Here is a 41,234-nt window from a genome sequence, read left to right as displayed (position 1 = left end):
ATAGCAATTAGGTTTGATAATTAGTTTATAACAATTTTAAGTGGGATTGGCTATACTTAGATAAATTTAATGAGAATCTTATTGATGACGTATTGTCAAAAGATACACTGCTTTCATTAGGTTGGATAAGAATTATTTTTAACCAAGTATATATACCCACTCAAATTGGCCACTTGTTAAGGTGTGCTCGACGCGAGACTAATGCTGAAGATGAATTAACTCAATTATTAAAAGTTGAACAAACTGCTTTTAGTTTCTTACTAGACTATCAACTTACTATTCCATCTCAAGTAAAAATACCGACCAATATTTTGGATAATGAAGCAATAGTTACAAAATTAGTTGATTTCAGAATTTTTGAGCGGGAAGAAAATAATCTTGTATTTGAAAGCGATAACTATTCAAATCCTATCAAGGATATTGCTAAAAACATTATAATAAATATTTATTTTAAGCTATGTAATACTAATGAATTGACTGAAAACCAAGTCTTAAAATTCATAAACTTGGTTCAAAATTTAGGTTTCGGTCACTATTTAACCGAATTGATACCATTCATTAATGAAGACAGTAACTTGTTAAATTATATTGTAGAACTACTATCTGAAGAGGAAGAACTAAATGCCAGCAGTATTGAATGGTTGAAATATACACTTGATTCAATGACACCTAGACAAGAAAATTTAAACCTTGAAAACTATCCAAACCATAATATTGAAACATCAAATGTAATAGAAACTATTGAGAGCATTAATTATATAAATAATACAACTCATTCTAGCTATGGATGGCAAGAACATAGACAAATATACAATTCTATTGTTCGGCTATTCTTAGAAAAAGCAACCTCATTAGAACACTTCAAACTTAAAAAATATTTGAAAACTCCCGAAAAGCCGTATCTAACTTATATTATTTTCAAACTATTAAAAGATAACTATGTAGTTAATTTTCCACAACTAATCCTGATTAATATTAGCTATATACCACTTATTTTCAAAGGGGTTGCAGAACTCAAAATTGATGACAGCTCATTGCATGGTATTAGTTATATGAGTGACTTCGGAAGAATAGAAAAAGATGAAAAACTAGAAGAGGTTAAAACCGAGCTGTGTATCACCTTATTCGATATATGTTTTAACAAAGAAATTGTTTATCATACTTGTGTCGACATGACACCTTTGTCAAAGACTTTAAACTATTTCTGTAAACAAATATTTGAAATATCTACAAATAGAAAAATAAACCATTATAAAGTCAGGTATGAGAAGATCATACTATCGCTAGAGAACTTTCTAGCAAACACAGATTTCCCTTTAAGCTTCTTAAATGACCTTATCAAAGAAATTGTTAATAATTTTGTTGATTACAAACCTAAAACTTATAACCTCATTAGTTTAGATTACTCAATCTTCCAACTCTTAACTGACCTCCTTAAGATTAAATCTAGACTAAGTTGTGAAGCGGTAAGCACACCACATTCTGATATGGAATCCTCAGAAGATATAAACGCATTAGTAGCAAAGTTGTTCGTTGACCATCTAAACTGGTATTTTAGTTGTACAGAAGTCGAAACTACTGACTATAATAGTTATGGAAATAAAAGCTTAGCTGAAGCTAAAGTATATAGCAGTCAAATAGGCGTCGAAATCATAGATTGGAATCTTGTATTTATACTTATTGAAAATTATTTAGTACTTTCAGAGGTACAAACATGTGTAACTTCTGATTTAGACTATGACGACGCTTCACTTAGAGATAGCGACCAAACTTTTAATATAAAACTATTCTTTAAAATGTGCTGTCTTGCTTATATTAGTAGGTCTAACAAGTATATTGATTTAAAAGACTTTGATTATCCCCAGTATCATGAGACTTTGGAAAGACTTATTCTTGAGTTGGCAACCAACTTTAGGGATGAAGAAATCTCTTATAACAGCATATTTCGGGTTCCTCACCCAATGAACAATAATCGGTACTCTAAGACTTCTAGAGACTTGTTATTTAGTGCTATAAACGAAATGAGTGAGCAGGTAGCTACAGACTTTATCACTGATTTTTTCGAAAGCTCTACTGACTTAGGATTAATGCTTGAAGCTATAAATAAAATCAAAAATCCTGCGATCGTAGAAATCATCTCATCTAAAATCGATGATATAGATATTGAAGAGTACATCAGCAAGCACGTTAGCCTTATTGATGAGCTTGAACAAAGCATGATTCATGCGGTTAATTCTTCAAGCAACTATACCTATGCTAGAACATTTTTAGATAAGGTAGTGCAACATCATAATGAAAGGCAGTATGATGAAGAACGTATAAAATTGCTAGCAAAGCGTATTAAGCTATTACTAGCTCTAAAAGAAAAAGATTTAGAACAAATTATCTCTTTTAGAAATGATATAAATTTTATAAATGTTAGGTTAATTTCATTTGTATATGAAGCGGTATATCAAATAGAAGAACTTAATGATTTTACAAAGGCAGAAGAGCTCCTTAGGAGCATCTCTAAGACTGAAGCGTTCGATATTGGGGCAAGGTTAGATTTATTTAGATGTATATTATACAATTCTGACAAAACAATTGATGACAAAAGAAATGCTTCAGTTGAATGGAAAGCATATGTTAATTCTTTATCTGAGGATTCAAATGAACATGGGTTCTTACATAAATTTTCAAGCTATATAAATAGTCTGAAATGTATAGTTTACGGACAAGCAGACGAAGGTAGAGATAATTTTTATAAATACTTTGATCTAGTTAGGGATGAAAATAGATATAATAAATATTTAATCCCTATTGTAATTGAGAGACTTACTAAAGATGAACGTTTTATAGAATATCGTGAATACATTATTAATGCTGAAGAGCATTATGAACACAAATCTTTAGATATACCAGAGCTTTTATCACAGGCTCTTGATGAAAACCTTCCTTCAGCCGATAAAGGAGAAATTCGAAGAGTATTAAGAATAACGCCAAAGCTAAAACCGAAAGATATTATTCGTGTGCTACCTAACAACAGCTTTCACAAATTAAACGAGTTTGTATTAGAGAGTTTAATATCGTCGTTGAAAATGGTTATGGAAAAAATCCACTCTGTAAGGGAAAAGCAGTCCGATGGCAGTTATAAGCTAGAAAATCAATACAATGACCTTTTAGCTGTAATATTAAAATCAAAGTTTGAATATTTAAACTGGCAAGTTACAGATCAAGAAAGAGTAGGTCTCACTCAGAGTGGTCAAGATGCAGGAGAAGCTGACTTAATAGTTCAGCATAAGAATAATAAATTCGCATTAATTGAACCCTTTCGATTAGCGGGTAAAGACAAATCTGTCACACAGTCTCATAGTAGGAAGACCTACGACTACTGTCCTAATATTGAGAATTATTATAATGTGATATATTTCATTGGTACTGGTGATGTAGAAGACTGCTGGGAATCATATAAGGGTGATTTTATATCGACTGACTTCCATGATGATTTGAAAGACTTTAGTGAATTTGAAGAGTTAACACGAAATTTTTCAGACATTCGAAAAATGCGAGTCGCCAAAACTATACACGGTCATTATAACTACTTTCACATTATTGTAGATTTGTCTGATTATCAGACTGAATAAAATATACGATAGATACCTAAGATAATTTTGTTCCTACTCTAGCCGATAAATATTTTTTAATTTTGGATGCTAACGTTGCCTTGAAGTGCGGTTTAGCCCTGATTGTAGCGGTTATCCTGCTGGGCTGGGCGAATTGCAATGGCTTGATTTGGGATGGCGCGCGGAGCAGGCGACGCACCAAATCTTAGCCAATGCCTCGCCTAGACCAGTAGATATCAGCGAAAAGCAGGAAATAGCTACTTACTATTTTTTAGATATTAAATAAGCTATAATAGCTTCAACAGCACCGCCACCTCTACTTTTTGAGCATGTCTCGATAAGAAATGTGGCGGTCTTCTTTTATCTTAATTTTAGCTCAATCACCCTTACCCTTCCCCCGCCGACACCGCTCAGAACAATAAATCACCTGCTCCCAGTCCTTCTCCCACTTTTTACGCCACGTAAACGGGCGCTGGCAGACGGGGCAGGTTTTTTGCGGTAGGTTTACCTTTTTATGTGCCATCATCTGCTCCCTTCTGCCGTATATCTAACATCTATGGTTAACATTTACTGCCTACTTATCTTCTTTTTGATGATCCAGCCCTTCATACTTTTTCACCCGTCGGCATTGGTCGGAGCAATAGACCATGCTCTCCCAGTTTTTATCCAGCTTCTTAGTCCAGCTAAACTCGCGCTCGCAGACAGGGCAGAGTTTTTTGCGGACGTTCTTCTTTTTGTGCGCCATAATTTTCTCATTGGTTTGTTTAATCTATAGTCGATTCACTATCATCAGATACGGTATCAGGCTCGCTTGACCTGCTTTTTATAGCAACTTTACTCGCCATCATCGTACCCAAATCAGCTGTTGCCGACTATATTACCACTGTCTCTTAATCATAAGACTTATTTATAGGTGCTATTCATAAGTGCAAGTCATCAGCATTGCTCATAAGCGTTAATAATTAATCATTAGTTATTAATCATAGTCGTCAAAGATTTTATTAAGTCTATTGAGACTATTGACGATCAGCTTGCCAGATTGATCAGTACTGCTATCGATGAGTAATTTCTCATCCATCCGCATCGTCAGCGGTGCAAGCGCCTCTTTCAATGCGCTTGCCATCAGCGCGGTCTGCTGATGCATATCAGGTATATCATTCTCTACTACCTGATTATCATCATTGCTAACCAAGCTATCTGCCATTTTTTGTGCCAGTTGCTCCACCGCGTTGACCAGCTGCACCATCAGCACTTTTTGCACCTCTTGGTTTTGCTTGAGATACTCGCCTTCCGCCTTCTCAGCATTGTGATCATGCTTATATATTTGCATAAGCTGATTCAGACTTTTCTCAAAGCCATTGTCGATGCTATCGCTGACGACTTTGGCATTATTGATCACGCTATCGGCAAGGATTTTCTGTGCTTCTAATTGGCCGTTTAGCTGGGCATCGAGTTGCGCTTGTTGTCCTGCTTCTTGTAAGCGGGCGATTTGTTCAGGATCATTTTTCGTTAAGTATGTCTCAAGCTGGCTACTGATGGCATTGAAGCCACTGGCCAAATCGACCAATTGGGCAACGATGCGCGCGCCCGTGTCACCATCTTCACCGCCCATGGCTTTGTTACGCAAGAAGTCGGCTTTGATTTGTGCCCAACGCTGCATTTCTTCTTCGGTCAACACACCGCGCATCTCACCAAGCTTGAGCAAGTTACTCTCTGCGCCTTGAGTCAATAGCTGTGACTCGCCCAGATAGTGATCATCTATCAGCTGGTTCAGCTCACTCTTATTCATGACCGCCGACAGCTTTTCGGTCATCTTATTCATATTACGATAACTGCCTTGCAGCTTAAATATCGGCTCAACGCGGTACTTGTCATCTTGCGAGGCAGAAGCAATATACGCTTGGTTAACGTCTAAAATGACCTCTTGCACCGTAAACATATGACGCAAAATCGCGACAATCTCATTAATCTCTGAGGTGCTATACGGATAGGTCAGCTCGCTGCTTTGGGCTTGGGCAAGGTTTGCATTGTCCGCTTTCGCCATTTTTATGAGACGATGAACATCCGCTAGGTCACGGTTGGCCAGTGGCGCGAGAACGGTGTTAGAAGTGAGCGAGTTCTCGATATAACTGAGCGCAAACACTTCTTCCATACCGCTCATGATATCGCCTAAGTTATAGATATCGGCACGGTTGGCGAGCATGTCTGGCACTTTGAATGCCTCGCCACTCTCGGTATATGGGTTACCCGCCATGACCACGCAGAACTTTTTGCCACGCATGTCATAGGTCTTGGTTTTGCCTTGCCAGACGCCATCGATACGGCGCGTGCCATCACCGAGTGAGATAAATTTCTGCAAAAATTCCGCATGCGTATGCTGAATATCATCGAGATAAAGCATGACATTATTGCCCATCTCAAAAGCTAAGTTGATTTTATTCAGCTCTTCTCGTGCAGTGGCATTGGGCGCTTTTTCAGGATCTAAGGACGTCACATCATGACCAAGTGACGGACAGTTAATCTTCATAAAGATAAGGCCAAGACGATTTGCCACATACTCCATCAAAGTGGTTTTACCATACCCTGGTGGCGATATCATCATGAGAATACCCATCAAATCGGTACGCTTGTCTTCACCGACCGTACCCATCTGTTTGGCGAGGTTGTCACCGATGAGAGGCAGGTAGCTCTCATTAATCAGACGGTTACGTACAAAGGAGGACAATGGACGCGGCATAAATTCGTCCAGTCGCAACGTCTCTTTTGAGTCATGCAATATCTCTGAGCGCATGGTCAGATAGCGTCTATAGGCAGGGATAACTTGGGTATCATGATGATGCAGACGATTTAAGAAATCATCAACCGCAAAAGTTAAGGTCTGCTGATTAATACGTGGATGCTCACCCAGTAGATTATTCACTTGTATCTCAAGCGATACCTTACCCGTGCTACGCTCAAAGCTTTGTACTTGATTGAGCGGATTATTAATACTGGTCAATGACGTGATCGATGACATAGTCGATGAGGTGATTGAGGAGAATGATAAGGCAGATTGTTTGGCATTTGCATCTGTACTGTTTAAACCTTGATTACCCAATCCGTTAGCACTTCGCCCTTTATTAAAGCTCGCGCCTGAATCAATCAATCGTTGCACCAAAGCTTCACGTTGAACATCGTTCAATTGCGTGAGTAAAACGGCAATCGCCTCCGGCACATAATGACGGCCACTTTCTAACTGCTGCTTGCGTAGAGCATTTTGCTCTTCAATCTCGGCAAGCTGCGCTTCGCTGAGTGCTTCGCCTGTTTCATTGGTAACATCAGTTGCTACATTAGCCGATTCGTTCCCACCATAAGTTTTCTCAAGTAATGCATAGAACCATGTTGCCAATAGCTCATAGGCTGATTTTGGTTGGAATCCAAGCTTGCTAATAGAAGATTGTAGTTGGTCAAAACTGGCTGTCGCTTGCATGCTACCTGAGGCACTATTTAGCGTTTGGCTTAGCTGCTCACACAACTGCTGCGCTTGTTGGCTGGTTTGCCAGTTTATTGTGTTATATGCACCTGCATTGGTTTCAACCGACTGCCCCATCACGCTAACCAAATATTCGCAAGCAAGCTGGACATAGCTTGGTTTGAAGATATTAGCACCGTTATCAACGCTACCCTCTTTATCAATGCTAGAACCGTTATCAGCGCTAAGACTGTCATCATTATGAGCCATAACAAAATGACGCATCACTTGGCTCATATCTTCGACCAATAGAGACTTAGCCGTATCACTGCCCAATGCACGGTGCAGTTGCTCGGCGGTCGCGGCTCTGTCCGTCCAGTTGCTCGCGCGCGTCAGCACGGATTCATTTAACCAAGCGTCATAGCCAAATTGGCACAAGCTGTCTAAGCCCAGCGCTTGTACGATATTCAGCTGCCAATAGAATAATTGCGCCAAGGCACGTACTTGCGGGGTATAAATCAGCAAGCCAGCTTCGCGCAGCGTCGGCAGTATTTGCATCAATAATAGCGTGGCATCATGGTCATGAATACCTTTGTCATAGCCGAGCTGATAGCGAGGGGTGGCGTAAGCTTTGACCAGTTTGGACAATGGGCTGTCATTATCAATATCGCCATTCACATCAAGGGTAATGACCGTCGCATCGTATGCTTGATATAGACGCGTTTCAGTCAAACCCTCTTGGCTGTTCTTAGCACTCTCGATAATGCTATAGGCCAAATACTCGGCACGGTAAACAGCATCGGACTCAGAGGCGATATTCATGTCCCAATACGGACGCAGGGCGTTCAGCTCAATATTATTGAGCACTTCATAATAGTCTGTACCTGTTAAATGTAGATTTAAAACACGCTTGCCATCTGACTGCTGACGGCTCAATAAGGTCAAATCTAATGGCTGAGTATTGACCGAAAAACGGTGCTTGCCCAGTTTAATAATCTGACCGCCATCTTCAAACAAGTCCGACTTGTCTTTTAGGCTCTTATAACTCTCGATTTGAATGGCTTTTAGGCGGGCGTCGATGTCATCTGCTTTGACGCTAAAGCCCATCGCTTGCAGCTCTTTTGCGATGTTACGGACTTTTTGTACCAGACCATCAGCCGCAAAATACGTATTTAACGCCTCTTCCTCTGTAAAGCCTGTGACGCCAGTACTTTGCGTGCGTTTTTTAATACTCTCAAGCATCCGCAGCGCGCCATCACCTAAGTTTTGCGCTTTACGGTTACGAGCATCGAGCAATTGCTGCTTATGGTTTTCAAAGGTCTCGTAAATCTCTTCACGTTTACTGATGATGTCTGCTAAAAACTGATCGCCACTGTTGGTCTCTGGATCAGCGAATTGACTCTCTAACTCTTCTAGCTGTACCAATAGCTTTGCCATTTGCTCGTCTGATTTCTCAGGCGTATTGGCAATGGATAACGCATTGGCAATCGACTGACCGAACAGCTTGAACTGCGCGCCAAATTGCGCAACGGCCTCCGCTGAGCCTAGATTTTTGCGTTTGTGATTGAGCTTGGCTTTGCTCTGGTTCAAGCTGGCATAAATGGTCGATATGTCATCGATGATTTGCGTACGCACCGTAGCATCAGCCACATCCAACGTGCCTAGCAACTCGGTTAATAAATCTAACCCTTGTGCCGTCTCATCAATTTTTTCCAGTACAGGTTTTAGCTCGGCATTGGTTTCAGCGGTGTTTAAACGCTCACTGACATCGACTAATATGCCTTCGTAACTTGAGAGCGCCTCTTCGCCACTTAAAAACAGCACGGTTTTTTCAGCGAGCTCGCTCTCTGCTTCCTCTAATTGCTTTTGCAATGCTTGTAACTTATCAGCATCCAGATAACGCAAATCTTCTAAGCTGACCAAACGGCCTTTTTGGCGTCTTAATGCTGACAGCTGATCGACATAATCACTGGCCGACTCAAAGCTAGTGACTCGTATCTGCCGCAAAATCTCACTTTGCTGCGTGTCAGCATCGGCTAGTGCGGTTTGGGTTTGCTTCTGGATACTTTGTACTTTGGCGAACTCATCAATGACCAGCTCAGCCGTGGCCGTCACTTCTTTAATACTACTGGCGACTTCGCTTAGCTCAGGCTCAGACAACCAGTAATAGCTGTCAAAGAGCCGGCTGGTATTATTGGTAAGCTCTTCATAGAGCTTCTGTGACACGCTTTGATTGTCAATCAGGCGGGTAATGCTATAAAGATCTGAGATACCGCGTACCAATTCTTTATTACCAATCTTGCCATAAAAACTCGTGCTCTCTGGCAGCTCGCTCACATACTCGTGTGAGGCATAAGGCGTATGCCATATTTGCATCGGGTGAATACGAGACGGCTCGCTTTGGTCACTAAACAGCACCAAGCGACCATTCTCAGCCAAGGCCATACCGTTACAATAGATAGGGTTTGCCAGTTGCTTTTTAATCAAGTTATAAGGAAACAGCCCCGTGACGCCCAAGTCTCTGTCGTAAAATAAGAATAGAACATCTTCCCCATTCGGCGACACAATTTTGCGCTTAAACCGTAAGTCAGTAGCGCCAACATTATTGGCTTCGAACAGCTTATACTCACCAGTCTGTAGATAATAACCACCCGGAAACATAATGCCGTGGTCTTCTGGTAGCTGAACACACGACTGTCCAATCGCGTCCAATCGCAGTACCGCTTCGGTCAAGGTGTTATAAACGAAATAACGGTAGTCCTCTTCACGATAAGGCAATATTTTAAGCAATATTAGACTGCCCACTTTGGCATACGCAATCTCGGCATCGGTCAGCGACTGAGTACGGTCATTGACCGGTTCGCTATAAATACCCTGACCTGACTGCGTATTGTCCTCAATCTTGATGGTCAAATCTCCACCGACCGTTTCCACAAATATCGTGTCTAAGATATTCATATGCGGATATTTGCCATTCACCATTTGATCGCGGGTGGTATCAATCCAGTCGAAATCATAAGCAGGCGGCAGCTCAATATCACGCTCGCCTCGATTGTCCACATAAGCGACTTGCGCCGACTCTGGTGTGCCTTGGCTAAAATCTAGCGCAAAACGGAACACTCGAATATCGGTGATACGCTCGCCAATCTGAAACGCCAACAGCAATTTGCTGTCTTTCACCGTTATTTGAATCAGGCGTGTTTGCTTATAATAGCGATACAGCTCATTAAAGTCTTGGACAAAGGCGTCTTGAGCCAAAAAAGTGCCTTTTAAGTCAACCTCTTCAAGCTGATACTCTTCTTCATTACCAGCTGGCTCGTTCAGACGATATAGCGACAATACATCCTTGATATTGCTCGCGCGTTTGAGCCCCATAAAGACGTTATAGCCAAATAGCAAATAATCGCCTACCTGCACCATGTCTTGTGCCACACAGTTGTGCTCGGTACGAATACGAGTACGGGCAATAACTTGCATCTGGGTACTGCCAAACTCTTCGAGACGCGCATTATTTAGCGTCTGTGTCTGCTGCTCTAAGCGGCTACCTTGTTCGGTTAAACGCTTTTTGATGAGTTCATAAGCATTGCCTGAAGCAACGGCCTGATCGGTTTGGTTGGCTTGATTAGCATTATCATTGCTGTCTGAATTTGTTGAGTTTTGCGTGTCCGCCATCGTTGCTCGTCCGTTTCTGTTTTTACATAATAAGAGAATTTTGGGCAATAGAGAAAATAAGGAAATATTAAGGCATTTGATAAAGTAGCACTTGGCTAATCTAAAAAAACGAGTGGTCACTGCTATTTTTTTAGATTAACCAACTCATCATGATTCGTCGTTCTAAATCACCCTGAGTTAGCAAAAAAATCTGCCGCCTACACGACAGATTTTTTACTTTAGAAAATATTACTCATTCATACTGTTAGACAAAAACTTGTCCACTAATACTTGCCCAATAACACTAGACATTTAGACCCTATTAATAAGTCGTTTTATCATCACTTTTCTGGTTTGATTTCATGGCTTGACTGGCCATCACACCATTGATGATACCGCTCAATGTGTCTGACTTACCTGCTAGGCCATCAATGGCTTTACCGATAGACAATGATTTGGCAAAGTTATCAAAGAAATGTGCTTCGCCGCCAACAATATCAATTTTGGCTTTCTGTAACGCCACAGCCAATACTTCAGCATTTTCTTTCGCAATCTCTTTACCAGCATCAATCGAAGCAAGCGCTTCTTGCAATGCTGTTTCAAGACTCATACGGAACTCTTCGTGCTCACGCGCCTCTTTGCTCATGCTACCCATGGCATTGAATTTCTCGACCAGACCATCTGCTTCGGCTTGGAAATGTGCACGAGTAACTTCGGCTTTTGCCAATCCAACTTCACGTTCTGCTTTAGCATTTGACTCACCGCGAGCCGCGATGACTTGAGCATCTGCCATGCCTTTTTCACGCTCAGCTCTGGCGGTAGATTCACCGCGAGCCGCGATAACCTCAGCGTCTGCCATGCCTTTTTCACGATCTGATTGCGCTTCAGCTTGTCCAGTTGCTTTGATAACATTGGCTTTCGCAATGCCTTCTTTTTCCAAAGAAGCCGCTTTGACTTCTTGGATAGCCGCTTCAGCAAAGCCATGTGCTGACTCTTCTGCCTTGATACCTTCGGCCATTTTAATTTTGGCTTCTGAATCTTTGGCGGATGCTTCAAGATTCGCAGCGGCAAGCGTAGTGATTTCGACGGCTTTATGCTTGGCAGACAGCTCTTCTGCTTCGGCTTTTTTCACCTGACGTACTTTGATTTCTTCCGCATCGGCTTCTGCTGCTAGCACACGTGTTTGCTTAGAACGCTCAGCTTCGCTAATTTCGCGGACTTCTTTGATACGCTCTTCTTCTTGCGCAACGGTTTTGTCCACTGCGATACGTTCACGAATGACATTGGCGATTTCTTTTTTCTCAAGCTCAATCGCACGTTCGGCTTCGATACGTTGCAGATCAACTTCACGCTCACGAGAGACAATTTCTAAATCACGGGCACGCGTGACTTTTTCTTCTTCGATGACGACTGCACGCAGACGATTTTGACCTGCTACTTCGATTTCACGCTGCTGATTCTCACGCTGAATGGCCAAATCCTGCTCAACTGAGATAACGGCTGTTTCAGACTTTTTACGCTCTTCTTCTTCAATCTTGCGAGTTTCAGCCGTTTCGCGTGCAATCACTGACGAGATTTCACGTTGCTGTTTGGCTTCGGCATCGGCTTGCTGACGCTCAAGCTCTAACATCGCCTCTCTGGTTTCGACATTCTTTTTCTTAACCGCCAGCTCTTCATCACGCTCAAGCTCGTTGGTGATAACGTTTTGAAAGGCCGTTAATTGAGTAATCTTTTTGATACCTTCAGCATCTAAGATATTACTTGAATCTAATGACGCTTTTGGCGTTTGCTCTAAATAATCAATCGCCACATCTTCTAAGACATAGCCATTCAGATCGTTACCGATTTCTTGAACGATACTGTCACGAAACTCGCTGCGGTTTTCAAACAGTTTGACGAAATCAATCTGCTTACCAACCGTTTTTAAGGCTTCCGAGAACTTAGCATTAAACAGCTCGTTGACAGCGACTTTATCTGACGCACGCTCTACCCCAACCGATTTGGCGACTTTTAGCACATCCTCTTCGGTCTCATTGACGCGTAAATAAAATGCCACGGTGATATCAGCACGCATGTTGTCTGCGCAAATCAAACCTTCTTTACCGCGTCTGTCCACTTCTAAGGTGATAAGCGAGATTCGCATCAATTCTTTTTTATTGATGACTGGCCAAACAAAACCACCATCAAAACGTACGGCAATTTTACTCACACCGTTGATAATGAGTGCTTTGCCCTGCTCGACCTTAAAGTAGAAGGCCTTGAGCATCAGTAGTGCGACCATCATAAAAACAAACGCCAGCACTACAACCACGCCGACGATAATGAGTGTGTCCATATCCATTCCTTTAATTAAAACATTCCATAATCCATTCAATATAAATCAGATACGCTATCAGGCCTGCTAAATCTACAATTTACAGCACCTTTTATAACATGTACGCTTTATAGCCCTGTCACGCACCATTCTGATATCTGAACTACATTGAACCGACTATAACCAAATTTAAAACGATTCGTACTATTTCTAAAAACTCGCTATTTCTGACAATCAATTACTTCTAAAAACAATTAGTTGTATTCATACTTTTACAATATTTTTTTATCTTTGACGACAGCAACTCGGTAGGTATTGGCTTCGTCTAAATACTCTATCAACATCACTCTATCGCCTTGTTTTAGCAAACCATCATTGGTGTCTGAACGAATCTTTAATATCAATCCTGCACCGCCATCATTTAGCTCTGCTTCGCCATGTTTATCTGTGACACTAAGGGTACGCACAACAGCGATCTTACCCACATTATTAGACGAATTACGTTTGGGAATTTTGGCGATATTTTTGCGAATCGGCGAAATAATAATACCTGTCAACCACATAGAGACGACCAATACGAAAATGAGCGCCCCTGTACCGAATAAATAATACAGAACGCCAGAATCGAAATATTGGTGTAAAAAGCTGGTATATAAATAGCTAAGCAACCAACCGATCAAGCTAATTAAGCTTAGTATGATGATTAAAGGGACACCGTAAAGACCAAACTTGAGCATGAGACCGGTAAAAAAGCCAGTCGATGACAAGGTAGAGACATCAGCATCACCGCCTGACTCACTAAGGTCCACGCTATCCATATCTGCCATGCCGAGTAAAGACACAACCCAATATAAGGTGACGAACATCACAAGCCCTGTAAAAATAATCGTGGGATATAAACTGATTTTAGTGATAAAGACTAAAAAAGCTTCTTGCATTGCGCGTATTCTCCTTTTGCTCACCCAATCTATTAGCTCAATGAATTGGTTATACAAATTGGTATTATGTGGATGATGCTCACTCGAATTAATGCTGCCAAGTTTACATTTTTTAAATCAACTTATGTTGCTTTATCAAGGATTATATATACATTCTATTACATAATACATAGGTTTTGCCTTTAACGTCCCCATATCGGCGAGCGCACGACTCCGCCCACCTTACTGCCAATCGCATAACTTGTATTACCAGATAATGAGTGAATGACCAAGCTGCCGCCGTTTTGACCGCCCACTTGTGAAAGCTTTGTCGGATAGACAGCATACTGTGCAGATGGTGACAGACGCGCTGGTTCATCAAGTCCAGTCTCTGCTAGATTGATAACTTGCCCAGTACTCAGCGTCATCACCGCAGCCTTGCGACCATTGAGATATGCCATACGCTGACCGTCCAAGCTCAGTTGCGGACTGGCGACATAGCCACTTGTTGGCACAGGCGTGGCACTAGCAGTCTCGAAGTGATAGCGATAGATACGTGGGCGTCCAGCGCGGACTTTATCACTGGTATAGACAAAACTTTGCCCATCACTGGCGTAACTTGGCTGTACTTCCGTGCTCGGTAACGTAGTGAGCTGTGTGGTCTTACCATCGCTCAGACGTATCTCATAGATATCAGCATTGCCGCCGACCGTCGAGCTATAGAGGAGTTTTTGCCCATCAGGTGAGAACGACGCTGACATATTGCTGCCTTCAGCATTTACCACAAGGTTACGGATGTTGCTTTTGCGATCATAGATATAAATCTTAGGATGCTGGCGCGGCGCTTGTTTACTATATCCCAGCAGTTGCCCATCAGCTGACCACGCTGGCGCATAAATATAACCATTAAGCTGATCGATTAACTGACGATCACTACCATCAGGACGAATGCTATAAAGCGTCGATATCTTTGCAGCTCCGATTCCTTGCTCCTCGACATAGGCAATGCGCCCTTGCCGATCTATCGCTGACATTTGCGCCGTTAGTGGATTGCTCGCACTCATATTATTAGCAGGTGCTTGCATCGTTTTAGATATCGTACTAGGCAAGGTCTGACAACCCGTCAACAGAATAAAAGTCGTTAGTGCAGTGATATTACTTATCGTTCGTATATTGACGGATGATTTTGATACAAGCATTTTTGACATAAAATAACGTCCAATAAAGTGTTGATTATTGCATACTGAGAATCTTAACAATTAAGGTTAAAAGATTGAGTGCATTAAAATATCCTAGCCTAAAGACTTTACTTAATAGCAAATGACAGTGTAGCGTAAACCATGCCAAATTTTGGACAAAAAAATACCCCACTAGATAGTGAGGCATTTTTAAAACTACATCTAACTTTTATTCAACATTGCTTTTAGCAAATACTATTTAGAAACCATCTGTAATGCTTGAATTATTTAGAAACGGCTTTGAAATGAGCAACTTGATTGCTATTGGTAATGGTCAAGATAGGCGTGTTATTGGCATTTTTACTGATGCTATATTTACCTTGTACGGTCGCTAAAGTCGCAGTATCAAAACTTGCTTGTGGCTCAGGGCATGCCATCATAGTAGATAAAACGTTGCCTAATACGACATTGCCATTCACAACCTTGTAGTCAGCGCCCATGTTATTACAGGTGTTCATAAAGGTCACACGGTCACTGCCGCTATCTTTGAAGAACTTTAGCGTCAACGGCTTCGCTGGATCAAAGAACAATTGGCTAACTTTATCGCCATTGCTGCGTTTTGCGTCAACAAGCTGCCAATCATATGCTTGTAGCGTATTAGAAGTAATTGGTTGAGTCACTGGCGCTGTTACGCTAGGGGTGGTTTGGCAACCAGCAGCCAATGTACCTACCGCAAGCGTCGCTGCCATCATCATTTTAGTCATGTTTTTCATATAAACTCCTATAGTGGTTTTTTTAGAATAAGAAATAGCTCTTATCCTAAACATTCGTTTTTATTATGATTAATTTACTGTTTTATTCATTACTCTCAACAATGCGGTCATTATGCACAACTGGAGCTTAACTGTCATTATAGATTGAGTGTATGATGACCCTGTTATTTGTTGCGCTCTATAGTCTTTTTGCTAACCTCTATTGTTAGACGGTACATTAACTGCTAACACTTTTTCTATAACTTCTCGAATATACCCTAAAAACCGATAATTTCTCGTTAAAATCACCGTTTTACTCATTTATGCTAGGCATTACTCTAGATTGGCGAGGTTCTGTTTTTGCAAAGCAGCATAGCCTACCAAACGTTTGCGTTCAGCCTCACTAAATAGCTGCTGTTCGATTTGATTGATTTGGGTTTGTGCTTGCGTTTTATCTGCACTTTGACTAAATAAGCGCTGTTTTTGGGCTTGATATTGGTCGAAACGTTGAGCAAAGTTAGCATCTTCTGCATCAATTTGCGCGAGGCGTGCGGCGGCTGGAGCACCTACCAGATCACGACGCATGTTATACAATTCCTGAGCCGTTGCCCCTTTTGCTTGCATCTGTTTTGTGCGATTCATCAGCTCGTTCAGATTGGCTTGCTGGGTGATACCGGCTTTGAGCGCATTATCCGGCATACGGCTAATGTAGTTCTGCCGCGCCGCCTCTTTTTGCACATCCGTTAGTTGCTGGTTTTGGTTAATTCTAACCATCTCCATACTATAATCATCATACTCCTCTTCTGCACCAAAGAAGGCGGTAATGGTTTCTTTAGTAAAATACTGCTGACGCAACTTGGCTACATCTTGCTTTTGCTGAGCGACGACATTTAGATCCAGCTCACCGCTTTTTGCCGCTTGTAATTGCAGATTACCGTAACGTTGTTCTATTTCAGGAATGGCTTTAAGATAGGTAATATATTGGTCAAATATAGCGACCGCTTGACTAGCGGCTGGCTCTGGCGTGTGGTGACGAATATAGCTTTCAACACGGGTATAAATAACCGCTTCATCTTCTTCACCCAGCGCCGACAAAAAATAATCGAATAAACGCCGTAGACCTTCAGTGACGACCAACTGCTTATTTTCATCAATGATGATTTCGCCGTCAATTTGCGTGCCTTGTAATGAGCGCGGCAAACGCTCCAATCCAGTGACAAATAGAGATTGGTTTTGGGCGGCTGTTGTTTGCACTACTTGGCCATTATCCAGCGCAGTTGATAGAGTAGCATCAGCCTCACTAGTGAGGGCACTGGATACTGGTTGCGCTGTAGCCATACGTGTATTATCAGGTTTGAACCACATAATCACCGCCGCCGTTATGGCTATGCTAACCACGGCGATTATAACTATTGGTAGATAGGCTGGGCGGCGATTATTCGACATAGATGAGGGTTCTTTTTATAAGTCAGCTTAAAGGCTTATGTTTTTAAAAGCGTATGTTATTAAAAGCTTACATTATTAAAGGTTAGCGTTTTTAAGACGATTGACCTGAGTACGATAGATAGATTTTGGCTCAGAATCGCCCCATGCCGTCAGACCCAATACTTGATCGGCTGAATCCAAATGGTTCATTCTATAATTATCCCGAATCACATAACCAAGACGACTTGAGCAAGCAGACACCAATCCATCATTAGACTCGCCTGCAAACGGTACGCCCGTTGCTGCCAATAGATAATCACTAGGATCAAGTGCGCTTGTTATTTGCCCCACCCCGCTGAACGAATAGTATTTGATACCATTGACAGCAGTACTGGTCGGCTGACCACAATAGTTTTTTGGCATTGCCGCGGGAAATTTGGCATTGAACTTAGCAGTACCATCAGTTGATAAAGCCACGAGCGCTTGCCAGCCATCTTGCTCTTGTATCTCTTTAAAACTGATACCTGAACCAACGTCTGTAAAGCCACCAATCAAATTGAACACGCCTGAGACTAGCTGTGTTGTGACGTTGGATGGATTACCTGTGGTGTTGTTTGGCTCAAGGGTGTTTTTGACAAAATCTGCCGTTTTTGAACCTTGTTCTGGGCTTGATACTGCCGTAACTGATGCGACATATTTTGGCGCGACGCCAGCGACATAGCGAATATCTATACCGCCTTGACTATGTCCAAATAAATTGACTTTAGGCTCACCTGAAATGGCAGTGATGGTTTTGACTTGTTGTAGCAGTTGCTCTCCGCGAATCTCACTATTATTGACGGCTGACGTTTTGGTGGTATATACCTCTGAGCCGCCTTTCATCAACTCTTGAGGAATGCCATTGAAGTAATCGATAACCCCAAACAAGTTAGTGAAGCCGCCAAGACCATGTGCCATAACAATTGGGTATTTTGTATCAGTATGATTTGACGTCCAGTATTTGTTGCTGACCAGCTTACATCCGGTTGAGTTGGCACAATTATAGTATTGACCAGCAGCTTGAGCTGAGGTGGTTTGTAAAGCCATTAAAAGTACACCGGCGCCGATAACACCAAGTGAGGGGAGAAATGCGCTGGGCGTGAAAGCCGAAGCTAGAGAAGATTTTAGCGTCATAATAACGTCCTTGTTATCATTAATTTTGATTATCTTTACCTCATAATATCGGCAAAGATTGCTGCTAATTCCTTTAGCATGCAAAATTACATTACTTATATCTTCTGTAACATTCAACTAAATTGTCAAAATATGAATATATTATCGTGACTAGAGGGTCACAACTGTCCCTACTTCGCTGTAAAGCAATTATTATCAATAATAATGATAGGTTCACTATCACTTAACGTAAAACAGCGGCGTCTTCATTTATGTTATAATTCAAGCCATTAATTCCATAACTATAAGTAATATAATGATGACTAAAAAATCTCTTATCCAGTCCCCAGAAGCCATAGAAAAAATGCGCGTGGCCGGTAAACTTGCCAGTGATGTCCTTGTCATGCTCGATGAGCACGTTCGAGTTGGCATCAGTACCGAGGCACTTAACCAAATCGCCCATGACTATATCGTTAATGTGCAACAGGCTATTCCTGCACCGCTTAACTACAATGGCTTCCCAAAATCAATTTGCACCTCGATTAACCATGTGGTTTGTCATGGTATTCCAGCCGAAAACAAGCTACTCAAAGATGGTGACATCATCAATATCGATGTGACCGTGATAAAAGATGGCTACTATGGCGATACCTCAAAAATGTGGATCGTTGGTAACGGCTCTATCATGGCACAGCGTATCTGCAAAGTGGCACAAGACGCCCTATATGCTGGTATGAGTGTCGTCAAAAACGGTGCGCGTCTAGGTGATGTCGGTGCTGCTATCCAAGCAGTGGTCGAGCCTGAGCGTTTTAGTATCGTTCGCGAGTTCTGTGGTCACGGCATTAGTAATGAGTTTCACCATGAGCCGCAAGTCATGCACTATGGCAAAAAAGGCACAGGCTTTGAGCTAAAAACAGGCATGACCTTTACCATCGAGCCGATGATTAACCAAGGTACATGGCAAACCAAGATTTTGCCTGACGAATGGACGGCGATTACTAAAGACCGTAAGCTGTCAGCACAGTGGGAGCATACGATGGTCGTGACCGATAATGGCTGTGAGGTGTTTACCACTCGCCCTGAAGAAGATTTGAGTTTTTTGACCCAGTAATATCAAAAAAGATCGCCTAGGCGGTCTTTTTTTTGGCCAATAATTAGGTCATATTGAGTATTGTGCTCACCCGCTTTTTATCTTTATACTCTGATGACTTAATAACTTATATTGGTAACTTCTACTTGTGGCTTTTGTCAGCTACCAGCACACTGTTGATTCTACGCTTTTCAGCTGAAACGTTTTATTTTTAAACTCTTAACGGGATAACACTCATGTTTACTTGTGATGTCGCTTCTATCGATCTGACACCTTTACCTCTATTATCAAAGGATATAGCGACAAACGCGTCACTGCTAGCGGACACTCCTGTCACTGAAAAGTCGCTACTGGGTATTCCTCACTGGTTGACTCAAATTAATCAGGATATGAACCGTGCACTTGAGCGCGGTGTCAATATTCGTCAATTGGTCGCGGCACGCTCTGGTGCGATCGACGAATTGCTGATTGCCTTGTTTAACTGGTTTGAGCTGGATAAAACAGATTTGGCTTTATTTGCCACAGGCGGTTATGGTCGCGGCGAGCTGTCGCTTTATTCAGACATCGACATTTTATTGCTCTCTCCTGATGAGATTGGCGCTGATGCCAGTGGGAAAATAGATCGGTTGGTGGCGCTATTGTGGGATATAGGATTAGAGCCTGCTCTCTCGGTACGTAGTGTTAATGACGCTTTAGAGGCGTCGCTCGATCACACCATTGCCAGTGCACAGCTAGAAGCTCGGCTATTAATTGGTAATGAGGCTTTACAGGATGTGCCCGTTCAAATTGTCAATAAACAGTGGTCGCCACGTGAGTTTTTTGAAGTAAAAATCGCAGAAGCTAAAGCGCGATATTTACAGCACAATGCCACCGAGTACAACCTTGAACCCAATATAAAAACCGCCCCTGGTGGTCTACGCGACATTCATATCATCGGCTGGGTAACCAAACGCTATTTTCGAGTGGGTAAGCTGTATGACTTAGTACAACAAAACTTTTTGACTGAAAAAGAGTTCGATGAGCTGAACTTTGCAGAAGGTTATTTATGGCAAATACGTCATTATCTGCATGTATTGACTGGTCGCAATGAAAACAAGCTGCTGTTTGATTATCAGCGTGAAATTGCCCAGTTGATGGGTTATGAGACGCAGCCAGACGATCAGCCAAATGCCGCCGTCGAGCGTTTTATGCGCGACTATTATCGCTGTGCCATGCAGATATCAACGCTGTCTGAGATGCTGACCAATCACTATTACGAGACGATTATAGAGCCGCAGTTACCTGATGATGAGCGTCCGAAAAAGCAGCCAATCAACGCGCGCTTTAACCAAGTTGGTGACCAAATCGCCATGGCGCATCATCGGGTTTTTGCCCAGCATCCTGACTCTATCCTAGAGATGTTTTTACTGATGGGTCAGTACGGTATCAAAAACGTGCGTACTCATACGTTGCGTGCGCTAAAAATCGCCGCGCGTGGCATCGATCAAGTCTACCGTGATAACCCCGCTCACCAAGCGCTCTTTTTAGCCAATTTAAAAGAGCAGAATTATCTGTTTCATCGCCTGCGTGCCATGAATCGCTACGGCGTCTTAGGCAGCTACATTCCTGCGTTCGCCCAGGTGACCGGTCTGATGCAATATGATTTATTTCACCGTTATACGGTTGATGCGCATACCTTATTTTTGATTCGGATTTTACATCGCTTCACCGACCCACGGTTTTATGAAGATTTCCCACTGGTCAGCTCTATCTTTCAGCGTATCGAGCGCAAGGAAATCTTGGTACTGGCCGCCATGTTCCATGATATTGCCAAAGGTCGCGGTGGCAACCATAGTGAACTTGGTCAAACCGAGTCGACTGAATTTTGTTTGGCGCATGGTATGAGTCTGGCAGATGCCAATTTGGTCGGTTGGCTGACTCGCTATCATTTATTGATGTCGATGACTGCTCAGAAAAAAGACATCTCAGATCCAGAAGTGGTCACTATTTTTGCCAATTTAGTCGGTAACGTCACCCACCTTAATCATTTATATGTACTCACTGTTGCGGATATGAATGCGACCAATCCACAGTTGTGGAACAGCTGGCGTGCCACATTAATGAAACAGTTATACTCACAAACTCGGCGCATTTTGCGCGCTGATATCGATGCACCTACTAATCGCCAAGATATGATCAGTGCCACACGTACCCAAGCCTTAGCGATGCTCGATAATGTCAACAATCAACACATGAATCGCGATGAAGTCTTGAGGCTATGGGATGATTTGGGTGATGAATATTTCTTGAGAGAAATTCCTGAAGACATCTTATGGCATACCGAAGCCATTTTGAACCATCCGCCGATTGGTCTTGCTTCTAATGCAGATAGCCCGCCATTGGTGGTATTACGTGAGCATCGTGAGTTGGCCCTTGATGCGGTACAGGTCTTTGTTTATACCCAAGATCAGACGAACCTGTTTGCAGTCACCATGGCTGTATTTGATCAAATGAACTTGGATGTTTTAGACGCCCGTATCATTACTGCTACCCGCGATTTTGCTTTGGACTCCTATGTACTGCTCGATCCCAGTGGCACACTATTGGTCGATGAGGACAGTCAACAAGAGCTCAAACAGCGCCTAATCAATGCCTTTAAAGACCCGACATTACTGAAACTTACCAATAAGCGCATACCGCGTCAGCTTAGACATTTTGAAGTGACCACGGTGATTAATTTTGAGTTTAACGAGGCTTCTGATCAGCATATTATGAGCTTAGAAACCCTTGATCAGCCGGGACTATTGGCAAGAGTAGGACAGGTGTTTTTGCAGGAGAAAATTGAGGTGCATGCGGCGCGTATCACCACTTTGGGCGAACGTGCAGAAGATATGTTTTATATCAGCGATCAAAATGATGAACCGCTATCTGCTGCTAGACTTGACGCACTACGATCAGCTTTGATGGCCAGTCTCAGTATGCAAAGAGAACAGCCTGCTGCTTACAGTAAATGTGATTGAACAAATGGGCTTACAAGATAAGTCTAAGATAAATACTCAGTGTGTATCATCCATTCATTGATGACATGCTTTGTATTTCTTAACCCGTTAATATTAAAAGCACCTTTTATAAGGTGCTTTTATATATCATTTCGCTAGCGTGCTCATTGAGCTCATCATCCGCAAGATCTGGTGGCAGAATCTCTGCTTCAATCTGTTTTTGCGTCAGTATTAAGCGCCCAGCGTTGACCTCTTTTTGCAGCAAACAATGTAAACTTGCTAAATGAAAATCTCTGCCAAAACACTCATAGATTTGTCTTAGAGAAATAGGCGATTTGGCATGCACATCGGGATAAAGGCTGTCCTCTGCTAAGATAATCATCTCATTCAGTGCCTCTTCACGCATCAACTCATCTTTATCTATTTTACGTTGCAAGCTGTCTGCCATTCGACTTTTGGAAGCGAGCATGGCCACAAAAATCACTGTCTGTACGATAAATAAGGCTATATATTGCCATAAGGGCAGTAAAATACCGAGCTGATTGCTAAGCAACATCAGCACCATCGCAACGATCACGTAACTGACCAGTTGCCACAGTAACCACATCATCAAGCTGTTTTCACCGTACCAAAACATTTTTCGTTCTTTATGGCTAATTAATTGCTGGCGAGCTTGCCACCAGCTTTGCTCCCGCTGTTTTAATAGCTCGTAGAATTTGGCTCGCTGTTGCGCATCATCAAAATTTTCATCTTGAATATCTGTCGCGTTAAGATCATTAGTTTTTGAGATACTAGGCATATCAAATTATCCTCACCATAATCTATCATTAGGGCTGACAGCAGTTTTTTGTATTGTTATAAGTTATCAATTGATAAGCTTTTTTTAAGATTTTCAAATCTGTGACGGCTTCATTAGTTATTATAATTTATGGTTAAATAGCTAAGCAGCTTGAGCATGAGAAGTAAAAGACAAAAAATAAGAGAAGTGCTACACTGCTTAAATGTAATTTTTCTTTATAACTTTATTATTAATTGTCTATTATAGTTACCCTACTTATGAATCACAACTTAACGTACCTGCATCCTTATCCTTTTGCAAAGATGGCGACATTGCTTGCTAACAGTGTGCCAGCCCATGACTACAGTGAAATCAAGCTCGGTATTGGTGAACCAAAACATGAGCCGCCAGCGTTCGTGCTGGACGTACTACGTGAAAATTTGGACAAAATAAGTCGTTATCCAACGACTAATGGCATGTTTGAGCTGCGCCAAACCATCGCGCATTGGCTAGAAAAACGCTTCTTTTTGAACCATGTCGATGCCAACACGCAAGTATTGCCAGTAATGGGCACACGCGAGGCTATTTTTAGTCTGGTACAAACAGTCGTTGATCATAAAGTAAGCGATACAGAAAGTAGTCCTCTATCTGTCTCTGACCCGTTATCTGCCGTTTCTCCCATGGCTGCTCCTACGACTGTTCCTACAATAGTCATGCCCAACCCTTTTTACCAAATATATGAGGGTGCAGCGATACTGGCGCAAGCCAAGCCTTATTTTGTGCCTTGCACACTAGACGATGACTTTAAAGGTGACTATCGCGCCGTACCAAAAGATGTTTGGGCGCGCACGCAGTTGCTGTTTGTTTGTAGTCCGAACAATCCGACGGGCTCGGTCATGACGATGGAGGATTGGGAATATCTCATTCGTCTGTCAGATCAGTACGATTTTATTATTGCCAGTGACGAGTGCTATAGCGAGCTGTATTTTGATACGGCACCGATTGGACTATTGCAAGCCTGCGCTGCCCTCGGTCGTCATGATTTCAAAAACTGTATTGTCTTTCACTCTTTATCTAAGCGTTCAAATCTGCCTGGTTTGCGCTCAGGGTTTGTGGCAGGTGATGCCAATATTTTGCAAGCTTACCTGCAATATCGTACTTATCAAGGCTGTGCGATGCCGATACCACATCAGCTCGCCTCGATCGCTGCATGGCAAGATGAAAAGCATGTGGCACACAATCGCGCTCTGTATCAAGAAAAGTTTGCCTTGTGGATGTCTGAGCTTGGTGAACTACTAGAGTTACGAATGCCTGAGGCTGGATTTTACTTTTGGATAAAAGTCCCTGAGCCGTTCGATGGGGATGATGAGCGGTTCGTCAAAGCACTGTATGAGCAGGCCCATATTCACGCACTAGCAGGGCGCTATCTGTCACGTGATATTGATGGCAAAAACCCTGGGCAAGGCTATGTGCGCATTGCGCTCGTTGCGAGTGTTGATGAGAGCCGTGAAGCAATAAACCGTATTCGAAAATTACTAGGCGTATAAGCAGTCGCTTTATACGCAAAAGTTTCAAAAAAAACAGCAACCTCTAATAGCCACAATATTACTGTGGTTATTAGAGGTTTTCTGCTTTAATAATGCTATAGTAAAGTGTCTTTTATCATCGATTATCTTTTACCAAATATGCCATCAAGGATGATGCCATGCCCCATCTTGATTTTACCCAGCCGCCCTTTGACGTATTGAGTCTGGCTGAACGTCAAAGCATCAGAAAAAATACTCAAATCCGCTACCTTGCCAAAAATGAGAATCTAACTGCCGAAGAGTTGCAATATCTGTATGTGGTCATTAAAGGGCAGATTGAGCAATTGCTTAATGGTGAGTTTGTTGTCTCTTACTTGGGTAGTAATCACTCCGACCATCTCAATAATAACGATTGGTTCGACAGCCGTCGTCTGCCTGAATCATTGACTGAAAATAGCCTTAATACTGAAGCTCTGCAGACCTATCAGTTTCGAGCCGCTGAGGATACCTTGCTGCTCCAAGTCGCTGGTAGCGCAGTCGATAAAATCAGCGCCCAAAATCATCTAGTACGCCAAATGCTATCAGACAAATTGCCCGAACGGCTAAAGGCATTACAGCAGCGCCGCAATAATAAATCCATAGTCTCTGCCAGCTACAATGACCAACAAGAAGTGCAGCAAATCATGTTGCAGCCCGTCATTGATGTCAATCTGTTGCCAGTCCATATCGTCAACGCTAGTAACAGCTTGTACGAAGCCGCGTCTATCATGACGAAAGCGGGGCTAAAACACGTACTGGTGCAACCCTTAGACCACCTAAAAAACGAGGGAGAGATGCAATATGGTACTGGTCATCTATTGGGTATTTTGACCGATACCGACATTTGCCGCGCCGTGAGTGACCAGCAAGATCCAGCCACTACCCCCTGCCAGCGCTATGCTAATTTTAACCTGCGTACCATCAAAGCCAGTGATGAGATTGGCGATGCATTATTGACCATGACCCGCTATCGCATCCATCGGCTACCAGTGATGGATCAAAATGGGGATGTCGTCGGTATATTGGGACAAAGCGATATGCTTGCGCATATTGGTCATCATTCACAGCTCATTAGTATCCAAATCGAGCAAGCAAAAGACTTATCGAGCTTAGATACCGCCGTCGAGCTTATCGGTCGTTACATTCGCGCACAACATCAAAACGGTGTCAAAATCGGTAATATCAGCCGCATGGTACAGACCTTGAATGCACAGGTATTTACTAAGCTCTGGCAGCTTATCGTGCCTGATGAGGTCATGACAAATACCTGCCTGATCGTGATGGGCTCCGAGGGGCGCGGTGAGCAAATCATGCGTACTGACCAAGACAATGCGCTCATCTTACGTGACGGCTATACTCACCCTGATCTGGCAGAATTTGCGGATACTTTTAATCAGCATTTAGCAGACCTCGGTTATCCACTGTGCGATGGTAATATCATGATGACCAACCCTATGTGGCGACAGCCGCTAAAACAGTTTAATGCCCAGATTGGTTTATGGTTTAGAAATACGGATCCCATGCATGGTATTTATTTGTCCGCCATACTCGATGGCGAATATGTCTGCGGAGATGAGTCATTATTGACTCAGGTGCGTCAACATTTAAAGGTTGCCCACAGGCAGTCAGACCCTATGTTTGTACGCCAGTTCGCGCGCGCCGCGCTACAGTTCGGTGATGTCAATCAGTGGTGGCAAAAGTTCGTGCCTTTGCTTGGTGGTAAATCCGGGTCAGAAGACATTGACCTAAAGAAAGCCGGTATCTTTCCACTGGTTCATGGCATTCGTACCTTGGCATTAGAAAACGATATCTTAGAGCTGCCCAGTAGTAAAAATCGTCTGAAAGCTTTGGTACAAGCGCGCGCCTTGACCCAAGAGCGAGCGGATACTTTACTAGAAGCCTTGGAGTTTTTTATGGCACAGCGCCTATCAGTCGCCCTATCAACCGATGATAAACATGCACGGCAAGTCAACCCAATGACCTTGACCGCGCTTGAGCGCGACTTATTAAAAGAATGTTTGGCCGTTGTTAAAAGCTTTAAAAACCAGCTACGTCAGCATTATCAACTAGAGCTCGCATAAGTACAACAATCGCATAAATGGATGAGCGACAACTATGAGTTGGCTAACACAGTTATCCTGCGCTTGGCAAAAAACGCAGCTACAGCGCCCAGAATTGGCATCGATGTTTACCAAACCTGTGGCTAAGCAATGGATAGCGATTGACTGCGAAATGACGGGACTCAATCCAAAAAATCACCATTTATTGTCTGTCGCCGCGATTCATATCAATGACAATACAATCGACACTGGCAATGGCATGCATATCGTATGCAGACCACCTGTGATGCCAGACCGTGACACCATTGTGATTCACGGTCTACGTACTGCCGATGTTGAGCATGGTATGAGCTACGATGAGATGCTGGCGCTGTTGTTGCCATTTATAGGTAATCGCCCAATTGTGGGGTTTTGTACGAGTTTAGACACAGCGTTTTTAAACCCTCTGGTCAAACGCTATATGGGCACAGCATTACCCAACGAAGTCATCGATTTGCGCCATTTATATAGTCGGCGCATGAGTGGTCAAACCCAAGGGCTATCTATCCAAGCGCAGCATCTGACCAATATTTTAGCGCACTATAATATACCCGATCTAGGCGCTCACGATGCTTATAACGACGCCATCATGACCGCCATGGCATTTTTACATGTGCGCTAACGTGCGTTCGCATTTTGCAAATTCAGATAAAAACAGGTTTTCATCTACGCCTGCCATCTACGCGAAAACGGCAACTCATGTTACCATAGGCTGTTTTTGCCACCTGATGAAAGATGCTCATGCGACCCACCTATAAACTCCGTCATTCCTCTGCTTTTACTGCCAAATTATTCCCTTTTTTTCGTTATCTGCGACCGTCGAAGCCGCCTGCTAAATACGTACCTATCATGGCGTTATTAGCAACGGCGACACTATTGCCCATCCATGCACAAGCAGCACTACCAAAAGCCATCGAAGCAGCATTATCACGAGCCGATTTAACAGAGGCTGATATTAGTATTATCGTCACACCAGTCGGTGATAAAAATGCCAGTCACCTGCCCGCTCCCATTCAGGTTATTGATAGCAGCACACACCGCTCATCTAAACCCACTGCTCTTCAGCCAAAACCGACTGCCAATATAAATGCTGATATAAAAAGTAATTCTCAAAAAGCCACGCAAAATAATAATGACAAAACCAGTAATAACCATTTGCGCCAACAAAGTACGCTGATTACTATTGAGCAGCGTACCATTGAAAAGCATGAGAAAAAACTGCATGCTTACACCGATGATCCTTACACTTATCAAAGCTTAGAGAGCATCCCCACGATATTGGGTGACAAGGCAAAAACAGCTGTCATTAACAACAATGCTAATAACGATAAAACTGATGACATCAGTACTGATAACGCCTCCATAAAAATTTCATTTTCGCCGTTGCTGAACCATCAATCTGATGTCGCTCGCACGCCTGCCAGCACCATGAAACTCGTTCCCAGCTTTATTGCTTTAGACACCCTAGGCGCTGATTTTGTTTGGCATACCCGTGTCTATCATACAGGCCTTGTCATCGGTGACCGTCTGCATGGCGATTTGATTATTCAAGGCAGCGGCGATCCAAAAATGACCCACGAGCGTTTAAAACAGCTCCTTTATAAAGTACAGTCGTCCGGTATCCGTCATATCGACGGTGATATTATCATTGACAGCGGCGTCTTTAAAAATGTTAGTAAAGACCCTGCCGCCTTTGACAATTCGCCACTGCGTCCTTATAACGCCAGTCCCGATGGTTTTTTGGTGAATTTTAGTACCATCGGTATCAAAAGCTATCCGTTAAACGATGACCAAGCAAATCTGACTTATACACCAAAATTAGCAAATTATGCTTTGCCCAGCATCATAAATACGCGTTCGGCGACCTGTGGACAAGCGCGTTATAGTCTCGCACCCGAGTGGCAAACAAAACAATTGGTGTTAAATACTCAGTTGCCAAACAGCTGCCAAGAGCATGCTTTTTATGTGGCTTATCCTGATGCCAAAGATTTTGCAGCACGCGTTATTGCCGCAAAATGGCAAGAGCTAGGCAATACGCTGAGTGGTCATGTCATCACTCAAGAAGCGCCCTACACTAAAATGAAAAGCACCAAATCAACGCATGGTCTGGCAGCACTTCCTATATCACCGCTGCCTATTGTCAGCTACCCATCATTGAATTTGACGCAGCAGATTTACGATATCAATCACTTTTCAAACAATGTGATGACTGAGCAAGTGGCGCTATCGATTGGTGTTTATGACAAAGCTGATAATAAAACACTCGATAAAGCTATTAATCGTTCATATAGCTTGTATCAATTTGGCAAGCCGACTGCGACGAGCTATCCTGTCGCATTGCAAACTATTAATCAATGGTGGCAGACCAATCTAAGCACACAGCCGCCCTATTTGACCAATGGTTCAGGACTCTGCCGCGACTGTACCATCACAGCTGCCAACCTAAGCGAGCTATTAACTTATGCTTATAGCCATCCAAGTTTTGACGCTTACGTCAACTCGTTAGGTATCGCTGGCGTCAGTGGCACCATTACCGCTCATAGTGAACGCCTACCAGAATCAGCAGCCATTGGTCGTGCGTGGATAAAAACAGGTACCTTAAACAACGTCACCTCGATGGCAGGCTATGTCAAAGGATTGTCGGGACAGGATTATGTCGTGGTTGGACTCATCAATAGTGAGCAAGCACATAACGCTTATACAGCCAGACCCGTGCTAGATGCGATGCTTGATTGGACGGCGCAGCATTAAGTGTTTTTCACATCCTATTTTTCACCTTTATAAAGGTTCACTTATGTCACGCAAGACAACCAATCTCAATAAATCCAAGACTCATTCAGGTGGCAAGCCGCTGCCGAAAAACCATGAGTCAGCGCAGCCTAAACTGACACAATATGTAGGATATTTCGCGATAGGCTATACGCTTGCTAGCGCAATATTTATGATGATTCAAACCAAGCTTGCTGTGAATTCGCAACTGGTAACGGTATTGTCTATCATTATCGGGGCTTATATCGCGGTTCATAAATTTATCAAACATCAGCAGCGCGCATTGAATAGCGGTGAAATCAATCGCTTAATGTTTGGCGGCGTCGCGGTGGTCTGGCTACTGACTGTCATTTACTTCTTAGCCATATGGTTTTGGTTGTTTGATGCGGTAAATCGCGAAGTCCTACTAGAGATGGCCGTCCAGCAACCATTGCCATTGGTCTCATCGTTGGTGATGATATTGGTGCTGACACTGGTCAGTGCTCGCATCAGTCTTTGGGCGATCAATCGCCTGCTTGACCCCAAACGCAAAACTATGTGAGCGAGGAGACCTCAGCCAAACCTCTACAAGGTGCTACAAATTTTTCTCCCTATTAATACATAAAATCCGTTAGGCTAACTTTAATGGGTAATCTTTTGGATGATTGTGGCTGATTAACGGTTTTATATTTTAATAGGAGCATTTATCATGGACATGGTTTTTTTTGACAATATAGACAAGCTTGGACGCATCGTTTTGACAACTGTCATGGTTTATGTGTTGATCGTACTGGTGACTAAAGTCTCAGGTAAACGCTCCACCTCGCAGCTCAATAATTTTGATTGGATCGTCACCGTGATGATCGGTTCACTTGGTGCCAGTACTATTTTGCTCAAAGACATTCCTTTTGTCGAAGGGGTTTCATCGATTTTAGTACTTTATCTATTGCAGTTTTTAGTTACGAAATACGCCTCTATCTCACCGCAATTTAGCAGTTTTATTTTGTCAGAGCCGCGTATTGTTTTCTATCAAGGGCAGTTTTTGCCAGATGCCATGCGCGCTGAGCGGCTGACTCGTCAAGAGATTGAATGTGCGATGCGCTCTGAAGGAGTGCATCGTTTCGATGATGTGGAAGCCATCGTTTTTGAATCTGATGCCAAGCTTACTATTATTCCAAAACCTAGCCCAACTGATGTAAGCGATAATGACCAAAATACAGAAGATACTGTCTCGCAAACCATACAGGCTTTGATGTAAGACCTATTGTTTATCGAAGATTAGTAAATCATAAAAAAGCTTCGTAAAATCTTGTTTGTTACGTTCACTTCAGCGTAGAATTCTTTTGTTACATTTTACTAATGACTAAAATTAAAGTGGTACTGGCTATGAAAGTAAGGATTTTAACCGTCGGTAATAAAATGCCTAAATGGGTACAGACGGGGTTCGATGAGTATTTTAAGCGTATCCAACCTATGCTCAGTACAGAAATCGTGGAAATTGCTGCCGCAAAGCGTGCAAAAAACCCTTCTGATGCCAATTTGGCACAATACCGTGAGCAAGAAGGACAGGCAATATTAGCCGCTCATAATGCTTCAGGGCGTGAGCAACTATGGGTATTGGATGTCAAAGGTAAAATGATTTCGACAGAAGGGCTGGCTGATAAATTAGCTGATGGCATGCAGCAAGGCGATGATATTGCACTGGTGATCGGCGGTGCAGACGGCGTATCGCCAGAAGTATTAGTCAAAGCTGATGTAAAATTGTCACTATCAGCGCTGACATTACCGCATCCGCTGGTACGTGTTGTGCTAATGGAACAATTGTATCGCGCGATGAGTATCAACAACAATCATCCTTATCATCGTGGCAATTAAGCAATCGTTAAACACTGCCATACTCTGTGCTAATACTCTGTGCTAATATTTTGTGCCGATATTCTGTGCTGATAGTTTATGAGCAACAATATCAATGATAGAAAAGATTGAAAAATCGCTGTGCGCCCTAATAAACGCTACATGAAATATCCAAAACATGCGACACCTAACGTCCCTCATTCAATTCATCAGCCTGATGACTCGTACTCTCATTCGCCAACGCCTATTACGGCGACTGGTGTTTGGACAGATGTATCTGCTTCAGGGTCAAATGTAGCTAAGCTACCAGCATTGTTTATCTCGCATGGTGCACCCACGCTTGCCATTGAACAATCTGCCACGACCAGTGCACTGGCACGTATCGGGCAAAACTTACCAAAGCCACGTGCCATCCTGATTATGTCAGCGCATTGGCAATCCGCCAAACTCGAAATAAGCAGTAATCCTCAACCCAAGACTTGGCACGACTTTTCAGGTTTTCCGCCTGAGCTATATGAGCTTCAATACCCTGCATCTGGTCAGCCAGCACTTGCTGAATCCCTTGCCCAGCAGCTCACTGCACGCGGTATTACTTGTAGCGTCAATCCGGTGCGGGCTTGCGATCATGGGGTATGGGCACCGCTCAGGCACTTATATCCAGAGGCTGAGATACCTATCGTACAGGTTTCTCTACCGCAGCATTATGACAGTATCGCCTGTTATCAATTGGGTGCGCAGCTGGCGCGCCTACGTGAAGAGCAAATACTGATCATCGGTTCAGGTAACATTACCCATAATCTGCAAGCATTACGCTGGCAAGCAAATAGTGTTGACCAAACGGCTAAAGCATTTAAGCAATGGCTGCTACAACAGCTCAAAACAGACATTCCTAGTGCTTTAGATTGGCAGCAATATCCTGACTATAAAGATATTCATCCGAGTGACGAGCATCTGTTGCCATTGTTTTTTGCTCTAGGTACAGGTCAGCGTGTCTCAGTTGTCCATCAAAGCATGGCGCATCATAGCTTAGGCATGGATATTTATCGATTTGATTAAGTAATCATTACTTAATCAATAGAATGCAAACTTACTTCTCAAAGGCTGCCTTGGTAAACAACCCTGCTCGTTCCATCTCCCCTGCCACACTGAATAATGTCGCTTCATCATTCATACGCCCAATCAGCTGCATCCCAATTGGCAAACCTTTTTTACTCATTCCTACCGGTAATGACATCGCTGGCAATCCTGTGATATTACCCAGTAGTGTAAAGGCCATTTTGCCCAGTACAGGCTGACTAAGCTTTTCGATCATACCTGAGCTAAAGGCATACTTACCCATATCGATGCCCTTATTGAGCAATCCTGCGCTACGCATGAGCATTTCATCCATACGACTTGGTGGCAATACACCATGCTTAACTGCAGGTGTCGGCACGGTCGGACATAAAATCATGTCATAGGTTTCGAGTAGCAAACCAGTTTGATACTGACTGTGATGCCAACCATGCTTAGCATGCGCCAAATCAACGGCTGATAATGAGCGACCCAGCAATGCCATATTATAGGTTTGAGGCTCTAGGTTTTTGATATGTTCTGCCCCAAAGTCACGCTCGATATTATCAATGGTAAAAGCGGTATGGGTGCAGACCACCACCATAAAGTCATGCCAAAACTGCTCGATATTAATATTCGGCTCAGCGGGTATGACACGATGACCCATGGCTTCTAGCTGCTTAGCCGTTTGCTCTAATACGGCTAACACTTCTTTATCCACCACAGTATTGGCAATCAATGGCTGTTGATGTAAGGCAATAGTTAATTGCCTTGGTGCGCGCATCGCTGCTTGCAAAAATGTGCCATCAGGTGGCTCGATGACATAAGGCGCACCAAGCAGCAGGGAAACGTATTGAGCCACCACCATCACCCGCGCCCGCCATCGGTACGATACCGCTCGCCACTGACGCGGCACTACCGCCCGATGAGCCGCCAGAGCTGTAACCTTTTTTGAAAGGGTTATGAGTCGCACCATGGGCTTTTGGTTCGGTGGTAATGATTAAACCAAATTCTGGCGTATTGGTTTTGCCGAAGGTATTCACACCTGTGGCTTTCATACGCTTGACGATTTCACTGTCGCTCTCAGAGATGATATTAACACTACGACTGCCCATCGTGATTGGCTCATCGGCAAAGCCAAATGACAAATCTTTGAGCAGATGAGGCACACCATTAAATATACCTGAGGGTAATCCCGCCTGTGCAGCATGATAAGCACGCTCATCAAAACGATGGATGATGGCGTTCAATTTTGGATTGAGTGTATTGGCTTGATAGACGGCAGCATCTAACAACTCTTTAGCGCTGACTTCACCTGCATTGACCAATGCCGCCAATGCTATGGCATCATATTGGGTATATTCTTTAAACATAACCTGCCTCCTTGCTGAGTAATGAACCTAAGACTTCTAAAAATTGAGTGATATTTATGCTATCAACAAAGGTCAGTTTAGTATAAAAAACGAGTGCTGATAATTGATAAAAAAACTGATTGGTCATTCAGACATGAGCGTTATCATATTTTTTCAATAAAAAAGACGAGCCACTCTCGTGACTCGTCTTTTTTATTGTCTAATATAATCTAAACGCTACATTAATAGCTCACGCTTACCGCTTTTGCCCATTGAGCTGACCAACCCCGCGTCCTCCATGGAATCTACAATACGTGCGGCACGGTTATAGCCGATGCTAAATTTACGCTGGATACTAGAAGCAGAAATTTTTCGCGTCTCCATAATAAAGGCCACAGCATCGTTATAAAGGTCGTCGTCCTCACCAGAGGCGTTAGCCGTACTACCACCGCCACTAGGACTAGACAGTTCAAAGTTGCCTGCCATATTATCAATATAATCGGGCGCACCGCGTTCACGCCACGCATCACAAACACGATTGACCTCTTCATCGCTGACATAGGCACCATGCACACGATCTGGCTCAATTTGCCCAGGCCCTAAAAATAGCATGTCACCATTACCCAGCATGTCTTCGGCACCGCCACTGTCCAGAATCGTCCGCGAATCTACTTTTGAGTTTACTCGTAGTGCCGCCCGCACGGGAATATTGGCTTTAATCAAACCAGTAATGACATCGACCGACGGACGCTGGGTAGCAAGCATTAAATGAATACCTGCTGCGCGTGATTTTTGTGCCAAGCGGGTGATAAGCTCTTCGGCTTGTTTACCAACCTGCATAATCATATCGGCAAACTCATCCGCGACAATGACAATCATCGGCAAAGTTTTTAGCTTCGGTGCTTGGCTGATACTCACACTGTCATTAGGTCGCCATAAAGGATCAAGCATCGGATTGCCCGATTTTTCAGCAGCAATGACCTTTTTATTAAACTCATTAAGCTTACGCACTTTGAGTAAACTCATCAGTTGATAGCGACGTTCCATCTCTGCCACGCACCATGACAAAGCACTGGCCGCTTCAGTCATATCGGTGACGACTGGTGTTAATAGATGCGGGATATCATTATAGTTGGCAAGCTCAAGCTGCTTTGGATCAATCAAAATGAGACGCAGCTCATTTGGCGTATATTTGAGTAGCATCGATAGTAGCATCGAGTTGACCAATACCGACTTACCCGAACCTGTAGTCCCAGCAACCAACATATGCGGCGCGCGCGCAAGGTCAGTAATGATTGCATTACCACCGATATCCTTACCCATCGCCATGCTGATTTGGGCTTTAGGATCTTGGAATTTTTCGGTATTCAATAGCTCAATCAAACGTACCATTTCGCGCTGCTTATTGGGTACTTCGATACCGATATACGGCTTACCCGGAATGACTTCAACCACACGCAAAGACGCCATCGATAACGAGCGCGCCAAATCACGTGAAATACCGGTAACCTTACTGGCTTTTACTCCAGCAGCAAGCTCGACTTCAAAGCGGGTGACAACAGGACCCGGAATGGCGTTGACCACATTCGCCTTTACATTAAACTCTTGTAATTTAATCTCTAATAGCTCTGACAATTGCTCAAGCTCGGCGACGGTATAACTGGGCTTACGATCAGGGTCCGGCTTATCCAAAATAGAAATCTCTGGAATAGGCGTTAGGCTACTACGATAGGCAGCCGTTTGCATCGAGCGTGATTTTTGACTGAAGGCAGCATCATCACTAATATCTGGCATAACGGGCGCATTCACATCCCCAGCGCTATCATCCTCTGGCATCATATCAGTGATATGATTGCTACTATCGCCCTCAGGTACCGCAAAACTTACCGTTGGTTTAGACGCGACTATTGGTTCAATAGCTGACGCTGTGACTCGGGTTTCTACCGTAGGCGGCAGTTTAGGATTAGACGGTGGCGTATTGGTCGGCGTCATATCAGCGACTGATGCAACTGGTTCAACTACGTCTACTGTTTTGGCAACACTCACTTCATTAGATACAGAAGAAGGCTCGAAATCCTCTGACAGTTCAGACTCTTCATCAAACCATTTATCAGTAAAGTCGTTCATTTCGCTATTAGATGAGTCTGTCGCAGGCGCTGTGACTGCTGCTTGTCTGGGCAGCTCAGTCATATTGGCTGCTTGTACTGTTTCTGAAGGTTGCCCTGTTTCTACAGACTGCATAGCTGTAGATATTGAGACATCCGCATGCTCTGCCAACCATGCATCGGCCAGTATATCAACGGCCTCCACTTTATCCTCTAACTCAAACGATTCAAGCTCATTATCCGTTTTGTCAGCCGTCTCACCGTATACCAGCTCATTTATTGATGGCTGAGCTGTTGACGGCAAGTTCTCTGTTGGTTGAGCTTCGGACATCTCTACGGCTGATATCGCTGTAGAGTCTAGCACCGCTGTCTCTAACGACTCAGTATTGCTATCAGCATATACAGAAGTAGTAGCGGCTGAATCAGAAGTGTTCATATTATTAGCGTGATAAGCCTTTTGCTCGCTGGCTAACAAGTCATCGACAGTATTGGCGTCATTCCAAGCAAAGCTTGGCTCAACTTTACGGATAGCAGTCATGGCAGGACTTGACGGCGTCGATGTAGTCGTATGACTTGCTAGATTTTGAACAGTACTGCTAGGTGTTTCTACTGAGACAGGGACAGGCTCACTATTCTCACGACTAGATTTAGCAGCTGAATTAGGCATCGCCGCTTGTGTTGCGGCAACTACAGAAGCTTTAACGCTCTCAGCCAACCCTGACGTTGCCAAGAACTCTGACAACACATTGCTGAACCGACCGCTGTTGTCTACGGCTTGAGCATTGCCAGCAACTTGCAACTCAAGTGGCAGCTGCTCGTGATCGGCTGCGTCTTTTTTCGCGTTACTGTTGGCTATATTTTCATCATTTTGCTTGGCATTAATATTCTCTGGCGTGGTTGATACGCTATCGTGCATTCTACCCTGACGCTTCACCCCTGAGCCAAGCCACGATAGCGCCTTAACCTTCTCATAAATCGCTAGCCAATGAATATTAAAGGCAAAGGTCGCGGTAATAATGACGAATGCCGTCAAGAAAATCACACTCCCCCACTGCGATAAAAGCTGTGCCAAACGCGCCTGTAATTCAAACCCAATAATGCCACCAGCCACGCTTTCCAGCCCTAGCGTTCCTGGATTGGTCAATTGCTGTACTAACGCCACCAATTGTGCAAACAAAGCACTGGCACTTAATAATAAAAATACATAAGCAACCACTCGCATCAGCCAAAACGTTGGCTTGTTGTCCCACCAAATAAGGATAGACTCATAAACCACAAACGCTAGCAGCCACCATGCACCAAAACCAAAGAAGCTATAAAGCAAGTCAGATAACCAAGCACCCGATTCGCCGCCTACATTATTAATCGTGGTCATATCGCTACTGATATGCGACCAACTAGGATCGTTACTGGTATATGTCATCAAAATGACAAATAGATAAACGGCCAGTATTAACCCAAGGAGGGTAAATATTCCCTTTTTTAAATACTCAATAAGCGGTGCTGATATCACGTAAGATCTGCCTTGTTATTAATACTAAATGGTCGCCAATGCATGACTAAGCCTAATCATGCTGACATAAAGCGCTGATAAAGGATTGAATATAAAGTGCTGATACAAATGCACTTAGCGAAGTGTGTAGAAAACATTGTCTATTATAAAAGCGATATACAACAGCCTTCTTTTTGCCTTTGGCACACTTGGCATAACTTCTTATAATAACAAATACATAGGGATAGTGGCGACCGTCTTACAAAGAAAGCGTGCAATAAAATCAGTCTGTATACGGTTTAAGCAAAAACCTATGTCACTTGCAAAATATAACGAACAGAACAAGGACAGTCATATTAGGTGAACCCTATAAAATACCAGCGGTTTCTAACCATAATATTTCAAGAAAAATATACTTTGATTGTAATCATACCTGTGTTTGTTTTAGCAAACTTGTACTTTTCGTCCAATGCCCTTATGTTATTATCACGCAGCGATTAGAAAATCCCATTAGCATCAATTTTGAAGACTGTTTTTTATCATATTGCTCACTCATATTTTTAACATTTATATTTAGCAAGGAATAACTCATGGCAACTGACAATACTGCTCCACGTCACGAAAAACTCATTATCCTAGGCTCAGGCCCTGCTGGTTATGCAGCGGCTGTGTATGCCGCACGTGCCAACCTCAAACCTGTCATGGTCACGGGCATGGAAGTAGGTGGACAGCTAACTACCACCACTGAAGTCGATAACTGGCCGGGCGATGCGCATGACTTAACGGGTCCTGCATTGATGGATCGCATGAAAGCCCATGCCGAGCGCTTCGGTACTGAACTGGTTTATGACCATATCAATGAAGTCAATTTAAACGTGCGCCCTTTTGAGCTGACGGGTAATAATGGTAGCTACACTTGTGATGCGCTTATTATCTCGACTGGCGCATCAGCACAGTATTTGGGGTTGGAGTCAGAAACCAAATTCCGTGGCCTAGGCGTATCAGCGTGTGCAACTTGTGATGGTTTCTTTTATAAAGATCAGAAAGTCGCGGTGATTGGTGGTGGTAATACGGCTGTCGAAGAAGCATTGTATTTATCAAATATCGCTGCTGAAGTGACCTTGGTGCATCGCCGTGATAGCTTACGCTCTGAAAAAATCCTCCAAGATAAATTGTTTGAAAAGGTCAAAAACGGTAATATTAAAATCGAGTGGAATCATAAAGTCAAAGAAGTCGTCGGCGATGACATGGGCGTCAATGGCGTAATCATCGAATCTATGATTGATGGCAGCACCAAACAGTTAGACGTGTTTGGTATGTTTGTCGCGATTGGTCATAAACCGAATACAGACTTATTTAAAGGTCAGCTGGATATGAAAGACGGCTATCTTATTGTCAAAAGCGGCTTAGACGGCAATGCCACACAAACCAGTATCGAAGGCGTATTTGCCGCAGGTGATGTCGCAGACCATGTCTATCGTCAAGCTATCACTTCTGCTGGTACGGGCTGTATGGCCGCGCTAGATGCTGAAAAATACTTGGATGCGATTGGCGAAGCCACAGCCGCTGACCATACTTATGCGTCAACATTGACTGCTGATAAAGAAGCCTAAATGGGTAATTTCTCTCAATACAATAATGAGCATATCACGCCTGAGACCTTAAAAAGTCTTGGGCGTTATGACTTTCCTGACCCTTTGATGGTTGATCCTGACGGCATTGGCATCGTCGCTGTCGGAGGAGATTTGGCAGCCGAAACATTAATTTCTGCTTACGCGCAAGGTCTGTTTCCTTGGTTTAATGAAGATGAACCAATTGCATGGTGGTGCCCAGAGCCGCGCTGTGTGATGGTGCCAACCAATTATAAGCCAAGCAAGTCGCTGCGTAAGCAAGCCATCCGCGAGCGTTGGCAATTAACCCTGAATCAAGCTTTTGATGACGTTATTCATGCCTGTAGTTTACCGCGCAGTGATCGCCTCAATAATGAACAGCCCGAGGGCGAACATACTTGGATTCATGAAGAAATGATTGAGGCTTATACCGAACTGCATGCACAAGGATTTGCACATAGCATTGAAGTTTGGAATGATAAAGGGCAACTCATTGGCGGGCTTTATGGTCTAAAAATAGGTAGCATTTACTTTGGCGAATCGATGTTTCATATCGCCTCTAACGCCTCAAAGTTCGCATTTTGGGGTTTAATGCGCTTATGTGAACAAAGCCATGTGGCGCTGGTCGACTGTCAGCTACCAAATGAGCATTTGATGAGCTTGGGTGCAACCACGCTACCGCGTGCTGACTTTTTGACTCAATTGGATCTGTTAACGGCTAATAGCACTGTCAAATGGCAAAATAACTCTCATAAACCACTCGCCGTATCGTTACTTGATACCATAGAACCTTGGCAGCTTATCTTAAAATAAATACGATGACTAAGTGATTGATAGCTTATGTCTGTTTGTTAATCGCTACTTTATTAACTCGTACCTTATCAACTGCTACCTACCGACGAGGTTATCATGGCACCCGACACATCGTTCTTACTGATTGGAACACTGGCAACAAAAGCTCAAACAACCAAAGATACCGTTCGTCATTATGACCAACTGGGCTTGCTAAAATCTCGTAAGCGTCAGGCAGGCTCGCGTTTATATACCGAGTTTCATCCAGAATGTATCGAACGTATTGAGCTAATCAAAAGTGCGCAAGCGATTGGCTTTACACTCACTGAAATCAGAGACAGCTTGAATGATTATTACGATGGTCAATTGGATGTTGATTTACAACTGATGCTTACTCAGCAAAAATTGGCGCAAATACAAAAACAGCAAGCCAATATCAGCCTCATGGTAGAACTATTAAGCGAACGCATCGACGTTCTTGAGCGTATGAAAGTAGATAATGACTATAAACTCAATATTGAAATCTGTAAAAAGAAAATACCCACCCAATAATGATAAAAGTGCCGACCCATCTACTATTCTGCGGGTTTATTTGGCTCCATTCGATACCATTCATTATTCTCGGACGTACAGGCGCTGCATAATCAGGGCATCAATAGCTGGTTGATGGGGAGTTTGGTAATACCCTTTACGCTTATGAATGAGAGCAAATTCTTGCTGCTCATATAAGGCTATCGCAGGCGTATTATCTGCGCGCACCTCTAATAAAAGGCTCTCCACCTGATGCTTTCTCAATTCTGTATTCAATCTGGCAAAAATTTGTGAGGCAATACCTTGACGTTGATAATCAGGATGAGTGCCAATACGTAAAATCTCCGCTTGTTCAAAAATCACTTGATATAAACAATAGCCTGTCACAGTAGTATTAATAATAATATTGTCTTTTTGCTCATAAACGATCAGCAGATGCATGCTATCTTGTTTGAGTGATTCCACCAATGTCTGATAGCCCCAAGCATCTTGCGGTTGAACGATGGCTTCAATATCCGCTACTGCTTGCAGCACTTGCTCAAAATCTGCACTATGGGTTGATAAAACCTTTATCATCAACATTATGTATCCTCTTATTATTATTTATACAAACCCAAATACCATAGTACTTACTGTATTTCAAATATTTATCATTATAATATTGATTATACCATTACCTTTTTATAGCTAAAAAAAAGCCACCCTTAAACAAGGATGGCTTTTTATGACTAACTTACAAGCTCAT

29 protein-coding genes are annotated in these 41,234 nt (G+C 43.1%); 15 read left to right on the top strand and 14 right to left on the bottom strand.

Going from position 1 to position 41,234, the window contains the following annotated elements:
• Positions 1-92 precede the first annotated feature (92 nt).
• Together I3257_RS10565 and I3257_RS10560 are read left to right on the top strand one after the other, a co-directional pair.
• Positions 93-3,623 (top strand): hypothetical protein, encoded by a 3,531-nt coding sequence (locus I3257_RS10565; RefSeq protein WP_238049711.1) that lies wholly within the window; start codon positions 93-95, stop codon positions 3,621-3,623.
• An 85-nt stretch (positions 3,624-3,708) separates the two neighbouring features.
• The gene (locus tag I3257_RS10560) at positions 3,709-3,888 is read left to right on the top strand and encodes a hypothetical protein (protein ID WP_238049710.1); all 180 of its coding nucleotides are present in this window, start codon (positions 3,709-3,711) and stop codon (positions 3,886-3,888) included.
• A 90-nt stretch (positions 3,889-3,978) separates the two neighbouring features.
• Here I3257_RS10560 and I3257_RS10555 read toward each other — a convergent pair whose 3' ends face one another.
• From I3257_RS10555 to I3257_RS10515, 9 genes are all read right to left on the bottom strand, one after another.
• On the bottom strand, positions 3,979-4,125 hold the full coding sequence (locus I3257_RS10555; protein WP_238049709.1) for a DUF2256 domain-containing protein: 147 nt from the start codon (positions 4,123-4,125) through the stop codon (positions 3,979-3,981).
• Between the two features lie 51 nt (positions 4,126-4,176).
• The gene (locus I3257_RS10550) at positions 4,177-4,347 is read right to left on the bottom strand and encodes a DUF2256 domain-containing protein (protein WP_010196547.1); all 171 of its coding nucleotides are present in this window, start codon (positions 4,345-4,347) and stop codon (positions 4,177-4,179) included.
• A 231-nt stretch (positions 4,348-4,578) separates the two neighbouring features.
• Positions 4,579-10,725 (bottom strand): DNA repair ATPase, encoded by a 6,147-nt coding sequence (locus I3257_RS10545; RefSeq protein ID WP_238049708.1) that lies wholly within the window; start codon positions 10,723-10,725, stop codon positions 4,579-4,581.
• Positions 10,726-11,026: 301 nt separating this feature from the next.
• Positions 11,027-13,039: a hypothetical protein gene (locus tag I3257_RS10540; protein WP_238049707.1), complete on the bottom strand. Its 2,013-nt coding sequence runs from the start codon at positions 13,037-13,039 to the stop codon at positions 11,027-11,029.
• A gap of 251 nt (positions 13,040-13,290) precedes the next feature.
• Positions 13,291-13,956: an OB-fold-containig protein gene (locus I3257_RS10535; RefSeq protein WP_238049706.1), complete on the bottom strand. Its 666-nt coding sequence runs from the start codon at positions 13,954-13,956 to the stop codon at positions 13,291-13,293.
• Between the two features lie 182 nt (positions 13,957-14,138).
• Positions 14,139-15,143 (bottom strand): Xaa-Pro aminopeptidase, encoded by a 1,005-nt coding sequence (locus I3257_RS10530; protein ID WP_238049705.1) that lies wholly within the window; start codon positions 15,141-15,143, stop codon positions 14,139-14,141.
• Positions 15,144-15,397: 254 nt separating this feature from the next.
• Positions 15,398-15,886, bottom strand: a complete 489-nt coding sequence (locus I3257_RS10525) for an META domain-containing protein (protein ID WP_055125201.1) — start codon at positions 15,884-15,886, stop codon at positions 15,398-15,400.
• A gap of 312 nt (positions 15,887-16,198) precedes the next feature.
• Positions 16,199-17,311, bottom strand: a complete 1,113-nt coding sequence (locus I3257_RS10520) for a lipase secretion chaperone (protein ID WP_238049704.1) — start codon at positions 17,309-17,311, stop codon at positions 16,199-16,201.
• A 75-nt stretch (positions 17,312-17,386) separates the two neighbouring features.
• Positions 17,387-18,463 carry a triacylglycerol lipase gene (locus tag I3257_RS10515; RefSeq protein WP_238049703.1) on the bottom strand — a complete coding sequence of 359 codons (1,077 nt, stop codon included), beginning with the start codon at positions 18,461-18,463 and terminating at the stop codon, positions 17,387-17,389.
• Positions 18,464-18,758: 295 nt separating this feature from the next.
• Between I3257_RS10515 and map the strand changes: the two genes are divergently transcribed.
• Positions 18,759-19,553, top strand: a complete 795-nt coding sequence (map, locus tag I3257_RS10510; RefSeq protein WP_055125198.1) for a type I methionyl aminopeptidase — start codon at positions 18,759-18,761, stop codon at positions 19,551-19,553.
• 215 nt (positions 19,554-19,768) lie between these two features.
• A complete protein-coding gene (gene glnD / locus I3257_RS10505; protein ID WP_238049702.1) occupies positions 19,769-22,531 on the top strand; it encodes a [protein-PII] uridylyltransferase in 2,763 nt (920 codons plus the stop codon).
• 106 nt (positions 22,532-22,637) lie between these two features.
• Here glnD and I3257_RS10500 read toward each other — a convergent pair whose 3' ends face one another.
• A complete protein-coding gene (locus I3257_RS10500) occupies positions 22,638-23,309 on the bottom strand; it encodes a hypothetical protein (RefSeq protein WP_201540437.1) in 672 nt (223 codons plus the stop codon).
• A gap of 257 nt (positions 23,310-23,566) precedes the next feature.
• On the opposite strand from I3257_RS10500, the gene dapC reads away from it, so the two are divergent.
• The 8 genes from dapC (at position 23,567) to I3257_RS10460 (ending at position 32,610) form a co-directional block, all read left to right on the top strand.
• Positions 23,567-24,835: a succinyldiaminopimelate transaminase gene (gene dapC, locus I3257_RS10495; RefSeq protein WP_238049701.1), complete on the top strand. Its 1,269-nt coding sequence runs from the start codon at positions 23,567-23,569 to the stop codon at positions 24,833-24,835.
• Between the two features lie 158 nt (positions 24,836-24,993).
• Positions 24,994-26,934: a DUF294 nucleotidyltransferase-like domain-containing protein gene (locus tag I3257_RS10490; protein ID WP_238049700.1), complete on the top strand. Its 1,941-nt coding sequence runs from the start codon at positions 24,994-24,996 to the stop codon at positions 26,932-26,934.
• Between the two features lie 34 nt (positions 26,935-26,968).
• Entirely contained in the window at positions 26,969-27,574 is a 606-nt protein-coding gene (locus I3257_RS10485; protein WP_238049699.1) for a 3'-5' exonuclease, read from the top strand.
• A 119-nt stretch (positions 27,575-27,693) separates the two neighbouring features.
• Positions 27,694-29,703, top strand: coding sequence for a D-alanyl-D-alanine carboxypeptidase/D-alanyl-D-alanine-endopeptidase (gene dacB, locus I3257_RS10480; protein WP_238049698.1), 2,010 nt, complete (start codon positions 27,694-27,696; stop codon positions 29,701-29,703).
• Positions 29,704-29,746: 43 nt separating this feature from the next.
• A complete protein-coding gene (locus I3257_RS10475) occupies positions 29,747-30,262 on the top strand; it encodes an ABZJ_00895 family protein (RefSeq protein WP_238049697.1) in 516 nt (171 codons plus the stop codon).
• A gap of 147 nt (positions 30,263-30,409) precedes the next feature.
• Positions 30,410-30,958: a YetF domain-containing protein gene (locus I3257_RS10470; protein ID WP_238049696.1), complete on the top strand. Its 549-nt coding sequence runs from the start codon at positions 30,410-30,412 to the stop codon at positions 30,956-30,958.
• A 128-nt stretch (positions 30,959-31,086) separates the two neighbouring features.
• Entirely contained in the window at positions 31,087-31,575 is a 489-nt protein-coding gene (rlmH, locus tag I3257_RS10465; protein WP_238049695.1) for a 23S rRNA (pseudouridine(1915)-N(3))-methyltransferase RlmH, read from the top strand.
• A 141-nt stretch (positions 31,576-31,716) separates the two neighbouring features.
• The gene (locus I3257_RS10460; protein WP_238049694.1) at positions 31,717-32,610 is read left to right on the top strand and encodes a class III extradiol ring-cleavage dioxygenase; all 894 of its coding nucleotides are present in this window, start codon (positions 31,717-31,719) and stop codon (positions 32,608-32,610) included.
• A gap of 31 nt (positions 32,611-32,641) precedes the next feature.
• Here the strand turns inward: I3257_RS10460 and I3257_RS10455 are convergent, their stop codons facing one another.
• The 3 genes from I3257_RS10455 to I3257_RS10445 form a co-directional block, all read right to left on the bottom strand.
• Positions 32,642-33,469, bottom strand: coding sequence for an amidase family protein (locus I3257_RS10455; RefSeq protein WP_238049693.1), 828 nt, complete (start codon positions 33,467-33,469; stop codon positions 32,642-32,644).
• Positions 33,414-33,980, bottom strand: coding sequence for an amidase family protein (locus I3257_RS10450; protein ID WP_238049692.1), 567 nt, complete (start codon positions 33,978-33,980; stop codon positions 33,414-33,416). The genes I3257_RS10455 and I3257_RS10450 overlap by 56 nt, the downstream gene beginning before the upstream one ends.
• 216 nt (positions 33,981-34,196) lie before the next feature.
• Positions 34,197-37,577, bottom strand: coding sequence for a DNA translocase FtsK 4TM domain-containing protein (locus I3257_RS10445; protein ID WP_238049691.1), 3,381 nt, complete (start codon positions 37,575-37,577; stop codon positions 34,197-34,199).
• Between the two features lie 569 nt (positions 37,578-38,146).
• Between I3257_RS10445 and trxB the strand changes: the two genes are divergently transcribed.
• The 3 genes from trxB to I3257_RS10430 all read left to right on the top strand — a co-directional run bounded on the left by trxB (position 38,147) and on the right by I3257_RS10430 (position 40,510).
• Positions 38,147-39,169, top strand: coding sequence for a thioredoxin-disulfide reductase (gene trxB, locus I3257_RS10440; protein WP_045456114.1), 1,023 nt, complete (start codon positions 38,147-38,149; stop codon positions 39,167-39,169).
• Positions 39,170-39,979, top strand: a complete 810-nt coding sequence (aat, locus tag I3257_RS10435) for a leucyl/phenylalanyl-tRNA--protein transferase (protein WP_201580930.1) — start codon at positions 39,170-39,172, stop codon at positions 39,977-39,979.
• A 96-nt stretch (positions 39,980-40,075) separates the two neighbouring features.
• The gene (locus I3257_RS10430) at positions 40,076-40,510 is read left to right on the top strand and encodes a MerR family transcriptional regulator (protein ID WP_045447676.1); all 435 of its coding nucleotides are present in this window, start codon (positions 40,076-40,078) and stop codon (positions 40,508-40,510) included.
• 63 nt (positions 40,511-40,573) lie between these two features.
• Here the strand turns inward: I3257_RS10430 and rimI are convergent, their stop codons facing one another.
• Entirely contained in the window at positions 40,574-41,071 is a 498-nt protein-coding gene (rimI, locus tag I3257_RS10425; RefSeq protein WP_201580929.1) for a ribosomal protein S18-alanine N-acetyltransferase, read from the bottom strand.
• Between the last annotated feature and the right edge of the window lie 163 nt (positions 41,072-41,234).

Origin of the sequence: Psychrobacter sp. Ps7 (assembly GCF_022129225.1) — a bacterium.
Lineage (GTDB): Bacteria > Pseudomonadota > Gammaproteobacteria > Pseudomonadales > Moraxellaceae > Psychrobacter > Psychrobacter immobilis_A.
The sequence above is the reverse complement of the archived record's forward strand: the minus strand, read 5'-3'. Positions and strand labels throughout refer to the sequence as shown.

What these genes read in the sequence shown, in the direction of transcription:
- I3257_RS10555 (WP_238049709.1), bottom strand. Translation starts at nt 4,125, where the DNA reads ATGGCACATAAAAAGGTAAACCTACCGCAAAAAACCTGCCCCGTCTGC.
- I3257_RS10550 (WP_010196547.1), bottom strand. Translation starts at nt 4,347, where the DNA reads ATGGCGCACAAAAAGAAGAACGTCCGCAAAAAACTCTGCCCTGTCTGC.
- I3257_RS10545 (WP_238049708.1), bottom strand. Translation starts at nt 10,725, where the DNA reads ATGGCGGACACGCAAAACTCAACAAATTCAGACAGCAATGATAATGCT.
- I3257_RS10540 (WP_238049707.1), bottom strand. Translation starts at nt 13,039, where the DNA reads ATGGACACACTCATTATCGTCGGCGTGGTTGTAGTGCTGGCGTTTGTT.
- I3257_RS10535 (WP_238049706.1), bottom strand. Translation starts at nt 13,956, where the DNA reads ATGCAAGAAGCTTTTTTAGTCTTTATCACTAAAATCAGTTTATATCCC.
- I3257_RS10530 (WP_238049705.1), bottom strand. Translation starts at nt 15,143, where the DNA reads ATGTCAAAAATGCTTGTATCAAAATCATCCGTCAATATACGAACGATA.
- I3257_RS10525 (WP_055125201.1), bottom strand. Translation starts at nt 15,886, where the DNA reads ATGAAAAACATGACTAAAATGATGATGGCAGCGACGCTTGCGGTAGGT.
- I3257_RS10520 (WP_238049704.1), bottom strand. Translation starts at nt 17,311, where the DNA reads ATGTCGAATAATCGCCGCCCAGCCTATCTACCAATAGTTATAATCGCC.
- I3257_RS10515 (WP_238049703.1), bottom strand. Translation starts at nt 18,463, where the DNA reads ATGACGCTAAAATCTTCTCTAGCTTCGGCTTTCACGCCCAGCGCATTT.
- map (WP_055125198.1), top strand. Translation starts at nt 18,759, where the DNA reads ATGATGACTAAAAAATCTCTTATCCAGTCCCCAGAAGCCATAGAAAAA.
- glnD (WP_238049702.1), top strand. Translation starts at nt 19,769, where the DNA reads ATGTTTACTTGTGATGTCGCTTCTATCGATCTGACACCTTTACCTCTA.
- I3257_RS10500 (WP_201540437.1), bottom strand. Translation starts at nt 23,309, where the DNA reads ATGCCTAGTATCTCAAAAACTAATGATCTTAACGCGACAGATATTCAA.
- dapC (WP_238049701.1), top strand. Translation starts at nt 23,567, where the DNA reads ATGAATCACAACTTAACGTACCTGCATCCTTATCCTTTTGCAAAGATG.
- I3257_RS10490 (WP_238049700.1), top strand. Translation starts at nt 24,994, where the DNA reads ATGCCCCATCTTGATTTTACCCAGCCGCCCTTTGACGTATTGAGTCTG.
- I3257_RS10485 (WP_238049699.1), top strand. Translation starts at nt 26,969, where the DNA reads ATGAGTTGGCTAACACAGTTATCCTGCGCTTGGCAAAAAACGCAGCTA.
- dacB (WP_238049698.1), top strand. Translation starts at nt 27,694, where the DNA reads ATGCGACCCACCTATAAACTCCGTCATTCCTCTGCTTTTACTGCCAAA.
- I3257_RS10475 (WP_238049697.1), top strand. Translation starts at nt 29,747, where the DNA reads ATGTCACGCAAGACAACCAATCTCAATAAATCCAAGACTCATTCAGGT.
- I3257_RS10470 (WP_238049696.1), top strand. Translation starts at nt 30,410, where the DNA reads ATGGACATGGTTTTTTTTGACAATATAGACAAGCTTGGACGCATCGTT.
- rlmH (WP_238049695.1), top strand. Translation starts at nt 31,087, where the DNA reads ATGAAAGTAAGGATTTTAACCGTCGGTAATAAAATGCCTAAATGGGTA.
- I3257_RS10460 (WP_238049694.1), top strand. Translation starts at nt 31,717, where the DNA reads ATGAAATATCCAAAACATGCGACACCTAACGTCCCTCATTCAATTCAT.
- I3257_RS10450 (WP_238049692.1), bottom strand. Translation starts at nt 33,980, where the DNA reads ATGTTTAAAGAATATACCCAATATGATGCCATAGCATTGGCGGCATTG.
- trxB (WP_045456114.1), top strand. Translation starts at nt 38,147, where the DNA reads ATGGCAACTGACAATACTGCTCCACGTCACGAAAAACTCATTATCCTA.
- aat (WP_201580930.1), top strand. Translation starts at nt 39,170, where the DNA reads ATGGGTAATTTCTCTCAATACAATAATGAGCATATCACGCCTGAGACC.
- I3257_RS10430 (WP_045447676.1), top strand. Translation starts at nt 40,076, where the DNA reads ATGGCACCCGACACATCGTTCTTACTGATTGGAACACTGGCAACAAAA.
- rimI (WP_201580929.1), bottom strand. Translation starts at nt 41,071, where the DNA reads ATGTTGATGATAAAGGTTTTATCAACCCATAGTGCAGATTTTGAGCAA.